Source organism: Pseudoalteromonas sp. SG45-2 (assembly GCF_014164115.1).
Lineage (GTDB): Bacteria > Pseudomonadota > Gammaproteobacteria > Enterobacterales > Alteromonadaceae > Pseudoalteromonas > Pseudoalteromonas distincta.
This window is the reverse complement of record NZ_JACJEO010000002.1, coordinates 115,344-173,014: the sequence shown is the minus strand read 5'-3', so window position 1 is coordinate 173,014 and position 57,671 is coordinate 115,344. Positions and strand designations below refer to the sequence as shown.

The window sequence follows — 57,671 nt, the reverse complement described above, 5'->3', positions numbered from 1 at the left end:
TTAGCAAAAGAGTTTAGCTAAGTCCTTGTGATTTTGAAATTTTCGTAACTTATATTAACAATTTGCAGTGAAGATTAAGACCTATTGCCTATAACTAAAATATTTAATGAGTTCCTAGCGTATAAAGGTCGCTTTTAGTTTGCTTAAGTATTATTTTAGCTAGTTAATGTTTGGCCACTTTTTTACTAATTTATAGATATAACTTAGAGGAAAGAGTTGTTTTACTATACTTGATTAAAACACTCGGGTATTAGATAATCACGCCATTGCGATATTGAGGGTTTTAAAATGTCTGAAGAATTACCAATTAAGTTCAGCGATGCAGCTGCTGTTCGTGTTAAACAGTTAATCGACGAAGAAGAAAACCCAGACTTAAAACTGCGTGTTTATGTAACAGGCGGTGGTTGTTCTGGTTTTCAATATGGTTTTACTTTTGATGAAAAAGCGAATCCTGGCGATTTAGAAATTGTAAAAAATGGTGTAACACTCGTTATTGATCCAATGAGCATTCAATATTTGGTTGATGGTGAGGTTGATTACACTGAAGGATTAGAAGGCGCACGCTTTTTTGTATCTAATCCAAATGCAACAACAACTTGTGGTTGTGGTGCAAGCTTTAGCGTTTAACAGCTAAACGCTAAATAGAATAAAGCCGCTTTTGCGGCTTTTTTAATGCCTACAAATCAGTTGGTGCGTATTCGGTAATTTGCATTATCAATACAAAAAAGCCGAGCACAAAGGCTGAAAACGCTAAAATATACATAAAGCCTTTTTTACCTTGTTTAATTGGTACGCCGTTGTGGCGCAAAAAAAAGTACCAACCTAAACACAACACGATAGGTAATAAAAAAAGAAGTCTGAACATTACTTGGCCTTTTTAGTGCAAATTATTGCTTAATAATAAACGTGTAACATTAAAAAGGAACAAATATGTTATAAATATTTTTAAGCTGTTTTATGAAGGTAATATTATTTTTTTAATATTTTCTGATAACTTAGGTCAAATATTCAGTGTTTATAAATGTTCGTTCAGGTTGATTTTGTACCGAGCATGTAATTAATTATTTAACCAAAGTGTTAATAGTATATAATGTATCCAAGAATGAGACGGGCAAAATTTCATTCTCAATAAAAATAAATCTTTACCATATTATTAGCGTAGTGCTTTTAGCTATATTGGTGGAGTGAGTAGCAACACATGCTTTGTTAAGCAATAGCTTGCTATTGAATGTAAGTATGACTACTTACTTGCCTACAGCTATTGATAGAGACTACTGCTTTAATAGGTACGTCAAATCATCTAGTAGGAGATGTAAAATGATGGGCAAAACAGTTTCTTCTGAAGAAAATGCAAAGCTAACAAAGTGGCTTAAAACTAAGCGCCACGAAAAGGGTCATACAATGCGAAGCCTAGCACAAGTGCTTGGAACGCCTCATTCGTTTATCGGCAAGATTGAAAATCAAGAACGCCGTTTAGATGTAATTGAGTTTGTTCGCTATTGTACAGCTCTTGAAGTTGATCCACATGAAGCACTTAGCTTGCTAAAAGTAGATTAACTCAAAAATTGCTTAGTACACTTAAGGGGCACTTATAGTGCTAAGCAATATGTTAATGCAGGGATGCATTAAATATTTTTGTGGTAATTTCTCTCAAGCTCATACAGCTTATGCCTAATCAGATATAAAAATATCAGTGAAGGTAAAACCATTAAGGCTGTTAAAACAAAAAACAGCGACCAATTCCCCATTAACCAATCATCAATGACGACACCACTGTAGCTCGAAAGTAATGTTCGTCCTAAATTTCCTAATGATGCCAGTAATGCATAGTGCGTTGCACTAAATGCTCTATCGCATAACATCGATATAAAGGCGACCATAGCCACTAACGACCATGCTTGCGTAAACCCATCAATAACAATAGCAAAGGCATATAGCCTTAAATCAGGGCCAACTAAAGCGATCCACGAGAAGGCTAAGTTTGAAGCAGCCATTGCAATGCCACTTATAAATAAACCTCTAACAATGCCATATTTTTGATTAAATAAACTACCAACAAAGGTAAATATGATTGTAAGCACCGCCGTACCTACCTTTGAGAATGTTGCTATGTCGCTATTGCTAAAACCAATTTCTTTATAAAACACAATCGACATGCGCCCTAAAAACGCTTCGCCTATTTTAAATAAGAAAATAAACGCAAGTAATGCTAGTGCTGTTTTAACGCCATTTTTAGTAAAAAAAGCTCTAAAGGGATCAATAACGGTTACCGCAAGCCACGCAACAGTTTTTGTTAAAGGAGTTTGTTTTGTAGAGGACAGTTTTTCAAGGTACACACGCTCAAGTTCAGCATGTACTGCTTCGCGGTTAGTTTCGGGCTCTTTTGCAAACAGTGCTCCACTCATTAACAGCAGCATTACGGCAGCTAAAAAGTAATAAATTTGTGGCCAGTCGAGCGAGGGTATATCGGCCATGTAAAATGGAATGGCGCCTAAAAGTGCATAACCTGTCCACCAACCCGAAGTTGCCATTGCGGCTGCAGCGGTTGCTTTGTGTGATTCGCTTTCGCTTAGGGTGTCTATTCTAAAGGCATCAATAGCAATGTCTTGAGTAGCTGAAGCAATGGCGATTAATAAACAAATCGCAGCAACAATTGCCAAATTAGCTTTTAAATCAAGCCCTGCTAATAGCAAGGTGCCAATAAAAATAAAACTTTGGCAAAATAGTATCCAACTGCGACGTTGGCCTAGCCATTTATATAAAATAGGAAGTTTTGTACGGTCAATGAGTGGCGACCACAAAAAGTTTATGCTGTAAGCGCCAAATACAATGCCAAATAGGCCTATCATACTGCGACTTAGCCCTTCATCTTTTAGCCAAGCAGACATAACAGAGCCAATTAAAACCCACGGAAAACCGCTACTCATACCAAATATGAAAATGTGGATTAAGCGTTTGTCTTTAAAGTAAGAAAAATATTCGCTAATAGAGAGAGATTTGCTCATAGGGCCTTCATTGGCTTTGATGCAGAGCAGCTAAGCTGCTCTTAAAAAATTATAGTGGGACTTGTTCAAGCACTTTAATATTTAAGATGACAACAGGTTTTTTAGGTACGAAATCGTAGCCAATTTTTTCATTAAAACCGGTTTCAACAGTCATAATTTTATCAAGCGTGTCGTAACCATCCATTACGCTACCAAATACTGCAAAGCCCCAATCTTTCCCTGGATTTAAGTGATCGTTATTATCCATATTAAAAAAGAATTGGCGAGTTCCTGAGTGCGGTTGTCTATCTTGATAGGCCATAGCAATGCTATACATATCGTTTTTTAAACCGTTACCGCTTTCATTAAAAATAGGGTCATTTTCATGTAGGCCATCATAGTCTTTATCGTAACCGCCACCTTGAATAACAAAGTCGCGATCATTTTCTACATCGCGCTCAATACGGTGAAAAACGCTGCCTTGATAACTTTTGTCTGACACGTAAGTTAAAAAATTATTGACTGTGATGGGCGCTTTAGAGCGATCCAGCTCAACCACGATGCTACCCATTGACGTTACAATTTCTACGCGTGGAAAAATGTTGTCCTTTTGCACAAAGCGGCCTTCTTGGGCTGCTAAGCTACTTACACTAAAGAATAGGCCTAAGCAGATTAAAAAAAGTCGTTTCATAGTTAACCTTCTAAAAATTCTATTAATTCAGGGTCAGATACAATGCGGGTAATAACTTGCTCAGTCAACTTATTGAGCTGACCTTCTATTTTTGCTCGCTCATGACTAAATGGGCCTTCTAAATCAGCACTGCCTCTATACACTTTACTAAAGTTACTTGAGGCGCGAATAACACGCACGCCAAGTTCTATGTGGGCTTCGCTGGTATGGCTCACTAGCTTTTCGGTTACAACAGCTTGCAATGCATGAATATCTACTTCAAAGCGAACAGTTGCTAAGTTAGAAATACTGGCTCCATTGCGGCTAAGGGCGCTGTCTAACACACTTTTAATAGAGCTGGTAATGCCTTGGCTTGCAAAGGTTTTAGTTTTGTCTGACTCAATAAGTTTAAGTGTTGATGTATCGCCACGTAAATCAATTACACTAGTACTTAAGCTACTATTTATAGTGCTAATTTGACCATTTTTATAAACAGGGTTAAGTATTACTTGGCTAGGCTGATTCGCGCAGCCACCAAGTATCAGTAATACACAACACCCAATTATAATGTTTGTTAATTTCATTTATAGCATTCCACTATTTTTTGTTGCACTTAAAACGACAAACTTTTTGTTTGAACCTAACAACTTACAGTTGCCAAACATACGGTTTAATTTATCATGATAATCTAAATGACGATTACCAATAATACGCAGCTCGCCGCCTTCTTTTAAAGTATCTTTTGCTTGTTTAAACATTTGCCAAGCAATATGGTCGGTAACGGCCTGAGCTTGGTGAAATGGAGGGTTACAAAGCACCATATCTACACTGTCTCTTTCAAAGCCTGTTAAACAGTCGTTTTCGATGAACTCGCAGTTATCAAACTTATCGCCTAGGTTAATTTCTACATTTAACCGAGCCGACTCTACTGCCATGTAAGACTCATCAACAAAAGTAACTGATGCATTAGGGCAACGAGCAAGCGTCATTAATCCAACAACTCCGTTACCACAGCCTAAATCAATAATGCTTTTAGCTTTTGGTGTTTCTGGTAAGTAGTTAAAAAAGAAGCGTGCACCAATATCTAACGAATCACGCGAAAACACATTTGCATGGTTTGTTATATTAAACTCAGTACCTTCAAGCTCCCACGTTACAGGGAAATCTGCTGCTTTATATCCGCCTTTAGCTGTACTTAATATAAGGCGGGATTTTTTAACTGCTAGGCTAGTTTTTGTTTCACCAATAAATTGCTCAAATGATTTTATTGTTGAGTTATGAATTTCTTTTGTTTTACCTGCAGCAATTACTGGCGTACCAGGTGCAAGGACTTCACTGAGCTCACTTAACTGAAACTGTAAAAAACCTACATTACGAGGGATTTTAATAAGTACTAAATCAACATCCTGCGGTAATGCAGACAAACTATCTAATTGTGTGAAATCTGCTGTAGGCAGTTTGTTTTCTTGTAAGTTATAAGCCGCAGCTTGGTGGCTAATATAAGAATCGTTAACTGAACAAACCGTTAACTTATTAAAATAACAAGCAAGTGCACCAAAGCTATCGTTTAAAATAAGCAATGAGCGACAATCAGGGTGATGTTCGTTAACATAATTGATAAGGTACTCATCTGCCGAATCCCACGCTTGTAAGCTGCGGTTTTTTTGATCCAAAGGAAAGCGTTCAAGAGTAAAGGTTTTATCGCCTAGCTGGGCTTGCGTCGTCATAATGGTTCGTTGATCAGTAATCTAATGTAGGTAAATTCTAACATGCAACGGCAAAACGCCAACCCCCAACAGTTACCAAATGGCTTTTCTTATCAAAGTAGGGCACTTAGTGCACAAAAAAGCCTCGATCTATTTTATTATTTGCAAAAAAACCTACGTTGGCAGCAACCCGATGTAACTGTTTATGGTAAAACGGGGCCTATTCCACGGCTACAATGCTTCATGAGCGATTTAAATATTGAATACGGCTATTCAAGTAGTAAGCAAATAGTAGAGCCATGGGATGAATTGTTACTTAATATGAGAAGGCGTTTAGAGGCGCACTTAAATCAGCCTCTAAACTCATTACTCGTTAATTATTACCGAGATGGTAATGATACGATGGGCTGGCACAGTGATGATGAAATAGAGCTTGGTGATAAACCAACAATTGTGTGTGTCTCGCTAGGAGCTGATCGGGTTCTAAAGTTAAAGCACAAGGCGAGCAATAAAGTAACCGACTTAAAATTACAAAGTGGCAGCTGTTTAATAATGAATGGACATAGCCAGCGAGATTATCAACATGCAATACCTAAACAAACAACGCTTGCACATCCTCGAATAAGTTTAACTTACCGATTTATTAAGGACATTAAACAAAAGCAATTTAGTTAGCCAAGCGCTGCGTTAAATTGTTATAGTAAGTGTATAAATTAGCTAATTAAAACGGTCTTTTATGTCAATGCAGCAACAGATCCAAGAAAAAATAAGCAACGCTATTGCGTGTAAACATTTAAACGTAATTAACGAAAGCCATATGCACAGTGCGGGCACTGAATCACACTTTAAAGTAATAGTGGTTAGCGAAGGTTTTACAGGTAAACGTTTATTGCAGCGCCATCGTGAAATTAATGAAATTCTAAAAGATGAATTAGCAAATCATATTCATGCACTCGCAATTCATACATATACACCCGATGAGTATACAGAGCAGGGCGGCGAGGCACCTGATTCACCTAATTGTATGGGCGGCTCTAAATTAGCTTAAATAATTAATAGCGATTTGATTGTTACACTTGTGGTTAACTGATCAGATCAGTGTTTTTAGTATTAGCCTTTAAACTAGCGCTAATTTTTATTGTAAAAGATATAGGATGATCAATGGTCATTAAGCCTAAAATTCGTGGATTTATCTGCACAAACGCACATCCAGCTGGTTGTGCAGAGCATGTTCAAGAACAAATTAACTATGTAAAACAACAAGGCGCATTAAAAAATGCACCAAAAAATGTATTAGTTATTGGCGCATCAACAGGCTACGGCTTGGCTTCGCGCATTACAGCAGCGTTTGGTGGTGGTGCTAAAACATTAGGTATTTTCTTTGAAAAAGAAGGTACAGAACGCAAAACAGGCTCTGCTGGTTGGTACAATACCGCTGCTTTTCAAGATGCAGCAGACGAAGCAGGCCTTTGGTCTAAAAATATTAATGGCGATGCGTTTTCTAACGAAATTAAACAAAAAGCAATCGACACTATTAAAGCAGATTTGGGCAAAGTAGATTGTATTATTTACAGCTTAGCGTCTCCTCGTCGTACAGACCCAAATACGGGCGAAGTTTACTCATCTACGCTTAAACCAATTGGCAGTGCCGTTACTACTAAAAACTTAAATACATCAAAGCGTGAAATTGATGAAATTACTGTTGAAGCTGCAAACCAAGACGATATCGACAACACCATTAAAGTAATGGGCGGTGAAGATTGGGAAATGTGGATTGACGCATTAAAAGAAGCGGATGTATTAGCCGATAACTTTAAAACGACTGCGTACACTTATATTGGTAAAGAGCTAACATGGCCAATATACGGACACGCTACTATTGGTAAGGCTAAAGAAGATTTAGACCGTGCAACCGCTGCTATTAAAGAATCAACAAAAGATTTAAATGGTGAGGCATATGTTTCATCACTTAATGCTGTGGTAACGCAAGCAAGTTCTGCTATTCCTATTATGCCGTTATATATCTCTGCTTTATTTAAAGTTATGAAAGCAGATGGCACATACGAAGGCACTATTGAGCAAATTCACGCTTTATTTAGTGAAAACTTGTATGGTGAATCTCCTCGCTTTGACGACGGTGGACATTTATTCCAAAACTACAAAGAGCTAGAAGACGATGTACAAGCTCGCGTGCAAGCTGTTTGGGATAAAGTAGATACGAGCAGCATTGATGAGCTAACAGATTATGTTGGTTACCATAATGAGTTTTTACGCTTATTTGGTTTTGGTATAGATAGTGTTGACTACGATCAAGATGTAGATTCAGTTAAGCCAATTGCCAATATGATTGACTAACAGAACTTAGGGCCTGTTTATCTTTCGAGGTTAAATTTGCAGCAGCCTGTTTGGTATTTAGGCAAGACAGAGCCTATGTAGTGTGGTTATTCCCCATAAATGGGCGATGACGTGGAATAAATGCCAAACATGCGCTGCCCAAAGGGTTCTGCCTAGGGGCTATTTACTCTTTGTTGCTTGGTTTTTACTTAGCCCACTAGGTTACAAACCTCACGCCGCGATTAAATAGCCCCTAGATTGAACAAATTTTAATCCTGAAAGGTCAACAGGCCCTAGTTATAAAAGCCGCTATCGCGGCTTTTTTTGTATTATGCGATTTGTTGAATTTACGATGAAATCAGGAATGATAATTGCTTAGGCTACCACTTTGGTCTAGCTTGATTTTTATTTAATTCACTTAACAAAACTAAATAAGTGTTTCTGTCGTATAATTTTCATAAATACACTCGCATAGTCATCTAAAATGATGTTAAAATCTCGACAATATGTGATGAGTTTTACTACGTTGCTTGTTTGATATCTCTAGCAAGCTGCTCTTTTGTACCTTGATATAACTTGGAATAACTCAAATGGCGACGTGGTTGATACGATTTTTCAGTTTCTTTCCTTTAATGTAATGCAAGTGCGTATGATCAACATAAAAAAAGGTCTGGATTTACCCTTAGAGGGCGCGCCACAGCAAGTTATACATGACGGTTCTGCTGTCAAACGTGTAGCTGTGCTTGGCGAAGAGTTTATCGGTATGCGTCCAACCATGCATGTTCGTGTGGATGACCAAGTCAAAAAAGGCCAGGTACTTTTTGAAGATAAAAAGAACCCAGGCGTCCTATTTACTGCTCCAGCTTCTGGTACAGTAAAAGAAATAAATCGTGGTGCTAAACGTGTGCTGCAATCTGTTGTTATTGAAGTAGCAGGCAGTGAGCAAATCACCTTTGACTCTTTCAAAGCAGACGAGCTTCCGAGCTTAGAGCGCGAAAAAGCCAAAGAAGTACTTATCCAGTCTGGTCAATGGACAGCACTTCGTGTTCGCCCATTCAGCAAAGTAGCGGCTGTGGATGCAAATCCTAGTTCTATTTTTGTGACCGCAATCGACACAAACCCATTAGCTGCAGATCCTGCAGTAATTATTGCAGAAAATGCGCAAGCATTTGAAGCGGGTCTTGCAGTTGTTTCGCGTTTGACCGATGGCAAAGTATTTGTGTGTAAAAAAGCAGGCAGCCAAGTTCCTAGCTCATCTATAGCTCAAGTAGAAGTACATGAGTTTGGTGGTGTGCATCCGGCTGGCCTCGTTGGCACTCATATCCATCATCTTGATGCAGTTTCTGTTAGCAAACAAGTTTGGCATATTGGTTACCAAGACGTTATTGCGTATGGTCACTTATTCCTTACTGGTGAAATTTACACAAATCGTGTTATTTCGCTTGCAGGTCCTCGCGTTAAAAACCCACGTTTAGTGAAAACACAATTAGGTGCTTCATTGGATGATTTAGTGGCTGGTGAGTTAGAAGACGGAGATAACCGCGTTATTTCTGGTTCTGTTCTATCGGGTTCTATTTCAAACGGTGTTCATGCATTCTTAGGTCGTTACCACGTTCAAGTATCTGTTTTACTTGAAGGTCGCGAAAAAGAATTGTTTGGCTGGATTGCACCAGGTAGTGATAAATTCTCTGTAACGCGTACATTCCTTTCTCACCTTGCACCAAGTCGTTTATTTAAAATGACAACGTCAACAGGTGGTTCAAAACGTGCCATGGTACCAATTGGTAGCTACGAGCGCGTAATGCCGTTAGATATTTTGCCTACTCTATTATTACGTGACTTAATTGCACGTGATTTAGACAGTGCAATTTCATTGGGCGCGCTTGAACTTGATGAAGAAGATTTAGCGTTATGTACCTTCGTTTGTCCAGGCAAATACGAGTATGGTTCTATCCTACGCGATTGCTTAACTACGATCGAGAAGGAAGGCTAGAGAGATGGGTTTAAAAAAATATCTAGAAGATATCGAGCCGAATTTTGAAGCCGGTGGTAAATATGAAAAGTTTTATGCACTGTATGAAGCAGCTGCAACTATTTTTTATACACCAGGCTACGTAAATAAAGGCGCGACACACGTACGCGATAACATCGACCTAAAACGTATGATGATTTTAGTGTGGATGGCGACGTTCCCAGCTATGTTTTTTGGTATGTTCAATATCGGTCATCAGGCCGCTGGTGCTTTAGCACAAGGTTTTGAACTAGCAAACACGTGGCAAGTTGGTTTGTTCCAGTTATTCGGTGGCGAGTTAACCGCTGATGCAGGCTGGGGCGCTAAGATGTTCTATGGAGCATGTTTCTTCTTACCTATCTACGCTGTAACATTTGCAGTAGGTGGTTTCTGGGAAGTTATATTTGCTTCAGTGCGTAAGCATGAAATTAACGAAGGTTTCTTCGTTACTTCTGTATTATTCGCACTTATTTTGCCAGCAACTATTCCTTTATGGCAAGTTGCGTTAGGTATTACGTTTGGTGTAGTAATCGCTAAAGAAATCTTTGGTGGTACTGGCCGTAACTTCTTAAACCCTGCTTTAGCCGGTCGTGCATTTTTATTCTTTGCATACCCAGCTCAAATCTCAGGTGACACAGTATGGACAGCAGTAGATTCTTTCTCTGGTGCAACTATGCTAGGCCAAGCATTTGCTGGCACACTTGACTTTGCAAACATGGAATTATGGTGGAATGCGTTTTATGGTTTCATTCAAGGTTCTGTAGGTGAAACATCTACACTTGCATTATTAGTAGGTGGTTTGTTCTTAATTTACGTTCGTATCGCTTCTTGGCGCATCGTACTAGGTGTATTCCTAGGTATGGTAGCAACTGCATTTTTATTAAATGCTGTTGGCTCAGAAACTAACCCTGTATTTGCAATGCCTTGGTATTGGCATTTCGTACTTGGTGGCTTTGCGTTTGGTATGTTCTTTATGGCTACTGACCCTGTATCAGCTGCATTTACTGACAAAGGTAAATTAGCATATGGTCTACTAATTGGCTTTATGGTGGTTATGATACGTGTTGTGAATCCTGCTTTCCCAGAAGGCATGATGCTAGCAATCTTATTTGCTAACTTGTTCGCTCCACTGTTCGATCACTTTGTAGTGCAGGCTAATATTAAGCGGAGGTTGGCACGTAATGTCTAGTAATAACGAATCAATCGGCAAAACGTTATCAGTTGTTGTAGCACTATGTTTAGTGTGTGCAATCATTGTATCGTTTGCTTCTGTACAGCTTCGTCCTTTACAGCAAGCTAATAAAAACAAAGATATTCAAAGCAATATCTTAGCTGCTGCGGGCATCGACAAAGTTGAAAATGTTCTTGAAACATTTGATGCAAAAATCGAAGCGCGCGTTGTAAACATGACTACAGGTGAGTTTGTAGATACAGACCCAACAATCTTTGACTTTGAAAAAAGCAAATATGATGCAGCGCTAAGTGTTTCTCTTCAAGAGAAAGGCGTTAAAGATATTGCTGGTATTCAACGTGTGACTAAAGAGTCACCGGTGTATATCTCTAAAAAAGAAGATGGCTCAGTTGATGCAATCATTCTTCCTATCCAAGGCTACGGCTTATGGGGCTTGATGTACGGTTTTATCTCGCTTGAAAGCGATGGTGAAACAGTTAAGGGCATTATCTTTTACAAGCATAATGAAACCCCAGGTCTTGGTGGCGAAATCCAAAATCCACAGTGGACTGCTACATGGGAAGGTAAAGAACTTCCAATTCAAATTGTTAAAGGTACTGCGGGCAATGATGAGCATAAGATCGATGGTCTTTCAGGTGCTACATTAACGTCTAACGGTGTTGATCATGCAGTTGACTTTTGGACTGGCGAAAATGGCTTTGGCCCTTTCCTTGCGAAAGTACGTAAAGGAGCATTGAAATAATGGCTGATACTAAAGAAATGAAGGCGGTCCTATTTGGCCCGGTTTTAGCTAACAACCCAATCGCACTACAAGTACTTGGTATTTGTTCTGCGCTAGCGGTAACGTCTAGCTTAAAAAATGCGTTAATTATGTCAATCGCATTGACACTTGTAACTGCGTTTTCGAGCTTCTTTATCTCGCTTATTCGTAACCAGATCCCATCATCTGTACGTATCATCGTACAAATGACAATTATCGCATCATTGGTAATCGTTGTTGACCAAGTATTACAGGCATTTTCTTATGCTACTGCAAAAGAGCTTTCTGTATTCGTTGGTCTAATCATTACTAACTGTATCGTAATGGGTCGTGCTGAAGCATACGCGATGAAGTCGCCACCACTTATGTCATTCCTTGACGGTATTGGTAACGGCTTAGGTTACTCTGTAGTACTACTTACTGTTGGTTTCATTCGTGAGCTATTTGGTAAGGGTTCACTATTCGGTGTTGATATTATCCCATTAGTACAAGATGGCGGTTGGTATCAGCCTATGGGTCTATTGATCTTACCACCGAGTGCATTCTTCATCATTGGTTTATTCATATGGGTACTGCGTACTTATAAGAAAGACCAAGTAGAAGCTAAAGCGTAAGGGGCAAATAGTGGAACATTATATTAGTTTATTTGTAAAAGCCGTTTTTATTGAGAACTTAGCGTTGTCATTCTTCTTAGGCATGTGTACTTTTTTAGCGGTATCTAAAAAAGTAACTACATCAATTGGCCTAGGTATAGCGGTTATAGTTGTATTGGGTATTTCTGTACCTGTAAACAACTTGGTTTATCATGCGGTACTTGCACCTGGTTCACTAACTTGGTTAGGTTACCCAGATGCAGATCTTAGCTTTTTACGTTTCTTAACTTTCATTGGTGTTATTGCAGCACTTGTGCAAATTCTTGAAATGGCGTTAGATAAGTTTTTCCCTGCACTATACAACGCGTTAGGTATCTTCTTACCACTTATCACAGTTAACTGTGCAATATTTGGTGCGGTATCATTCATGGTTGAGCGTAACTATAACTTCGGCGAGTCTGTTGTTTATGGTATTGGCGCTGGTGTTGGTTGGGCACTTGCAATTACATTACTTGCAGGTATCCGTGAGAAACTGAAATACTCAGACGTGCCTGACGGCTTACGTGGTTTAGGTATTACCTTCATCACTGTTGGTTTAATGGGACTTGGCTTTATGTCATTCTCTGGTATTTCACTGTAAAGGTAGCGAGGATAAACCATGGATTATCAGATTTTCTTAGGCGTTGGTGTTTTTATCGCTATCGTTGTACTACTGGTTTTAGTCATCATTGGTGCTAAATCTCAGTTAGTTGCAAGTGGCGATATTATCATCGGCATTAATGGCGACCCAGATAAAGCCATTAAAACATCAGCAGGTAGTAAGCTTTTAGGCGCACTATCTGAGTCAGGTATATTTGTATCATCTGCTTGTGGTGGCGGTGGCTCTTGTGGTCAGTGTCGTGTACACATTAAAGAAGGTGGTGGTGATATTCTGCCAACTGAGCTTGATCACATATCTAAAGGTGAAGCCCGTGAAGGCTGCCGTTTAGCGTGTCAGGTAAATGTTAAAAATGACATGGAAATTGAACTTGAAGAGTCAATTTTCGGTGTTAAGAAGTGGGATTGTGAAGTTATCTCTAATGATAACAAAGCAACGTTCATCAAAGAACTTAAGCTGCAAATTCCAGATGGCGAGTCAGTGCCGTTTCGTGCGGGTGGTTACATCCAAATCGAAGCTCCACCTCACCATGTTAAATATGCAGATTTCGATGTTCCTGAAGAGTATCGTGGCGACTGGAACCATTTTGGTTTCTTCGATCTGGAGTCAAAAGTAGACGAAGAAACAATTCGTGCTTACTCAATGGCTAACTACCCAGAAGAAGAAGGCATCATTATGCTTAACGTGCGTATTGCTGCTCCACCTCCAAGAAACCTTAGCTTGCCATGTGGTAAAATGTCTTCGTACATTTGGTCACTTAAAGAAGGCGACAAGGTAACTATTTCGGGCCCATTTGGTGAGTTCTTTGCTAAAGACACTGACGCAGAAATGGTATTTGTTGGTGGTGGTGCTGGTATGGCGCCAATGCGTTCTCATATCTTTGACCAACTTAAACGTTTGAACTCTAAACGTAAGATGAGTTTTTGGTATGGTGCACGTTCTGAGCGTGAAATGTTCTACGTAGAAGATTTTGACGGCCTAGCCGCTGAAAATCCTAACTTCGTATGGCATACAGCACTTTCAGATCCACAGCCTGAAGATAACTGGGAAGGCTATACTGGCTTTATCCATAACGTGTTATTTGAGAACTATCTTAAAGATCACGAAGCGCCTGAAGATTGTGAGTACTACATGTGTGGTCCTCCAATGATGAATGCGGCAGTTATTACTATGCTTAAAGATTTAGGTGTTGAAGACGAAAATATCTTACTAGATGACTTCGGTGGCTAACACTAATACCAAAACAGTTTAGTTTTGGTTAAAATACCAGCCTCGTAGCACTTGTGTTACGAGGCTTTTTTTATTCTTTAATTTTATCAATCTATTAAGTAGAGCTGTTATGAATCGAGTAAGTACTTCACAGGGCATAATGGCCTTTTTACTAATTACACTGACTGTATTATTGTCTGGGTGTGGTGAAAAGCCAGAGTTAAAAGAAACCTTTTTAGAAGGTAAGACTATGGGTACCACTTATCATATTAAATATTATGATGAGCAAGCCCAGCTATCGGCTTCACAACTACAGCTGCAAATAGACGCTGTTTTAAAAGATGTGAACCAATCTATGTCTACTTACATAGAAGACTCTGAAATAAATACATTTAACAGATTACCTGCAAATCAAGTCATGCCAATTAGCGAAGATTTTAGGGCTGTTATAAGCGAGTCTATTCGCTTGGGTGAATCGACTAAAACACTCGACGTAACAATGGGGCCTTTAATTGATTTATGGGGCTTTGGGCCTGATAAAAAACCAACTAATCGCCCAAGTGATGAAGAGCTTGCAAGTATGGTTGAAAAAATAGGTATTGATAAACTTATCTTAAATGAGCAAGGACTGGCTAAAACAGTTAATGGACTGGAGCTTTCTTTTTCGGCAACAGCTAAGGGCTATGGTATTGATAAAGTTGCCCAGTTATTAGAAAGCCACGACATTACTAATTACATGGTTGAGATTGGTGGTGAGCTGCGTATAGCAGGTGAAAAGCCAAATAATCAGGATTGGAAAATCGCGATTGAGCAACCAGATGCGCAACCTGGAGAGCGTAAGGTACACCGTGTCTTATCGCCAGGTACAAGTGGTATAGCGACATCGGGTGATTACCGTATTTTTTATAAAATGGATGGCGAGATCTATACCCACTTAATTGATCCAGCAACAGGTATGCCTATTAAGCACGACTTAGTGTCGGTAACTGTGCTTCATCCAAGCGCTATGACGGCAGATGGTTTAGCGACGGCACTTACTGTAATGGGGATGCAAAAAGCGCAAGCTTATGCTGAACAACATGATTTACCGGTTTATTTAATAGGTAAATCAAAAGAGGGTTTAGTTACCTACTCAAGCCCAGCATTTAAGCCTTATTTATAGTATGGTGCTGACTTGTTTATTTCCGTGTTATTTGGGTATATAATAGCAGTCGCTCAAAAATATTTGAGTTTAATTTATTGCTGATCAATAGGGGCTAAGCAATGTCACTTTTTCTTCTTACTTTTGGCTTACTAATTTTGATAGTTTCGGCTATGGCCGTTGGTATGATCGTGCAAAAAAAATCTATGGCAAGCAGCTGTGGTGGTTTAGGTTCGGTTGGTATTGATAAAGCCTGTGATTGCGATGATCCATGTGATAAACGCAAAAACCGTTTAGCAAAAGAGCAAGCCTGGAAAGAAAACCAAATTATTTAAGCCTGTCTTAAATATTAAAAAGCGCTTTATAGCGCTTTTTTTGTGCCTGTAAAACGCCTTCGCATCATAACTTCCAAAGCAATCCAATCTAAATGTATTAGACAAAGGTATATAGTTTAGTTTTTTTCACCTATTAGGTTTATTTTTCTCGTTTGTCAAATTGGAGCTAACACTCTAAAGTTTAACCATAGACAAAGAGCAAGGCTCTCGTCATAAGCTTGAGGCATAAGTTAGCCTCGCTTAAAAGAATCTTTATATTGTGTGTGAAGATGTTGTCAGTGTGAAAGGCAACTCAAGTTTGGTGGTGACTGAGTTTGAGTTGTTTTTATTCCCTACAATTGCTACGCAGTGTAAGCCAAGAATCTTTATATTGTGTGTGAAGATGTTGTCAGTGTGAAAGGCAACTCAAGTTTGGTGGTGACTGAGTTTGAGTTGTTTTTATTCCCTACAATTGCCACGCAGTGTAAGCCAAGAATCTTTATATTGTGTGTGAAGATGTTGTCAGTGTGAAAGGCAACTCAAGTTCGGTGGTGACTGAGTTTGAGTTGTTTTTATTCCCTACAATTGCCACGCAGTGTAAACCAAAAATCTTTATATTGTGTGTGAAGATGTCGTCAGTGTGAAAGGCAACTCAAGTTCGGTGGATTCACTTCCATAAAGAACGAGTTTGAGTTGTTTTTATTCCCTACAATTGCCACGTAATGTAAACCAAAAATCTTTATATTGTGTGTGAAGATGTTGTCAGTGTGAAAGGCAACTCAAGTTCGGTGGATTCACTTCCATAAAGAACGAGTTTGAGTTGTTTTTATTCCCTACAATTGCCACGTAGTGTAAACCAAGAATCTTTATATTGTGTGTGAAGATGTTGTCAGTGTGAAAGGCGGCTCAAGTTCGGTGGTGACTTAGCTTGAGTTGTTTTTATTCCCTACAATTGCCACGTAGTGTAAACCAAGAATCTTTATATTGTGTGTGAAGATGTTGTCAGTGTGAAAGGCGGCTCAAGTTCGGTGGTGACTGAATTTGGGCTGTTTTTATTTGTGCCACACAATTATTACTCCCTCCTAAAAACCTATAATCCTATTAAATATTTCTCTTTAAATCGTTTTTTATTTTAGCTAACCGAATGTTTTTTATCGTGTTATTTTTTATTAACAAAATAGCTTCGAAAGCTTAACTCAAATTAATTGATTTTTAGTTGAACAGAAAATTCTCTTTGTTATACTCACGTTCGAACTTTCAGTAAGTTTTGAAAGTTTGGTTGATACGGATCAATTTTCGCTAGGTAAATATGTGCTAGCTGGATTTGATTGTATTTAGCACCTGGTTTTAGGGTTTACAACAGCAATGTTTTTTAAATTTTTCCATTGCAAACTGTATTACTCTAATTTTGTTATAGTCATTTTAGTAGGTTAATGCCTTTGAACACACTTTCTTTGCATCATACAGCTACGGAACTTGCCTCTGGCGAGCCGCAGACGTGTGAACGCTTGAATAAAGCAGGCAAGGGCGTGTGTGTAGCTATAACTTTATTAGTGTTTAATACTGTAATGTTGCTAAGCGGTGCACTAGAGGATGCCTTCAAGCTTGAAGCGCTATTAAGTGATGGGTTTATTGTAGAGCCACTGTTACTTAATCTTGCGCAATTTTTAGCTCATCCGATCATATCAAGTCAGTTACTTATTGGCCTTTGTTGGTTATTGTTCCATATTTGTCCAGCGCGTCGTGCTGGCATAATCCTCCGTAAAGCAGCCTTTGCTTTTAGCGAGGCTAAAGTTCTTCAGCCTGTGATCTCTTCACATGGTTGTCGTGCTCCACCTAGCTTTACAGGTTGCCTGTAACGCTGCATCTTGTTGCTGGTTTTAATTATTTGTTCTTGCTGTAAATAATTAAGGTTAGCTAAAACAAAGTAGCTTCGTGTTTCTTTAAACACATTTCAGCCAACCACCACTCACCCAAGTTAACTTTTATTACGTTATATAAATGCGTTTAGAAAGCTGGGTTTGTTGCTAGGTCATTAATGGCATGAGCTTTAGGTTTTTTTGAATAGCCCCCTTATTTTTATAATTTAATTCTAGTTAACTTGGGTTTTTATTGAAAAATCGTTGCTTTGGTTTTTATTTTAAGCAGCAAATTGAAACTCTAGGTTTGTAGGATACTCCCTTGTTAATTCGTAACCTTTGTAATATTGCTTTAGCTAGTACAGTGCTGGCGTTGTCAGGCTGTAAAGGCGGGATACTCGATCCAAAAGGGCAAATAGGCATTGATGAGAAAAATTTAATCATCATCGCAACCGTGCTTATGTTGCTTGTAGTCGTTCCCGTTATTGTGATGACTTTGTATTTCGCTTGGAAATATAGAGACACTCAAAACCAAGAAATTTATGCTCCAAAATGGGCTCATTCAAATAAAATTGAAGCCGTTGTTTGGGCTGTTCCTATTGTTATTGTAATCATTTTAGGTGTTATTACCTGGCAGTCTACCCAAGACTTAGACCCCTATAAACCCATTGAAGGTAAAGGTGAACATCTTACTGTTGAAGTGGTTTCACTAAACTGGAAGTGGCTATTTATATATCCTGAGCAAGGTATTGCTACGGTTAATGAATTAGTGTTCCCAGCAAATGTACCTGTTGAATATAAAATCACCTCAGAGAGCACAATGAATTCATTTTTTATTCCGCAATTGGGTAGTCAAATATACTCAATGGCTGGGATGGAAACCAAGCTTCACTTAATTGCAAATGAGCCAGGTACGTTTAAAGGCTTTTCAGCAAATTACAGCGGCGCAGGTTTCACTGGCATGAAATTTAATGCCATTGCTACACCTACTCAAGCAGACTTTGATAAGTGGGTGAGTGATGTGAAAGCGAATTCAAGCGCTAATAACCTGACTCATGCAAATTATGTTGAGCTTGCAAAAGCAAGTGAAAATAACCCAGTAGCATATTACGGAAAAGTTGATGACGGCTTATTTCATACCATTGTTATGAAGTATATGCAGGCGCATGGCGATATGAATAAAAAACACCATGCATTGGGCGAACATGGGCAAATGAGTAAAAAGCATCATGAAATGAGTGAGCACTCAATGCCTTCATCTCACAGCCAAGGCGAGGAATAATAATGTCGTTATTAGGTAATCTTTCACTCGACGCAATTCCGTTTCATGAGCCAATTCTTGTGTTCACGATGTCGGTTATTGCGATAGCTGGGCTTATTATTGCCGGGCTTATTACAAAGTATAAAAAATGGGGCGTGCTTTGGCGCGACTGGATCACGTCTGTTGATCACAAACGCTTAGGCGTAATGTATATTCTTTTAGCACTAATAATGCTGTTTCGTGGTTTTTCTGATGCAATAATGATGCGTGCGCAGTTGGCACTTGCTACCAGTGGTGCGCCAGGTTATTTACCACCAGAACACTACGACCAAATATTTACTGCCCACGGCGTAATCATGATCATATTTATGGCAATGCCATTTATGATTGGTCTAATGAACATTGTATTACCACTTCAAATTGGTGCTCGCGATGTTGCTTTTCCATTTTTAAATAATTTAAGTTTTTGGTTTACAGCCAGTGGTGCAATTTTAATTAACTTATCACTTGTATTTGGTGAATTTGCAAAAACAGGTTGGGTGGCATATCCGCCGCTTTCGGAGCTGACCTTTAGCCCTGGGGTGGGGGTCGATTATTATATTTGGGCCTTGCAAATATCCGGGCTCGGTACACTTCTAACAGCCGTAAACTTTTTAGCAACCGTGTTTAAAATGCGTGCACCAGGTATGACCCTAATGAAAATGCCAATTTTTACATGGGCATGTACATGGGCAAACATCTTAATTGCAGCATCATTCCCAATTTTAACTGCTGTACTTGCAATGCTAACGCTTGACCGTTATCTAGACTTCCACTTCTTTACCAATGAATTGGGCGGTAACGCCATGATGTACATCAACCTGTTTTGGGCATGGGGTCACCCTGAGGTATACATATTAGTATTACCAGCGTTTGGTATTTTTTCTGAAATTATTTCGACCTTTGCCGGTAAACGTTTGTTTGGTTACAAATCGATGGTTTATGCCAGCGGTGCAATCTCAATTTTAGGCTTTATTGTTTGGTTACATCACTTCTTTACTATGGGCTCAAGTGCTAACGTTAACGCGTTCTTTGGGGTAATGACTATGGTTATTGCCGTACCAACTGGGGTTAAGTTGTTTAACTGGTTATTTACTATTTACCGAGGTCGTTTACGTATAAGTGTACCGGTACTTTGGACTCTTGGCTTTATGGTTACCTTTACCGTAGGCGGTATGACCGGTGTATTACTTGCCATTCCTGGCGCCGATTATGTACTGCATAACAGCTTATTCTTAATTGCACATTTCCATAACACAATTATTGGTGGTGCTGTGTTTGGTTACCTGGCCGGTTTTGTATTTTGGTTCCCTAAAGCAATGGGCTTTAAACTTAATGAAAAATGGGGCAAAGCATCATTTTGGTGTTGGATTATTGGTTTCTTCGTAGCATTTATGCCGCTGTACGTACTTGGTTTCTTAGGTATGACACGTCGCTTAAACCACACTAACAACCCAGATTGGAACATGTGGTTATACATTGCCGCAGGCGGTGCTGTAATTATTATGTTTGGTATTATCAGCCAAGTAATTCAATTATATGTGAGCTTTAGAGACCGTGAAGCGCTTGATGATACAACAGGCGATCCGTGGAACGGCCACACACTTGAGTGGGCTACAAGTTCACCTCCGCAAATTTATAACTTTGCAACAATTCCACATATCGATGATATTGATGCATGGACCGATATGAAAGAAAAAGGTCAAGCATATCAAGATAAAGCAAACTACAGCCCTATTCATATGCCTAAAAACACATCAGCTGGCGTGTTAATGGCAGCAAGTTTAACAGTATTTTGTTTTGCAATGATTTGGCATATTTGGTGGTTAGCTGTGGTTGGACTAGTAGGCGGAATTGCTATATTTATCAAACGTTGTTACACCAGCGATGTAGATTACTATATACAACCTGATGAAATTGCACGCATTGAAGCTGCATATAATTCAAGTGGCGTTAAGGAGTTAAAAGCGTGAGTACACTTTCTGCAAATTTAGACTCTGTATCACACGATGATCATGCCCACGCGCATGATCACCACGATACTTCGGGTGATACCGTATTTGGTTTTTGGTTATACCTAATGACCGATTGCCTACTGTTTGCCTCGTTTTTTGCCACTTACGCTGTGTTATTTATGAACACAGCCGGTGGCGTATCGGGTAAAGATATTTTTGAACTCGACTTTGTAGCAGTAGAAACTGCAGCACTACTGATTAGTAGTATTACTTTTGGTTTTGCCATGATTGCCGCTCAAGGGCAAAAAAAGGCACTAACACTGACTTGGTTATTTGTTACGTTTTGTTTAGGTGCTGTGTTTATTGGTATGGAAGTATACGAATTTCATCACCTAATTGTGCATGGCAATGGTCCACAACAAAGTGCCTTTTTAACATCGTTTTTCTCATTAGTTGGCTTACATGGTTTACATGTAACAGCGGGTCTAATTTGGATGACCATAATGATGATTGAAGTTGCTAAACGCGGCTTAGGTAAAGCAACCGTAACGCGTTTAAGCTGCTTAAGCCTATTTTGGCACTTCTTAGACATTGTCTGGATTTGTGTATTTACCGTTGTTTATTTAATGGGAGCAATGTAATGAGCCACAGCGAAACGCATGCGTTAAAGCAAACGCAAAGTGATCATCATGATGAATCTCATGGCAGTGTTAAAACTTACTTAATTGGCTTTGTGCTATCGGTAATTTTAACTGCTATACCGTTTTACATGGTAATGGAAGGTGACTTCTCAAAAGCAACAACGCTTTGGAGCATTGTTACTTTAGCAATCGTACAAATTTGGGTGCATTTAAAATACTTTTTACACCTTAATTTTACCACCGAAGATGGCCGTGCAAGTACTTTTTCATTCCTATTCAGTGCTCTGATCATCGTAATGGTTGTTGGGTTATCTGTTTGGATCATTTATGAATCTAACGCAATGATGATGTACTAGGAGTTGAAGATGTTTCGTCGTTATTTATCAGTGACAAAGCCGGGTATTATTATGGGCAATTTGATCAGCGTAGCGGGCGGGTTTTTACTTGCCTCGCGCGGTGATATAGACCCATGGTTAATGATTGCCACATTAATTGGTTTGTCGCTAGTGGTTGCATCAGGTTGCGCTATCAATAATGTTATAGATAGAGACATAGATGTGGCCATGGCGCGTACTCGTACGCGGGTTACAGTAACGGGCGAAATGTCGGCCTTTGCTGCACTTAGTCACGGTATTTTATTGGGTGTTGTGGGCTTTGGTTTACTTATCGCCTACACCACTCAAGCCGCGGTATTTTTTGCAGCCTTTGGCTACGTAATTTATGTAGGGGTTTATAGCCTCTACATGAAACGCAACTCAGTATATGGCACTTTTGTAGGCAGCCTTTCTGGCGCTGTACCGCCAGTAGTAGGTTACTGCGCCGTAACAGGGCAGTTCGATATGGGCGCATTAATACTGCTAGTCATGTTTAGCTTGTGGCAAATGCCGCACTCTTACGCTATTGCTATTTTTCGCTTTAAAGATTATCAAGCTGCAGGTATTCCTGTATTACCAGTAGCGCAAGGTATCGATAAAGCAAAACGCCATATCGTACTTTACATTGCTGTATATGCCCTAGTTGTGATGTTACTGCCAATTACTGGCTACACAGGTGCTGCTTTTATGGCTGTTGCTTGTATTACCAGCTTTTGGTGGTTGCTAATGGCGCTACGTGGTTATCGTCGTAATATTGATATGAGTAGCTGGGCACGTAAAGTGTTCGCATTTTCAATTATTAATATTACAGCGTTAAGTATTGCTATGGCTGTTGATTATCATAGTGTTGCTCCACAGCTATTAACGCTTACCTAATTTAAAAATTTTTAACTATTCCAAAGTTAATCCAAAGGCTCGAAAGGGCCTTTTTTTATGCCTAAATATTAAAATAATTGAACATCAGTATTCTCACCCTTTTACTTTCTAAAATCATCAGCATTGTAATAAAGTGGTTTAAGGGTGCCGCAGTTAATAAATTTATAGGTAAGCTCATTTTCAGCTGGGACACGTTTTGAGGTACGAAGCTTTTGCATACATGCATTAACTAAATCAACAAAAATAAGATGGTTATAGCTCGGCGCTTGTTGAATTTTATGAATATAAATATGCTCAGTACCGCCTAGATTAATCATGTCGTAATCTTGCCATTGCGATGATTCACTTAAATCTTTTAGCTCTCTGGCATACAGTTGCTTACTCAGTTCAAGCTCTTTTTTTGAGTAAATTAAACTACCACCTTGTTGATAATCACCCTCGTAAATATCGGCAATAATCGTAATTTCTTCACCACGCATTAAATGTTGAATATTAAACGCTTGTGGCTTAACCGTGATTAGCTCAGCATTTCTAACAAAGTTTAAGAGTGCGACATCGGGGTTTCCTATTTTATAAACAACTTGCACATCATCTGGAGAATTATAACTAGGTAAGTTAATCGCAATTATAGATGAGCCTTGATTAACCAAAGCCATAGGATGCTCAGCATTGTAAGCGGGGTCTACCGGTGGTAGTTCTGTTTTTTCTTCTTCTGCTACAGCAAAGCCACTTAAAGTAACTAGTAATAAAGTAAGTAGTAGGCGCATTATAATCTCAATTAATTTATGAGCTTAAATTTTAGTATAAAATATACATTACATTGAGTTAATTGCACTTAATACTTAAACGCCAAGCATTGTATAAAAGGCTCAAATGAGCCTTTTATACAATTTCAAGGTAATCTCAAAGCGACATTAAAATAATGGCGACTAAATAAGCACTACTTAATTGCTTTTTTTACTTCTCGCCAATCTATTATTTTAAAGTTTTGAGGCTGCTGTGGCATACGATTATAACCATCTTGTACAACTAAAATACCTTCAGGATAACCCGGAAGAGACTTAGATGTTACTGTTAACCCGTCGGTTTCTGATGAGCCATCAATACCATTAACCAAATCACTTATTACATTAAACTTCCCCGTAAACTCTAAGCTAGGTGTTTTAATGCCCGCAGTACCATTCTTTATTTTATACAGTACGTAGCTGTTATCACCTTGGCTGGAAACAACTAAATAACGTGTTTTGTCGCTGTGGTAAATTTCCATACCTTCAACATCGTCAACAAGTTGCTCATTTATACCTTGCAGCATAACCGGTGTACTGCCTGCAGTTGGCTCTGCACCTATAAACCAAATACCGGCATCTTCTTCGCCTACAAATAATTGTCCTAGTTCATCATCTGCACTACAGCCTTCTGGTTGGCTTGGTAGGTTAAACTCGCGAACAAGTTTGCCTGTTATTTTTTCGTTATCCTCACTGATTTTGTATTGCTGATATAGCCCCGATTTATCATTTACAAATACATAGTTCCCCGTATTTGACGAGTACATACATAAGCCATAAATTTCATCAAGATTGGTATTAATATCAGCAATGTACTTCACACTGTTATTAGCTTGTACTGTAAATACACTAATACCGTTAAGCGTTCGGTTACTAGCAGTTATTAATGTATTGGTACTGTTTTTAATCGTGCTATTTTGTCGCAGGTCTACGTTATTTAAACGACCAACTTCAAGTGACTGTTCAAGCTTGCCATTTAGGCTGTATACCATTAGTCCACGGCGTTTATCGGTGCCTAAAATTAAGCTGTTTGCTGCATCTTTAGGGTTAACCCAAATTGCCGGATCGTCTGCTGCATCACCAAATGCTTGAACGGGGGCCGTTTGTGCACTTGCCTTTATTTGAGTGATTGATTGAGTGTTGGTTTTTAATGATTTTATGATAGGTGTTACAGGTAATGTACTTTTAATATAAGCGCCTGTTTCGTCGTTATACAGCACTGCCGTTGCCGCGTTGTTACTTGTGTAATTTACCGCTACCGATTCCAAGCTCAAGTCACCATTTAACATCCAGTTATTAAGCATTTTACTAATTGGATCATAAGCATACACAGTATTGTTTTTGGTACTAGTAAACCAGATAATACCATCTTGCGAAGCTGAAATAGCTCCTAGTTCACTGTGTAACTTTCCAAAGGGGGCGACTAAAGCAATCGGTTTTTTATCTGCTTGCGATTCCGCGTTCGCGTTTATTGCCCAAATGCCTACTTCGCTTTCACTTACATATAAGGTATTTGTTGTTGTACTTACAGCACAACCCGACGCCTCACTAACGCCAGAAAATTCACGTACATTTACGTTAACCGCTTTATTTTTCGCTGTATCAAAAATAATAGTTTCGGTAATTAGCCCGCGTACATCAGGTACAAATGCCGATATTGATTCACTCGCTTTATTAGCAAATAAACACACCGTATCGGGTTGTGCTTGTGGTGGGTTAATGCGGGTTAGTTCAATTGTATCCCAGCCACTTTGAGTGTGCTCAAGCTTAAATATAACAACGTTATCTTGATTGTTATCAATAGTTGCAACCAAAAATGAGTGTGCTGTTAGCTTAGTGACAGCAAGCGCTTCAAAGTTACCTTTTTTTATAATGCGGCTTTGTTGCGTTTCACTTTCAACTAACACTAAGCCTTTGCTTTCGCTTGCTAGCAACCAATTGTTATTATTTAACCATGCCGCTTGTGAGCCTTGCATGTTATCTGTTGGACCAAATTCAGTACTATTAATGACTATTTTATCGGATGTGTTTTTTACTGCCGTATTTGTAGCCATATTACTATTGCTACACGCACTTAATGTACTAAGCACTAAGCTACTTACAATTAAGCTAATAGATGTTTTTAATTTAAAGTTCATGTTGTAACCCTTTATTGGTCAAAGCGCTTTTGAGTGCTGTAACGCACTTCGCCTTTATAGTTAATAGCCGTTGCTTTTAGTGCTTCATTGTTAATCGAAAAGCTCACAAATCCTGGAGTAGCTTCTGCAAAACGCGTAAATTCACGTTGTTTTACGTAACGCGCTTCGCTACCACCACCAGATACAAAGTGGTCGAGTTTACTGCCATCTATTTGGTTATGTTGCAGGTCATGTTCGTGTCCTGCTATGTATGCTTGCACACCATTTTGCTCAAATATGGGCTCGAGTAAATTACGTAAACCTTCAGTAAGTCCATAACGTTTTCCACTGCTATAAAGTGGGTGATGACCAACCACTATCTTCCATCGAGCTTGGCTATTTGAGAGTTGGCTATTTAACCATGTTAATTGCGCTTGGCTGTTTTGCCCTTGAGTTGCTTTGTATTTTTCGCGTGTTTTGTATTCAGGGTTTAAAGTATTAGTGTCTAAAAACACCATTAATATCTGCTCGCCACCTTTTAAAGTAAAGGTTTTGCTGTAATAGCGTGCAGGTAAATTCCAGCGCTGACTTTTTTTACTGTAATCAAGTTGTGCTTGCGCATTACCTAAATAATCATGATTACCCAGTACTACATACCAAGGCTCGAATGTATGTGGACCATGGTAAATATCTTCATAGGCACTTTGCCAAAGCGGGTCATTAACACTTGCCACACCATTGGGATAAAAGTTATCGCCAGTTGAAATAGTAAAATCACCATCCGTTTGAAACATCGCTATTTCTAACTGGTGTGCTACGTCTTTTTGATAAAAGTGCCCGTTATGTCCCCAATCACCAATAACCGTAAAATTTAAGCTCTTAGGCAGCACCGTCAAGTTGGCAATTTTTTGTTGCTCGTATAATACATCGGTGTACGTTACGTTTGCCAATACGCTTTGTATACTGCATAAGCCAAGTGTTATTAGCAGTAATGTTTTTTTTATCATTATAGTTCTCTCATGTTTGGTAGCGCTAAATAAAGTGATTAGCACTACCTCATAAACTTATTTAAAACGCGTAACGCAGCATAAGTTGATAAACCGGTCCCGCTTCTTCAGATTCAATTTCGTACTCATCAAAGCTTCTACTAAACTGATCTTCAACGGTATCAAATTTATTAAAGGTTTCGTCTTTACTTGCATCAAGTAGGTTTGAACCCACCAAGCGTAGCGTTACATCTTCCCAACGTTTTTCTAAAAACACTTCAAAGTCGGCACTGTAAGATGTAGTTATTTCTTCACCTACAATACGTCCATAGGCATCACCTTGCTTACGGTAAGTTACGCCAAATGCAGCTTTGAGATCGGGTAAGTCTTGAATAAACCCAACGTTATAAACGTAGTCTGATTGATCGTTAAATTTTCGAGACCCAAAAAAGTCGGTTACTTCACTATCAAGCCATGAGTAATTTAAAAATACTCCAGTATTAGGCATGCTAAATGCGCCAAGCGGAGTAGATAAATCAAGCTCAACTCCTTTTACGTTACCGTCGCCTGTGTTGCGAGGCTGCAATACAAATGTACCTTCTCCTTCAGAGCCTTCTTGTCCTGTATTTGCTATTTCTATTAGGTCGTTTACTTTGCGGTAAAATAAATTAATGCCTACAACGCCACTTTTACCTAAGCGGTATTCGTAGCCTAAATCCATACCCCAAGCTGATTCTGGTTTTAATTCTGGGTTACCTAGTTGGTCGTTATCGCCAAGTTCTTTTTCGATAAGAGCTGGTGTTAAAAAATCAAACTCGGGGCGTCGTAAACTACGCGCAACAGAGGCGCTAACGCGTCCATTCTCACTTACGTTATAACGAAAATGTGCAGAAGGTAGAACAAAGTCGTAATTGTTATCTTCGGTTACACCAATTGTTTTATCATTAATTTTTGAATCAGTAGACTCCCAGCGAATGCCCAATTCCCAGGCAAATAAATCATCTTGGTGTTTAATAAGGGCAAACACATCAAAGCGGTCTTCCTCTAGCGTGTTTACGCCACCAATAACCGGTTCAAATTCACTGGTAAATACAGCCAAAGATAAAGGTGTTCCCACATATTGATCCCAGCTTGTAAGTGCTAATTCAAGCTCGTCTTCGGCTTCAAAAATATTGCTATCGCGCTTTTTATTTTGTAAAAATGCACCAAACTGAATTTCTTTATTGTCACCCCAAGGTTGGCTATGTTGCCACTGCAGGGTCCATTCTTTATCGTCTATGTCACTTTGAGCTTGTTCTTCTTCAAATATTATTGGCAGCTCTGACGTATCAAGCTCTACTTCTTGCTCGTATACCGACTCGTCAAATTTGGCGATACCAAACTTTAATTTACTTGTGCCGTTTAGCAGTGGAAATTCATAGGCGGTATTGATGTTGTAATTAGTTTGGTCAATATATTTAACATTGGCATTATCTGTTTCTAAGTTACCGCCATTTACAATATCGTTATTGGTTGCAGTTGGGTCGTTGTATTCAAATGAACGTTCATCCTCAGTACGCTCTGTATCAACCCACATAGCGCTAATATTAAACTGACTATCGTCGTCAAAAACAATTTCGTAACTGGCGTTTAGTGATGTGTCGTCGCCATCGCGAGTGTCTGATTGGTCTTCGCGGTTATCAAACTCTTCTGTTTGAAAATTTATATTGTTTTCAGGGCTATCGCCGTAGCGCAAACTAGTTTTTTGTTTTGGGTTATATCTGCCTTGTAAATTTGCACCAAGTAATAAGCGCCCACCAGCAAATTCAGTACCGTACACAGCAGCCAAGCTTTCTTTAAATTCACCATCGTCATAAAGCAAGCCACCAGCACGCAAGTAACCGCCATCTAAACTGTAACCATCGCGCAATACAATATTTAATGTGCCCGCAATAGCATCGGCTGAGCGGTTAGCACTTGATGAGCGAATAATTTCAACGCGTTCAATTAACTCAGCCGGAATTCGGTCAACAAAAAATGAACGGTCGGCACCAGCGCCAGGTACTTCTTCACCGTTTATAAGCACCTTTGTATAAGCAGGGCTTAACCCCCGCATACGTGCACCATCCGATTCAAGCACATCCGATAAAAATGTAACACTGGGTACTCGTTTTAATGCATCGCCTGCGGTCAATGGTTCAAAACGTTGAAAGTACTCTTGTGAATATTCTAAGGTTGGTGCGAGTTCGTCTGAGCGGTTTCTGTAGCCAATTTCACCGTATACAACAATTTTGTCAGAAACTTCGATATCTTTTTTTGTGGTTTCTTTTGCATCATCTTCTGCATAAGCCGTTAAATTACATAAGGCTAATGCGGCTACCAGTGCTTTTATTTTAAAGTCTTTCATTGTATTTGCTCTTGGTTATTGCTGGGTTGTTTCTTGATATGGCGAGCAAGCTAAAGATATTTGATTACGTAAATGTGACAGTGTTTAGTTTAAATACATGTATTTAGAGGTGTTTGAGCAATATCTAGAGCGTATTGAGCTTTTATCACTCCTCGTAAAGTCAGGTGTTATGTACCGTGCAGGGCTGTTTTTAAAGTAGGTATCATTTAGTTGTCATATAGCTGAGCTAATATGACCCTGCTAACAAAAACTTGTATGAACTAACTTTAAAACTCATTTATAAACGAGATACCGCACATGCGATTTAACCCCTTTATCAGCCACCGATTATTAATAAACGCTATTATTGCGATGTTTTTTAGCGCTGTGTTTTTAAGTAGTTATTTAGGTGTATTAAAAACTTACGCCAGTATTCAGTGGCTCGATATTATGGGGGAGGGCGGTATTGTATTAATGACTCTCGTATGGATTGCCGCGTTATTAATTTCAAGACCACCGGGTAAAGTAACCACTTACTTAGTGATAGGTGTTGGGTTATTTATGTTCTCGGCAACCCTCGATTTACTTGATGAATGGCTAATGCATCCCGCCCATCAATGGCTCAGTTGGATTGAATCTCTGCCAGCACCTTTAGGCATGTTGTTAACGAGTGTGGGTTTGTATTATTGGCATCAAGAGCAGTACGTATTAAATCGTCAGCTACGCCGCCGTGAAGCGCATTTACGTGAGCACGATAAGGTGTGTTCAGTTACAGGTCTTTATAAGGCGCAGTACCTAGATTCTGCAATTAAAGAGCAACTTACGAGCAAACAACCACTCTGGCTTGGGGCTATTGATATTCGTGATTTTTCGCATTTTAATAGTGAGTTTGGCTTTAGTGAGGGCGACCGGTTACTGCGTGAAATTAGCGAGCTATTGTTAATGAATTGCCGACTAAGTGATGTAGTGTGCCGCTACGCAGGAGATTGCTTTATGGTATTGATGCCAGCCACCACAGAGCAGCAAGCTAAAGAGTTGATGGCACAAATTAAAGGAGCTCTAAAGCATTGTGCATTTAAAGTTGAAGCATCTAAAAAAGCAAAGTTTCAATATGTCACTACCGCCTTAATACAAGGTAATACGCATAGCAGTACAGGTAAACTAACAAGCCAACTGCATAGTCAATTACAACAAAAAAAGCATCAACTAAAAGTAGCGCACCGTGCACATGTTTGTTAGCCAAGACGACAAATATTTAAGCGCTCAAGGGCTTATTACGTCAGCTGTAGAGCTTGCTCAAAGCCGAAACATAAATTTACATAAGCTGCTACGCGGTACCGGTATTTTTGAACAAGACTTACTTAATTTTCAGCATACATTTAGTGTGTCTCAGCAGGTGCGTTTATTAGCTCAATTTAAGTTGTTGATGAAAAGTACTGACAGTGGTTTTTTACTCGGTAGCCAACTTATTAACGACACTCGAGCCGAAGCTCAGGCATTAAAATATAGCGATAATTTAGCTCAAGTATTAAAGCAATTATCACTTTTAAGAATGCAATTAGCGCCTTTGCTGTTTAGCCAAACGTATATTAAAAACGATAATGTTTATATTTATATTCAGCCAGCACATGGGTTTGATGAAAGCCTTTACCACTATGTGCTAGAGATATACAGCACTGCATTTTATAGTTTACTTAAACGAGTGAGCGAAAGTTACCCGCATTGTCAGTTCGACTTTGCTTTTAAACGCCCTCGGCATATTCAAGAATATGAGCAAAATTTAGGGCTAAAGGTAAGTTTTGATAAGCCATGTACTCGCTGGGTATTAAATAAAACCATGTTAAGGGCTAAAAACCCGCATGCGAGTCAATTACGATTTATGCAAGCGCAGTCGCAGCTACATAATAAAAGCGTAGTTAGCATGACTTTTATTGAAGCCGTCTGCAGATACTTATACTCTCACCCAAGTGCTAATTTAGAGTGCACCGCAAAGCACTTTGCTATGAGCTCAGCTACATTTAAGCGCAGACTCAAACTCAATGGGGTACGCTTTTCAGCGTTAATAGATGAGCAAAATAAGCACAAAGCTATTTACCTACTTACTCTGTGCGCCAAACATAACGAACAAGTCGCTGAACATTTAGCTTTTTACGATATACCTAACTTTCGGCGCGCCTTTAAACGCTGGACAGGCTTAACACCTAATCAGTTAAAAGCGCAATAAGTTACTCAGTTGCCATGTCTATGGAGTGCAACAATGTTCGTGCATTTAAATGAAGATTTGGATCTTCTGGGTTTGACGTATTAGTCAGCCAAATTACATTGCCTTCTTTATTTACAAATAATGTAGTAGGTGTGCCTCGTATACCTAATTGCTGTGCTATTGCATCGGCTTTTACAGCTGTTTTAAAAGTATAACCTCTTTCGCTAAGTGCTTTAGCGGGAGTAGCATCGTCATCTTCTTCAAAGCTCACGGCAATAACTTTTAATCCCATATCATCAATTTTTTGAAGTGCTGGCTGCAGCTTTTTACAGTACGGACACCATGTTGCCCAAAAGTGTAAAACGTAAGGTTGACCTAATAAATCTTGAGTATTGAGTGGCGACCCATCAGCCATTTGTAAATTTAATGTTGGCAATTTAGGATATGTTGCTTCTGAGCTTGTATCTTGTGCGTAAGCTGTAAAGCTTAATAAAATTAGCGTGATGGTAATAAATAGCTGTTTCATAATATGCTCTTTTTTATTTTACATATTAAACAAGAACGATAATTTAACATTTTCATTTCAAACTAAAAGCCAGCAGCTTGTTCAACAACAATAGCGTGGCGTTTAGCGAGGCGTAGGTGATCTCTATCGTAACCTCCACCTATCACAGTAGCTACAGGTGTATTGTGTTCAAGGCAGCGTTTTAGCACTAAATGGTCACGTTTAGCTATGCCATCCCAGCTAATATCTAACTTACCCAAGCCATCACCTTGCCAAATATCAACGCCAGCATCGTAAAGTACTAAGCTTGGGTTTAGCTCTTTAAGTAAATAACTTAGTGTTTCGTTAACTATGGCAAGGTATTCGTCGTCCTTCATATTATTTGCCAGGCCAATGTCTAAATCGCTAGCGGACTTTCTAAAGGGGAAGTTTTTTTCACAATGGATAGAGCAAGTATACGCATAGGGTTGATGCTGTAACATTGCAGCTGTGCCATCACCTTGGTGCACGTCTAAATCAAAAATAAGTACGTTAGTTACCTCACCCGATTTAATTAAAGTTTGCGTGGTAAAGGCCAAATCGTTAACCATACAAAAACCTGAACCAAAGTCATTATGTGCGTGATGTGTACCACCAGCAAGATGACACGCTATACCGTGTTTAAGTGCTAAGCGGGCTGTCTGTAGCGTTCCTTGAGGGGCTGTAAATGTACGTGCCATAAGCTCTTTTGACCAAGGTAGACCAATGCGACGCATGGCTTTTTCATCTAAGCGGTTGTGCCATAAATCTTGGATATAATTATCGCAATGCACAAGCTCAAGCGGCTCTGGCGTGCCTAATATTGGCTCAACTAGGTTACTGCCGATTAAACCAAGCTCTGCAACATGTTGATATAAATGTGCAAATTTACTCATTACAAAGCGATGCTTAGGATCAAAGCTAAACGAGTAGTTAGGATGGTATACCAAAGGCAAATGAGGATTTAAGCGCATATTTACAAGCTTTATAAAGTTTGCGCTATGGTAATCAACTTAAGAGAATGAGTCTATTGTGAGTCATTAATAAGTGACGCTAATTCGCGATGCAGTAGCTCATCATCGGCTAAGTTTAGCTCTATTAAACGCTTTAAATAAGTAATACTGTCTATATCAATGTGATGGCATTTTAAACCAATATGATCGGCTTCAATATGGCAAATCACTACTTCCATTTTTATTTCTATATCGCTTTGAGGTAATGTAAAACGCAGTATTGCTTGCGTATTGTGGCTGCCAATAAATGCATCACAATTAGTAACCAACGCGCCATGTAACGATAGATCGAGTAATTTACACGGATACTGTTGGCTATCAAAACATAACAGAGCGTTAGTTGAAAATAGCACACGAGAAAACTGTCGACGATTTTGCATAACCTAATTTAGCCTTACTGTTTTTATAATAAATTAAGCATAGCGGGTAATTCTCTACATGCTAGCAAGATGTGCTCCTGTAATGCTGGTGACATAAAAAAGCCCTGCAAAGTGCAGGGCTTAAGTTATACAAACATAAAATTAACCAATATTTTTAGCCAATTTTTTTGTACTTAATACGTTTAGGTTGAGTTGCCTCAGCGCCTAGGGTCTTTTTAAGCCACTCTTCATATTCAGTGTAGTTACCATCAAAGAAGTTAATTTGACCTTCATCACGGTAATCTAAAATATGTGTAGCGATACGGTCAAGGAACCAACGGTCATGCGAGATACACATTACACAACCTGGGAACTCTAAAATAGCGTTCTCCAGTGCACGTAGTGTTTCAACGTCCAAGTCATTGGTTGGCTCATCGAGTAGTAACACATTGCCGCCAGCTTTTAATAACTTAGCAAGGTGTAAACGGTTACGCTCACCACCTGATAGGTCTTTAACAAACTTTTGCTGATCGTTACCTTTAAAGTTAAAGCGACTTACATATGCTCGGCTTGGGAACTCAAAGTTACCAATTTTCAGTACGTCTTGTCCGTCTGATATTTCTTGGAAAACAGTTTTGCTTTCGTCCATACCGTCGCGGAACTGATCAACAGTAGCTAGGTGTACTGTTTCGCCAACGCTGATGTTACCGCTGTCTTGCGTTTGCTCACCGCTTATCATTTTAAACAGCGTTGATTTACCTGCGCCATTCGCGCCAATAATGCCCACAATGGCACCTTTTGGCATGCTAAAGCTTAAGTCATCAATTAAAACGCGATCGCCAAAACTCTTACGAAGATTAGTTACTTCAAGTACTTGGTCACCTAAACGTGGGCCAGGTGGAATAAACATCTCGTTAGTTTCGTTACGTTTTTGGTAATCAGACTGCTGCATTTCAGTAAACTGAGCCATACGTGCTTTTGACTTAGCTTGACGACCTTTAGGGTTTGAACGAACCCATTCAAGTTCTTGCGCAATTGATTTTTGACGTGCTTTTTCAGATTTTTGTTCTTGCTGTAAGCGCGCATCTTTTTGTTCAAGCCAAGAAGAGTAGTTACCTTCCCATGGAATACCTTCACCACGGTCAAGCTCCAATATCCAACCAGCTACATTATCAAGGAAGTAACGGTCATGCGTTACTGCCACAACAGTGCCTTCGTAATCGTGCAAGAAGCGCTCTAACCATGCAACCGACTCAGCATCCAAGTGGTTAGTAGGCTCATCAAGAATAAGCATGTCTGGTTTTTCAAGTAATAATCGACATATAGCAACACGGCGACGCTCACCACCTGAAAGGTGCTCAATTTTAGCATCCCACTCTGGCAGGCGAAGTGCATCAGCTGCGCGTTCTAAAACGTTGTCGATGTTATGACCATCGTGCGCCTGAATAACAGCTTCAAGCTCGCCTTGCTCTTTTGCAAGTGCGTCAAAGTCAGCGTCTTCCATGGCGTATTCGTTATACACTTCGTCAAGACGTTTAAGTGCGTGTTTAACTTCGCCAACAGCTTCTTCAACAGTTTCACGTACTGTTTTACTTTCGTCTAAAATAGGTTCTTGCGGTAAATAACCAATTTTAGTACCAGGCTGAGGATGTGCATCACCTTCAAAATCTTGGTCAACACCGGCCATAATACGCAGTAACGTAGATTTACCAGAACCGTTTAAACCAAGCACACCAATTTTAGCGCCAGGAAAAAAGTGCAACGAAATATCTTTTAAGATAGTGCGCTTAGGTGGCACAACCTTAGATACTCGACTCATCGAGAATATAAATTTATCAGGTAAAACCATGGAGGAAAGCCTTCAAATAATAATAAAAATTTCAATGTTGTATTGTAGTGGCTGACGGGTGAAACAGTCAACGAATGCTGTATAGAACAATACACTTACCTAAGCGGTACTTTGTTTTGATTGCTCGTTAAAAACACTACTATTACAGGATTTCTATTGTGTAAAATTCTGTAATCTATTGTTTTATATTGTTCAAATACATTTCATTTTTAACAAAAGTGGTACAGTATATTTACAAGCTGTAAAGTATAAGCAAGTTATATAGGCAGGCCACACTTAGTTTGTTGTTAAACATCACATTATTAAATATTACAAAGGTTTAAAGGAATGAACATGAAAATAGTTACAAGGTTAGGGGCATTACTTTTAGGTTTATACTCATTTTCGAGCCAAGCAGACATACTCCACGTAAATGGTTATTACCAAGGAATAGGCATAGGGTCTACGCAAATTGATGTATACGAGAGTGATAGCATACAGTTTACAACGCTTTACGGCCGGTTTGGATATCAGTTTTCGCGTTACTTTGCATTAGAAGGGCGTATAGGTTTTGGGTTAAATGATGAGTCAACGCCTCTAAACGGAATTGTTTACACTCAGAACCCACAGGACGGTTCGCTGAGTTCAGAATTCATTAAGAGCGAAATCGATTCAAGCCTTGATTTGCAAACAAGTATATTTGTAAAAGCTAATTATCCAATTTCATCTCGAGCTGATGTGTTTTTATTTGGTGGCTATGGTAGAAATAAATTAAGTTACAATGAAGGCGACTTAAAAAACCTTGCAGAATCAATAACTGGCACAGATACAAATTCTACGCTAATAACTGAGCAAAACTACGACGAAGGCGGCGTAACGTACGGAACCGGCATTGACTTTAGGCTAACTCAACGCTGGCAAGTAAGTGCTGAATACCAATATTTTGATACAAATGAAGGCGATATTTACGCTCTTAATTTATCTGTAAATTATCGTTTTTAATTATAATAGCGCTACTGATTTTAGTGGCGCTATTTCAATTCACTAAAACAAAGTACTTCAATATAAATGCACTGCCCCTCATCTATAACTTTTAGTAAGTCTTAAAAAAATCATGAATAATTTCATTTGGACATCTATACATCTAGAGGTTGATATTTTTTACTTTCAGTTCATAATTAAGCCTCGGTTTTTATGAGCAGGAGTAAAGTATGCCAATTACAGTAAAAGACGAGTTGCCGGCAATTGCACGTTTACGTCAAGAAAACGTATTTGTAATGCCAAAAAGTCGTGCAAAAACGCAAGAAATACGCCCAATGCGTTTGGCTATTTTAAACTTAATGCCTAATAAAGTAGAAACCGAAGTTCAGTTTATTCGCTTACTTGCCAACTCACCTTTGCAAGTAAACGTAGAACTACTGCGCCTCGACACTCACCGCAGTAGCAGCAACTCAGAAGAGCACCTTGATACCTTTTACCGTTACTTTTCTGAGGTTAAAGACAACAATTACGATGCGTTAATAGTAACCGGTGCGCCACTTGCGCATTTAGAATACGACGATGTAGCGTATTGGGATGAGTTAAAGGTTATTATTGATTGGGCTGAGCAACACGTTACCTCTACGTTATTTTCGTGTTGGGCAGCGCATGCAGCGTTATATCACCGTTACAATTTAAAACGCGATTTAAAAGACGATAAACTGTGTGGCGTATTTACTCACCAGTGTTATTTTGATCACGGCGCACTGACTCGCGGATTCGACGATACCTTTTTGGTACCGCACTCACGCTACGGCCATATTGATATAAATAAAATAAACGCCTGTGAAGAACTCGTTGTACTGGCAGGTTCTGAGCGAGTAGGGGCTTACTTACTTAAAAATAAATCGGGTAGTCAAGTGTTTATAACCGGCCACCCAGAGTACGACGCCGACTCGCTAAAAGCAGAATACGAGCGCGATTGTAAAAAAAGCCCTAATGCACCAAAGCCCGAAAATTACTTTCCGGATGACGATGCAACCAAACAACCTTCAAAAACGTGGCAAAGCCATGCTTTTTTACTTTTTTCGAACTGGTTAAATTACTACGTGTACCAAACCACACCGTATGATATTAATTTAGTTAGCCAAGACGTGAGGACTAACAACTATGCCGAATAACGCGCCTACAAATAATAAGCAAGCCGAAATAAGTGCCGCATTAAAAGAACGCATTTTAATTTTAGATGGCGCAATGGGCACCATGATCCAAGATCATAAGCTAGAAGAAGAAGACTATCGCGGAGAGCGTTTTAAAGACTGGCATGTATTAATTAAAGGTAATAACGATTTATTAAGCCTAACCAAGCCCGACTTAATCACTGATATTCATCGTGGTTTTTTATCAGCGGGCGCCGATATTATCGAAACCAACACGTTTAACTCGACCACTATTTCGATGGAAGATTACGACATGGCAAACCTAAGCCGTGAAATAAACCTAGAGTCGGCTAAATTAGCACGCGCAATTTGCGATGAATTTACGGCTAAAACGCCAGAAAAACCGCGCTATGTAGCCGGTGTTTTAGGGCCGACATCTAAAACGTGTTCAATTTCGCCAGACGTAAACGATCCGGGTTACCGAAACGTTACTTTTGATAAGCTAGTTACTGCGTATGTAGAGTCTACCCTTGCATTAATGGAAGGCGGCGCCGATTTAATACTAATCGAAACTATATTCGACACGCTTAATGCAAAAGCCGCCTCGTTTGGTGTAGAAGAAGCCTTTGAACAAGCAGGGCGCACATTACCAGTTATGATCTCGGGCACTATTACTGACGCTTCTGGCCGTACGCTTTCTGGGCAAACAACCGAAGCATTTTATAACTCTATTCGCCATATTAAGCCTATTTCGATTGGTTTAAACTGCGCGCTTGGCCCTGATTTACTGCGCCAATATGTAGAAGAGCTTTCGCGCGTGTGCGAAACCTTTACATCGGTACACCCTAATGCGGGCTTGCCTAATGAGTTTGGTGAATACGACTTAGAAGCGCCTGAAATGGCAGCCGAAATTATCGATTGGGGTAAATCGGGCTTTATTAATATAGTAGGTGGATGTTGTGGCACCACGCCTGCGCATATTCGTGCTTTTGCAAAAGGTCTAGCGGGCGTTAAACCACGCCAATTGCCAGAGCTTGAAGTACGCATGCGTTTATCAGGCCTTGAAGCCTGTAACTTAAATTAAGGAGCCAACATGACCCAACAAATAGCAGTATTTACTAATGTCGGCGAACGTACCAATGTAACCGGTTCTGCCATGTTTAAACGTTTAATCATGGAAGAAGACTTTGAAGCCGCGCTAACAGTGGCCCGCGAACAAGTAGAAAATGGCGCACAGGTTATTGATATAAACATGGACGAAGCCATGTTGGACTCAAAAGCCGCGATGGTTAAGTTTTTAAACTTAATAGCCTCAGAGCCTGATATTTCACGCGTACCCATTATGGTCGACTCCTCTAAATGGGAAGTAATAGAAGCAGGCCTAAAGTGTATTCAAGGTAAGGCCATTGTTAACTCTATATCGCTAAAAGAGGGCGAAGAGCCGTTTATTCGCCAAGCTAAAATAATAAAACGTTTTGGTGCAGCTGCCGTTGTAATGGCGTTTGATACTGACGGGCAAGCTGATACAGCAGACCGCAAATATGAAATATGTGCCCGCAGCTACAAAATATTAGTAGAAGACATTGGTTTTCCACCAGAAGATATTATATTCGACCCTAATATATTTGCCGTAGCCACCGGTATAGAAGAGCACGACAACTACGCAGTAGAATTTATTGAAGGCACACGCCGCATTAAACAAAACTTACCGCACTGTAAAGTGTCGGGCGGGGTGTCAAATGTATCGTTTTCATTTAGGGGTAATAACCCAGTACGTGAAGCTATTCACTCGGTATTTTTATACCACGCCATAAAAGCGGGTATGGATATGGGCATTGTAAATGCAGGGCAACTCGCCGTTTACGACGACATCCCAGAAGAGCTTCGTAAAGCCGTTGAAGACGTAATACTTAACACAGACCCAGGTGCAGGCGAGCGTTTAGTAGAGCTTGCACCAAAATACTCTGGTATGGCACAAGCCGAGCGAGTAGAAGATTTAGAATGGCGCACATGGCCTGTTGAAAAACGCCTTGAGCACGCGCTTGTAAAAGGCATTACTACCTTTATAGATGAAGATACCGAAGAGTGCCGCGCTGCTGCCGATAAACCTATTCACGTAATTGAAGGGCCGTTAATGGATGGCATGAACGTAGTAGGGGATTTATTTGGCGCAGGTAAAATGTTTTTACCACAAGTGGTTAAATCGGCGCGCGTAATGAAACGAGCCGTAGCCTACTTAGACCCATTTATTGAAGCCGAAAAAGAAGAAGGTTCAACCAATGGTAAAATAGTGATGGCGACCGTAAAAGGCGACGTACACGACATAGGTAAAAACATTGTAGGCGTGGTACTGCAATGTAATAACTATGAAGTTATTGATTTAGGCGTAATGGTACCTGCCGATAAAATACTGCAAACCGCCATCGACGAAAAAGCCGATATTATTGGTTTATCGGGCTTAATTACCCCATCGCTTGACGAAATGGTACACGTAGCAAAAGAAATGAAACGCCGTGGTTTTGAACTGCCGCTACTCATTGGTGGTGCAACTACCTCTAAAGCGCACACCGCAGTAAAAATTGAGCCGCAATATGACAAAGGCGTTGTGTATGTAAATAACGCAAGCCGTGCAGTTGGTGTGGTTTCAAACTTACTATCAAAAGACATTAAACCTGACTTTTTAGCTAAAACTAAAGCTGAATATGTAAAAGTACGCGAGCAACAAGCGCGTAAAAAACCACGCTCTAAGCCTGTTACAATCCAGCGCGCACGCGATAACGCAGCAAAGCTTGATTGGGATAACTACACACCACCAGTGCCTAAAAAGCTGGGCGTGACCGAGTTTAAAAATGTACCAATTGCTACTTTGCGTAAATACATAGATTGGACGCCATACTTTATGACGTGGTCAATTGCCGGTAAATACCCGCGCATAATGGACGATGAAGTAGTAGGCGAGCAAGCGCAAAGCTTATTTAAAGACGCTAACGATATGTTAGACGACCTTGAAAAAGCAGGCAGTTTGCAACCACTTGGTGTAATTGGTTTATTCCCGGCTAACCGCGTGGGTGATGACATAGAAATATACACCGACGAAACACGCAAAGAAGTATTAACTACTTCATGCCATTTACGCCAGCAAACCGAAAAAACCGACTTTGCTAATTATTGCCTAGCCGACTACATAGCACCAAAAGGCACGCCTGATTACTTTGGCGCGTTTGCAGTAACGGGCGGCCTAGAAGAGGACGACTTAGCAAATGCGTTTGACGCACAGCAAGACGATTACAACAAAATAATGGTTAAAGCGGTTGCCGACAGGCTCGCCGAAGCGTTTGCAGAATACCTACACGAAAAAGTACGTAAAGAGTATTGGGGTTTTGCACCAGACGAAAACCTAGCAAACGATGAGCTAATACGCGAAAACTACCAAGGTATTCGTCCAGCGCCAGGTTACCCTGCGTGCCCAGAGCACACCGAGAAAAAGAAAATTTGGCAGTTGCTCGACACCGAAAAACGCATTGGCATGCAGCTAACCAGCTCGTACGCCATGTGGCCAGGTGCTGCTGTTTCGGGTTGGTACTTTTCACACCCTGAGGCTAAATACTACGCCGTAGCAGCTGTGCAAAAGGATCAGGTAGAAGACTACGCTAAACGAACCAATATGACGCTAGCAGAAGCTGAAAGATGGCTATCGCCTAATTTGGGGTATGAGCCAGAGTAAAAGAGCAGCGGTTAGTTTTTAGTTGTCAGCTATCAGTAAAAGAAAAACGAGCCAAAATAGGCTCGTTTTTCTATTGTAGGAACTTAGTAGTTTACAAATAGTTTGTTTAGTGAAATATTAATCGATGTATAAACTCCCGTGCTAGGCGGAACTAACCACAATAATTACAATGGTTAAGCTATCAGTCTTTTTTAAAAAAGGATTTACATGAAGAAAAAAACTTCAAACTTAGTTGTTATATTTTTATCTGCATTCATTACATCGTTTGTTAGTCGCTATTTAACTGACTCAATAATAAACCTAAAAGATCTACCTTTTTATTTAGAGTTTTTTCTTTTCCTAGCTATTTATTTGGTAATTTATTTCCCACTAAATTGTGTATTCGAAAAATTCGTTGTTAAGTCAACACCTCATAGTTAGAAAAACAGCAAGGCAGAATAAAATATAATGAGTCAGGGGGGCGCTATACAAGACTTTACAGGTATTTTAGCTTATTGTTTTGTCGTATAGCTGTGTAGCAATTGGCTTGCTCTTAAACACTTTAAACAAGGCAATTTTATGAAAACGATTGGTATGCTCGGTGGTATGAGTTGGGAGTCAACAGCCAGCTATTACAAGGCTTTAAACGAAGGCGTTAAACACTCATTGGGCGGGCTGCATAGTGCCAAAATTTGTATGGTGAGTATTGATTTTGCCGAAATTGAAACGCTGCAGCATCAAGGTGATTGGCAACAAACAGCTAAGTTACTTACCGAGGCGGCTAAATCGGTAGAGGCTGGTGGGGCTGATTTTTTACTTATTTGCACAAACACCATGCACAAAGTGGCTGACCATATCGCCAGTAATATTAGTATTCCTATTTTGCATATTGCCGATGCTACCGCAGATCAGTTAAAACACGATAAAATAACGCGAGTAGGGTTGCTGGGCACGCAATTTACAATGGAGCAAAACTTTTACAAAGGGCGGTTAACCAATAAGCATAACATTGAAGTGTTAATACCCGAGCCTAATGAGCGAGAGCGTGTTCACGACATAATTTACAATCAGTTATGCCAAGGTATTATTAATGATGAAGCCCGAGCTGAGTTTATAAATATTATTGAGCGTATGTTTGAAAAAGGCGCACAGGCCATTGTTTTAGGCTGTACTGAAATTGCTTTATTGGTAGAGCCGCAACATACAACCGTGCCACTTTACGATACCACGCAAATTCATGCACAGGCCGCGGTTAAATTAGCACTAACTAAACTTATAAATAAAACCGCCATAGGGCGGTTTTAACGTTTAGCGACTTGCCAAAGCTTATTAAAGCCACTTACCGATAAAAATTTCAATAAATCAATCCTAAGTGGTAGGCTAAAAAAGTAGCAAGTATTCAAACCGTTCTCGCGCAACAAGGCATTCCTTTAAAGCGCTTTGCCAAGGAGTTAAATATGATCACGCTAACCGTTAATGGTAATAAACATGAGTTTACAGGCGATCCGTCAACGCCGGTGCTTTGGTATCTTCGAGATGAATTAAATTTAACTGGGCCTAAATTTGGCTGTGGTATGGCACAGTGCGGTGCGTGTACCGTGCATATTGATGGGGTAGCTCAGCGCTCGTGTGTATTACCTGTAGCGGCTGCAGCAGGGCGTTCAATTACTACAATTGAAGGGTTAAGCGAGCAGGGCGACCATCCAGTACAACAAGCATGGGTTGAGCATAAAGTACCGCAGTGTGGTTTTTGCCAGTGCGGCCAAATGATGCAAGCTGCAAGCTTATTAGCTGCAAACCCAACCCCAACCGACGATGAAATAGTAAGTAATATGTCGGGAAATATTTGCCGTTGTGGTACATACCCGCGTATTCATAAAGCAATTAAATCAGCTGCTAAAACAATGGCGAGTGTTCAATATTTTGACCCAAATGAACAAGGGGAAGAAGTATGAACCAAGATAACAAATACTTTGATTTAAACCGCCGTAAGTTTTTAAAAACTAGCGCAATAGGTGCATTGGTACTTGGTACTTATTTTGTAGGCAGTGCGCCAAGAGCGCTTGCGGGTGTGTTAGAGCAGCCATCTGAGCAAGCAAAGCGCGCAAACTTATTTATTGCACTGCGCCCAGACGGCATGGTTGAAATAACCTGCCATCGCTCTGAAATGGGTCAGCAAATTCGCACCGCGATTGCACAAATAGTTGCCGATGAAATGGAAGCCGCGTGGGATAAGGTTATTGTTATTCAGGGTAAGGGCGACCCTAAATACGGCGATCAAAATACCGATGGCTCGCGCAGTATTCGCTACAACATGCAGCGCCTGCGTGAAATGGGCGCAAGTGTACGTTACATGATGCAGCATGCTGCCGCTAAGTATTGGAACGTTGACCCGCAGACCTGTACTGCTAATCAACACGTTGTTACACACAGCTCAGGTAAATCGCTTACTTATAAAGATTTAATCGACTTAGCGCTTACAATAACGCCACCAGAAGCTGACAAACTAACACTTAAAACACGCAAAGAATGGCGCTACATTAATACTGGCATGGCGCACATAGATTTAGCCGATTTAGTAACAGGTAAAGCAATATTTGCAGCCGATGTACGCGAACCAAAAGCGCTGGTGGCTATAATTGAACGTCCGCCAGTGGTAGGCGGTGTTGTTAAGTCGTTTGATGCCAGTGCTACAAAAGCGATAAACGGCGTTGTAGATGTTATTGAAATACCTGCACCAAAAGGCGCGCCGCAGTTTCAGCCAAAAGGCGGTATTGCAATTATAGCTAAAAACACATGGGCTGCATGGCAAGGGCGTAAAGCATTAAAAGTCGTGTGGGATGATGGCAAAAATGGCGATTACAATTCAGAAGAATTTAAAAAGTCATTATTACAAACAGTACAAACTCCACAGGCAAACATACGTGATAAAGGCGATGCCATGGGCGTGTTGGCTAAATCGAGCAATAAACTCGTAGCTGATTATTACGCACCGCATCTTGCTCAAGCACCGATGGAGCCGCCGTGTGCAACAGCTATGTACAACAAAGACAGTGTTGATATATGGGCTGCTACGCAAAATCCACAAGCCGATATGAAAACAGTGGCTGCCATGCTTGGCATGGATGAGAGCAAAATTAATGTTCACGTTACCATGTTAGGAGGCGGCTTTGGGCGTAAGTCAAAACCTGACTTTTCAGCAGAAGCAGCTTACCTTTCAATGAAAGTAGGCAAACCTATTCGTGTGCAATGGACGCGTGAAGATGACATACAACATGGTTTTTACCATGCTGTTTCGGCTCAGCATATTGAAGCATCGCTAGATAAAAATGGCGCTATAGAATCTTATTTACACCGCACCGCGTTTTCACCAATTACGTCTACCTTTTCAGAAGGGGCGACTACGCCAGGAAGCTTTGAACTACGCTTAGGGTTTACCGATAACCCAATTAACACACCTAACATGAAGTTAGAAAACGGTGATGCGCAAGCCAAAGCACGAATTGGTTGGATGCGCTCTGTATCAAATATTTTTCATGCCTTTGCTATTCAGTCATTTATTGGCGAAGCGGCGCACAAAGCCGGTCGCGACCAAAAAGACTATTTACTAGACACCATAGGTCCGAGTCGCATTGTTGATGTAACTGAGCAAAATGCCACATACGATAATTACGGTGGCGATAAAGAGGTTTACCCTTTAGATATTGGCAGACTGCGCCATGTTATTGAAAAAGTTGCTGACATGAGTAAATGGGGGCGAGAACTTCCTAAAGGGCGAGGTTTAGGCATAGCAGCACACAGAAGCTTTTTAACTTACGTAGCTACGGTAGTTGAAGTAGAAGTGTCGGATGCTGGCGATTTAAACGTAATTAAATCGTGGGTTGCCATTGATGCGGGTACGGTTGTAAACACCGACACCGTTAAAAACCAAACCCAAGGTGGCTCTATTTATGGGATTACAACTGCAATCAGCGATGGTATTACCTTTGATAAAGGCCGCGTGCAGCAAAGTAACTTTCATGATTATCGCGTACCGCGTATGAGCGACTCACCTCTTGAAGTTGAAGTTGAAATTGTACAAAGCGATGCACCACCAGCAGGGGTAGGCGAGCCATCTACACCAGTTTATGCGCCAGCATTATGTAATGCTATTTTTGCAGCGTGTGGAAAGCGTATTAGGCAGTTACCAATAGGTGACCAGCTAAAAGCGTAACTAAATAACCTACAGCTTAAACAAAAAAACCGCCAAAATGGCGGTTTTTTTAGAAGTTAGCGATTAGTGAGTTTTTTCAAACTCATCAACTTCACGCTCTGCTTCTTCTTTAGATTTACCATACTGCTGCTGGATTTTACCCACTAGCTCTGTACGGCTACCTTCAATTTTATCTAAATCGTCGTCAGTAAGATCGCCCCATTTTTGCTGAGCCTTACCTTTAAGTTCGTTCCAATTACCTTTCATACGATCGCTGTTCATAAGTTTCTCCTTACTTAGATTTAATTAACGTTCAGTATAAAAGGAGCAAGGCGTGTACCAATAAGTTAAATTTTTATTTTTCATTTATAATCATGGTGTTATGTTTTTATTGGGGCAGTAATAATTAATTTTTTGAGCACATCCTTAAAAAATGTACAGAGCGGTCTGTAATTATTTCTGATTATGTAACCCTTAATTAAATCCTTTATAACCACATAGCTTTAGCGGCGCGTTTATTTTTGGTTTTTGTTACAATGCACACAAAGCAATTTTTGGTAAATAGCTGTGCTGCCGGTTCAAGACATATATCAACAACTCGTTACTACATTACAAAGTAATCCTATTACGTTATTACAAGCACCGCCTGGTGCGGGTAAATCTACGTGGTTGCCGCTACAACTAATGCGTGACGGGCATTTTAAACGTATTGTAATGCTAGAGCCTCGCCGTTTAGCTGCACGTAATATTGCAAGTTACTTAGCAAAGTGCCAAAACGAGAGTGTTGGGCAAAGTGTGGGTTTGCGGATTAGGGGCGAGAGTAAAGCAAGCGCTAATACGCGCCTCGAAATAGTCACCGAAGGCATGTTAACGCGCATGTTGCAAAACGACCCCGAATTAAGCGATATTGATTTACTGATATTTGATGAATTTCATGAGCGTTCAATTGCAGCCGATACCTCACTTGCCTTTGCGCTCGAGACCCAAAGTGCGCTGCGTGAAGATTTAACCATTATGCTTATGTCGGCAACGCTAGATACAGAGCGCTATACAGCGTTTTTTGACTGCCCTGTAATTCAATCAAGCGGTCGCAGCTACCCAATAGACGAAATATACATACCCATAAAAGATGAAAGCCGCTGGCTTGATGCAATTCCTAACATAATAAAACAAGCACTTAATGAGCAAACAGGTAGCGTATTGGTGTTTTTACCTGGGCAGTTTGAGATACTACGCGTGCAACAAGCACTGAGCGATTTACCAAGTAACTGCCAAGTTGCAACGCTATTTGGCGAGCAAGATAAAGCTAATCAGCAAGCTGCTATTGCTCCCACACCAAACGGCATGCGCAAAGTAGTGCTAACCACCAATGTAGCCGAAACCAGTTTAACTATTGAAGGCATACGCATTGTAATTGACAGCGGCAAGCGCCGTGCAGCGACCTTTAATTTAAAAACAGGGGTTACAGAGCTCACAACACAAAGCATATCGCGCTCGTCTGCTGTGCAGCGTGCAGGGCGTGCAGGACGAATAGAGCCGGGTATTGTTTATCGAATTGGCTCAAAGCAAACCTTTGAGCGACGTAATAGCCACGACAATCCCGAAATACTCACGTCAGACATAAGCCAGCTTATGCTTGAGGCAAAGCAGTGGGGAGCCAGTATTGATGAGCTAACCTGGCTCGATAAGCCCACTGAGCAACAATGTGAGCAAGCAAGTAACCTGCTTAACATGCTAGAAGCTATTGATAGCAAGGGTAAGCTCACACCGCTTGGCAGTAAAATGTTAGGTTTTGGTGCTGATATTCGTTTGGCGCATATGCTATTAAAAGCACAAATACTTGATGAACAACTCCCTGGTATTTTTAGGCTCGCTATTTATTTAGTGGCATTACTTGAGAGCCGAGTAAATAGTGCAAACGAGTTGAGCTTAGCGCTGCATAGCCAGCAGCAACGTCCGCATCCGGTATTTAAACAACAGTTAAAATATTGGCAAAGCCGCTTAAAAGTAAAAGACGAAAACAGCGAATTAAATACGCATTATATAAGTTTGCTGGTGGCATTGGCATACCCCGATCGCATCGCTAAAAAACGTGGTAATGGTTATTTACTTGCCAATGGTGCTGGTGCTGAGTTAAATGCCGATTACTGGCACAACGACGATTACTTAGCTATAGCAACCATGGGCGGGCACAAAGGTGGGCGTATATTTGCAGCCACCGCGCTTAACCCATTTGAGTTACAAGAATTTTTACCGCATTTATTTAGTGAACTTACTCGTTGTGAGTTTGATGAAAAATCAGCGCGCTTTATTCACCAAGATGAAGTAAAGCTCGGGGCTATAACGCTCAGCAGCCAGCCTAGTAAACAAAAACTAGATAAGAGCGAGCGTGCTAAAGCGTGGCTTAGCTTATTTACTAAACACGGTTTTGCTTTATTTAACGAGCAACCTGATGCGCAACAATTGCTGATACGTATGAGCCTAGCAAGTAATTTAATGCCCGATAAATTCCCGCAAATAAACGAGCAACAACTTATTCAAAATGCAGCGCAGTGGCTAGGCGTGTTTTTAGAAGATATTAAAACGCTCACGCAGCTTAAAAAGTTTAACTACTTTGAAGCATTACAAAACTGCTTTGATTGGCAACAACAAACCACGTTAAAAGCTTTGTTACCTTTGCGCTTAACGGTGCCCAGTGGCTCAAATATAAAGATAGAATACCAACTTGATGGCCCCGCAAAGCTAAGCGTGCGTATGCAAGAAGTTTATGGCTTGACCAGTACGCCTATGCTTGCCAATGGTAAATTGCCATTGCTTATGGAGCTGCTATCGCCAGGTAAACGTTCATTGCAACTTACTCAAGATTTAGCCCACTTTTGGGCTAGCAGTTACCGCGATGTGCAAAAGGAAATGAAAGGCCGCTACCCTAAACATTTTTGGCCAGACGACCCAGCCAACAGCGTTGCAACAAATAGAGTAAAGAGCAAAATGTAATTTGCCGTATTTTATAACTTTATTTACTTTAAATAGTGTGTTTTTATATTAAAAACAATAAGGAATGTTAAAAATGAAAATTATATTTGCTGCTTTACTTTTACTCGCATCGGGTGTCAGTGCTAACAATTACCAAGAAGAAGTTGATAAATTTTTTGAATTGTACTCTGGTGAAAAAACAAGCGATGCTGTTGATTCCATTTACGCAAGTAATAAATATGTATCGTCGATACCTGACCAGGTAAAACAGATAAAAACACAGCTATCCTCACTTGATGATCTTGTTGGTGAAATTAATTTCATTAATAAGGTTTCTGATTATAAAGTTGGGGAGCTTTTTGTTCATGTAACCTACCTAGTAACCTACGATAGGCAGCCTATTCGTTTTGAATTTCAATTTTTTAAAGTGAAAGAAGGTTGGAGAATTTATTCAATGTCTTTTGATGACAATATCGATGAAGATATAAAAGAGCTTGCAAGAAAAGCTGCGCTAAAAAATTAATGTATTAATAAATTTAGTCGTTTTAGTAAAAATACTTTTTTAGAAAGAATCGTTATGAAGTGCAAGCTAAGCTTTCTATTAATTATATTTCTTAGCCTTTTAGCCCGTGCCGATGATATTGGCAATCAGCATATTCCGTATCAATCGGATGACTCACGTACTCCTGATGGCAAAGAGCAGATGCGCAAAGGTATGAGTTTTTACTTAGGTGCGCACACGTTGTTTGAAAGCACACTGCTTAATACATTTGTGTTTAACAATACAGGCTTTGCTATTCGTTATAAGAGTCATGCAAAGGGCATTCACCCGCAAAGTAAGCAGCCAATAGAATACACCTCCACAATGATGGAAGTGATTGAAGTTGAAAATGGTAAAGTGGCGATGATCCGCAAGTACCACGAATAACAAATAAGGATATATATGAAACATTTACTTATCGCACTATCAATATTAATGCTTAGTGCATGCGCTAGTACAAAAAGTGATTTTAGATTTGATGGTTCTACACCTGAGTCAACTCAGGCCGGAGTTAATAAAGTTTTAAAGACATTAAAATCTCAAGATGTAATGCGCTTTATAGGCGCCTTAATTGCAATTCAATTTTCTGATGTGCAAAGCGCAGAAGATGTTTTAGGCGACCCAACCATGATGAATGAAATGAATTATTTTATTATTGGTAAAAAAATTGATGGCTTAAATTATTATGAAGTACTGGATCTTGCGAGTTCATCTTCATCGAAAGTGGAAGTTTCGGTAGCGAAATAGTTTCAGCTTTTTTTCTATCTAAAAATATAATTTTACGCCATTGAAGCACTGTATCAATGGCGCTTTTTATACAGTAAGGCTATTTATACATAGCTATTTTTTATGGTAGTTAATTTTTGTAAAGCACCCTATACAGCTAAATGCAGAGTATCGGCATGATCTTGGCTTTTATTATAAGAATAGGCGCTACTTTTATGTTACTGCCTGCTAAACCTCTTTCCCGCCATGGCTCTGTGCAAGGTCATCAAGTTCGGCGCAAGTGTAATCAAAACCACTTTCGTCGTATTCGTATGTCACTTTTACACTATCGCCGCCATTAAAAAGTCGTGTTTTTACATCGTTAACCGGCCAGTCTTTGAGCTCGTGTAAAAATCGGTTAGCAACTTGTGAAGATTCAAAACAATAGCGAATTTCTGTTTTCATAAATAATAAAGCTCTGGCTGTTTACCCCAGCTGCTAGCGCATTATTAATGGGGCGTTCATGATTCGGTTACAAAAAATAAAGAGTTAAATTGTAAATTTTGTGTTTCAATAAATGCATTAAACTCGGTACACACTAACGTACTTTAATTAACAAATGATGACGACTTTACATGCATTATAAATTTGCTCTTATCGCAAGCTCGGTTTTTATACTAAGCGCTTGCGGTGGTTCAGGCTCCGATGATACGCCAACCGTTAACGGAAATAAAATCCCCATTTTGTCAGTCGCTGATATTCCTAGTGAATTAAGTAAAGGCCAAACAATTGAGCTAACAGCAACAGCCAGTGATAAAGACGGCACTATTACATCTGTTGTGTGGCAACAAACGCAAGGGCCTGAACTAATTAGTGGACCTTTAGAGGCAACAACTACTTCAGTAACACTGCTAAATGCGCAAAGTTATAAGCCTGTTGATTATGCTTTTTCGGTAACAGCAACCGATAACGAAGGGGCAAGCAGTGTAAAAACGCTAAGCTTTACTGCACGTAATAATATGGATGACATTAGCGCCGCACGGTTACTACACCAAGCAACAATGGGACCTAAGCTTAGTGAAATACAAAACGCACAAGGTTTAAGCGAGCAGCAATGGCTTGATAAACAAATAGCGCTACCTATTAATTATCACCGTGATTATTTAGTAAAGTTAAATGACGATGATGACTTTAAATACATAAGCCGCATAGACGCATGGTGGAAGGCAGTAATGCAAAGTGACGATCAACTTCGTCAACGTGTTGCATTTGCGTTAAGTGAAATATTAGTAGTGTCGGATGAAAACAGTGCCTTAAGAGGCCAACCTGAGGGCATGATCACTTATTACGATTTGCTACTAAAGCATGCCTTTGGTAATTATCGTGACTTACTCGAAGATGTCACGCTTTCGCCTATTATGGGAACTTACTTAAGCCATTTGGGTAACGAAAAAGCAGACGATGCACTTAATATTCGCCCAGATGAAAATTACGCACGTGAAGTAATGCAGTTATTTACTATTGGCCTTGAAGAGCTAAACCTAGATGGCAGCGCCAAGCTTGATGCACAAGGTAATACTATTGCTACTTACGGACAGGTCGAAATAGAGGGTTTTGCACGCGTATTTACTGGTTGGACGTTTGCCGATAGTGAAACATTTAAGCGTAAAAGTCGTGACTATATTAAACCAATGGAAGCATTTGACGAGTACCATTCTAGTAAACAAAAAACCTTACTAAATGGCGAGGTTATACCACAAGGTTATACAGCAGAAGAGTCATTGCAAATAGCGCTCGATAATTTATTTAACCATCAAAATGTTGCGCCATTTATTACTAAGCAACTTATTCAGCGATTAATTACGTCAAATCCAACCCCCCAATACGTTGAACGAGTAGCTAATGTGTTTGTTGATAATGGCGCCGGTGTACGCGGCGATTTAGCGGCTGTAGTAAAGGCTATATATTTAGATGATGAAGCACGGCATTTTGGCTCAGTGCTTAACTATCAAGGTAAAATTAAAGAGCCTATCTTAAAAACCGTACAGTTTTGGCGAAATCTCGATGCTAAATCTTTGGCTGGTTACTATAAAACATGGAATTTAATAAATAACTATGGGCAAGGGCCCATGCAGTCGGCTTCGGTATTTAACTTTTTTAGGCCTGATTATCAAACCGCAGCTTTGCGAAATGAAGGTATTGTTGCGCCAGAGTTACAAATAGCAAACGATGCAACACTGATTGGCACCATGAATGCGCTTTACGCAAGTTTAGTGTGGAGTACCGCTGAAGCACACAGTGATCTAAATTCAAATGGTATTTATGTTTATATTCAAGACGACATGAATGTTTTAGAGAAAAACGGTGTTAGCGCGCTATTAACTCAGTACAACACGTTATATTTTGCAGGCGCAATGAGCAGTGACACACGCCAAGCATTACTTGATTTAGATGCCTACTTTAATGAAGATCAATACCGTGAACGGGTTTCGTATTTATTATATATGATTGCTATTTCACCTGAATTTAACGTGCAGTATTAGGAACGCATAATGAGCATTAATAGAAGAGAGTTTTTGTCGTTATGTGTAAAAGGAAGCGTATCGGCTGCCGCGTTAACGAGCCTGCAATTACAAGCATTAACTGGAGCGACTAATGCTGTTGAGCTAGGTGATTACAAAGCATTAGTGTGTGTGTATTTATACGGAGGGAATGATTCGTTAAATATGCTCGTTCCGCTTGAAGGCGAGCAACGTAGTGTTTACGAGCAAAGTAGGCAGAACCTAGCGGTAGAGAGCCCACTTGAGCTAAGCATTAAAAGCCAGTTTGCAGGTGGCGTAGGTATTCATCCTTCACTTGAACCGATACAAAATGTGTTTGAATCTCAAAATTTAGCATTTATAGGCGGGGTAGGTACTTTACTCGCTCCCACAACATTGAATGACTATAAAAATAAAACAATAGGTTTGCCTAAGCATTTGTTTTCGCATAACGATCAGCAAGCTGCGTGGATGTATGGTCGAGAAAAACAATCACTTAATAGTGGGTGGGGCGCACGACTTTTAGAGCGTTTAGAGTTACAAGATGAGTTTGCAGCTAATGTATCACTCGACGGTACTAATTTATGGCAAACGGGAAGTGCTAGCAATGCATTTGCGCTTAACAAAAGCGGCATTAGTAGTATTAACGCGTTTGGAGGGTATCAACCTCGTAGCGAGCACGTAACCGCTATTATGAACCGCTTACTAGGCAATACGAGCCATCCGTTAAGTACAGCTTATGCCAATGGCTTAACAAGTGCGATAAATAACACTCAAGCAATGAACAGCGCGTTAGAAAGCGCGCCTGCACTTATTACCCCATTTAGCGATAATAGCCTTAGTGAGCAATTTGCCGCAGTCGCTAAAACAATTAGCGTACAGGCAAAGTTGAGTACTCAACGCCAAGTGTTTTTTGTTTCTATGGGGGGGTATGATACCCACGACAACCAATTAACAACGCACCCTGCTTTATTAAATACGTTAGCTCAAGGGTTAAGTGAATTTGATAGTGCGATGAAAGAGCTTGATATGGCTGATAAAGTGACTACGTTTACTATGTCTGATTTTGGTCGCACGTTGACCTCAAATGGCGATGGCACTGACCATGGTTGGGCAGGGAACCAAATAGTAATGGGCGGCGCAGTAAAAGGCGGCAATATATATGGCGAGCTATTAACTCAACATTTGGATGGCGCACAAGATACCGGTGGCGGGCGTTTAATTCCAAGTGTTGCTAATGAGCAGTACTTTGCCACATTGGCTCAGTGGTTTGGTGTGCCAAGCTCTGAGCTTGTTGATATTTTTCCAAACTTGAGTAACTTTGATCACACAACATTGGACTTTTTTGTGTAATTAGTCGCTAATAGTAATCTAAAAGCGCTTGTTAGTAGTATAAGCTACTGTTTAATAGTGCTTAATTGTTTTAATAATAAAAAATCACACAATATAGGAATCATAAAATGAAAGTTTTAGTGAGCTTAGTTAGTCTAATCGCCTTTTTACTCGTCATACTGCCGGGGCCTTTGTATAAATTTGGTATTGTAGAGCTAGGAACTGCGTTTGCTGGTTTTAAATTTGGTGTTTACGCTGGTGGCGCTGCATTGGTGCTACTTATAGTACAAGCGTTATTTATGCGTAAAACGTTAACGCTAAGCAGTGGTGTTATTGCGCTTGTGTTTTCGGTTGTGGCTATTGCTATGCCACTTAACATGATGAACAAAGCTAAAAGCGTACCGGCAATTCATGATATTTCAACAGATTTAGTTAACCCACCAAGATTTGTAGCAATTGCGCCACTGCGTGTTGAAGCACCAAATCCAGTAGAGTACGCAGGTGAAGAAACGGCAGTACAGCAACGCAAAGCATACCCTGAACTGGCAACGTTAAGCTTTGCACAATCTAAAGCCGATTTGATGGCAGCAAGCGAACAAGCAGTTAAAAATCTTGGTTTTGCAGTGGTAAGTGCAAACACGGCTACAGGTATTGTAGAAGCTACTGATACAACCACATGGTTTGGTTTTAAAGACGATGTGGTAATTCGTATTAAAGATGAAGGCAGCCAGCGTTTTGTTGATATTCGTAGTAAATCGCGAGTAGGGCGTAGTGATTTAGGAAAAAATGCAGAGCGCATTCATTCAATTATTAATGAACTAAACAGCTTACTTGCAAAATAATTAAATTTAGCGCCCTAGTACTAACGATTGAGCCCAAACACTGTTTGGGCTTTTTTGTGCCTATTTTATATTGTCAGGTTCTATTCACGGGCTATGGACTATGCTGTTGATGATTTAAATTTTTAACCACTATGGAGTTATTATGAAAACAGTAGGATATGCAGCAAAAAGCCAAGGTTCTGAATTGACAGAGTTTTCTTTTGAGCGCCGCGATTTGCGAAATAACGATGTAGAAATTGAAATTTTATACTGTGGTGTGTGCCATTCAGATTTACACGCCGTACGAAATGATTGGGGTGGCAGTGACTACCCGCTAGTACCTGGGCACGAAATTGTTGGTAAAGTTATGTCGGTAGGTAGCGACGTTAAAAAATATAAGCAAGGCGACACAGTTGCTGTGGGTTGTATGGTTGATTCGTGCCAAAGTTGCGATCAATGTGATAACGACGAAGAGCAATTTTGCCGCGAAGGCATGGTTGGTACGTACGCAGGCAAAGACCGCGTTAGTGGTGAAATGACCCAAGGTGGATATTCTAAGCATGTTGTTGTACGCGAAGAATTTGTACTTTCTGTACCAGAAAATTTAGACCTTTCACGCGTTGCACCGCTACTTTGTGCAGGTATTACTACGTATTCGCCACTTCATAAGTGGGGAGTACAAAAAGGTAGCCGTGTTGGTGTTGTTGGTCTAGGTGGGCTTGGTCACATGGCCGTTAAAAATGCAGTTGCAATGGGCGCAAGCGTTACGGTAATTGGCCGTAGTGAGTCTAAAAAAGATGATGCGGTTAAATTAGGCGCTCAGCACTATTTAGTGTCATCTAATGATGACGAAATGAAAGACTCGCAATCTGCCTTTGACGTCATTATAGATACAGTCCCTGTAAAACATGATTTATCTATTTACACACCGCTACTTGATGTAGATGGTACATTAGTTATTGTTGGCCAAGTTGGTCCGGTAGATGAGCTAAGCACGGTGCCATTATTAATGGGTCGCCGTCGTATTGCAGGTTCACTTATTGGTGGTATTGCAGAAACACAACAAATGCTCGACTTTTGTGGTGAAAACAACGTGCTACCTGAGTGCGAAATGATCAACATTGACGAAATTAACACGGCATACGAGCGTATGGAAAAATCTGACGTACGATACCGCTTTGTTATTGATATGGCATCGTTAAACGCTTAATTTACTAGGTAAATTAAAAATAAAAGAGCCGCTAATTAGCGGCTCTTTTTGTATTTTAAATTAACTCGAACTCAGTTAATTAGTAGCTTGCGCTGTTGGTTGCTGTTTGTTTAGTTGTAAGTAACTTAATAGCCACATACCCAAACCACCTAAAAACAATGCAGCTGCTACGTAACCTGTTTGATTAGGTGCAGCACCTTGCGCTATTGCAATTCCGCCGACCCAAGGGCCTATAGCATTGGCAGTATTAAATGCGCACTGTACTAAGGCACCAATCATAGCGTGGCCTTCGGGTGCAACGTCCATTAAAAGCGTTTGAATCAGCGTAGCTAAGCCCACACTGCAACCAATAAAGAAGATCACCGCGTAAAGAGCCCAAATATTATGGCTTGCCGTTACATAAGCGAAGGCAAATACAATGGTACATACAAGCGCAAGGCCAGTCGTTTTAATTGCTGATTTATCGGCAGCTTTACCCAGTACATAGTTACCGAGCGTACAACCAATACCAAACATTACCATTGCGATAGAAATAGTATATGGGGCTGTTTTTGTTACCACTAATATGGTGTCGGCAATGTAAGTATAAATACAAAACACCCCGCCAAAGCCAATAATTACAATACCCAAAATAGACCAAACCAGTTTGTTTTTAAGGACGCCAAACTCGTTTAGTAAGTTAGAAGGCTTAGCGTTATCAATATTAGGCACCACTTTATAAACAAAAATAAAAGCAATAAATGCAAGCACTGCAGCGCCGGCTAAACAATACCGCCAACTAAGGTTTTGACCCACAAGTGTTACAACAGGCACACCAACAATAGTAGCCACAGTTAAACCCATAAACACCTTTGACATAAAGCTAGCACGTTTACCTTTAGGGGCAATATCAGATGCTAATAAAATAGCCGCGCCAAAATATGCACCATGAGGTAAGCCACTTAAAAATCTAAATATAACCAACTGCTCAAGCGAGGTTGCCATTGCACTGAGCCCATTTGAGACAAACATTAAGCTTATAAAAATGAGCAATGCTTTGCGCTTTCTCATATTAGCAGTTGTTAGCATTAAAATAGGCGCCCCCACTACAACACCAATGGCATAAGCACTAATTGCATAACCACTTTGTGATGGCGTTGAGCCAAATGTTTCGCTAATTAATGGCAGCATAGGCATCATCGAAAATTCAGATAATCCTAAAATAAATGTGCCAAGCGCTAATACGAGTAAAATAGCAGTTCTGTTAAGTTGACTAGATGCCGACGTTACATCTGATGTCATAGATGATCCCTTAGGTTTAATTTAAAAATGAAACTGCACAATAAATTCTGAATAGAAAATATTATATGTATGCTTAAATTTTGGTGTGAGAGGGTAGTCTGTGAGAGCGTTATTTTAAGTTAAAAAAAGTACAGAGTCATGCATAAATTAGTGGTTTTGTTAGGTTTTTAAAATGTTAATTAGAAGAAAACACTACTTAATATTTATAAAATAAAAAAACTATTTATAAAGCAGGTGCCTATAAGGTATTAAATATTAGCAGAAAGGCTATTTAAAGCTTATATTTACAGTATAGTTACATATTGATATCACATTGATTTGCTAATGTTTGTCCTAATTTACTCCTTAAGGTTTTTATATGTTTGGTATTTCTAAAAGAAACGCAAAAATTGAAGAAATGGAGCTTCAATTAATTCAAAAGCAGTCTGTATTATCTGCAATTAATAAGCATGTAGCTTATATAGAATTTACACCTGAAGGAATAATATTAGACGCAAACCAATTGTTTTTAAAAACCATTGGTTACAGTAAAGAGAAAATAATAGGTAAGCATCATCGTATGTTTTGCGAAAGTGAGTATGCCAGCTCACACGAATACAGTAAGTTTTGGCAAGAATTAAAGGCTGGTGACTCTAAAGCAGGAGCGTTTCTAAGATATAAAGCGAATGGCGATAAACTTTGGCTTGAAGCAACTTACTTCCCGGTAGAAGAGCGCGGCGTAGTTACCAAAGTTATTAAAATAGCCTCTGATATTACAAATAGTTACATACAAAGAAAAGCGCAAGAAGCTATTGCAAATGCACTCGACAAAGCTTTAGCCACCATAGAGTTTACCCCAGAGGGTAATATTTTAAGCGCAAATCAAAACTTTTTAACGACAATCGGATATAGCTTAAAAGATATCGTAGGTAAGCATCATAAAATGTTTTGTACGGAAGTATTTTATGAGAAAAATCCACTTTTTTGGAGTGAGTTAGCGCAGGGGCAATTTAAGTCAGGGAAGTTTAAACGTATTGCCGCCGATGGTTCAGAAATTTGGTTAGAAGCAACTTATAACCCAATTTTAGATAGCAAAGGTAATGTAATTAAAATAATTAAGTTTGCGTCGAATATCACTGCTCGTATTAAAAATAATAGTGCTGTAACTGAAGCTGCTGCAATAGCATATGAATCGGCGGTATCTACTGCGCAAACTGCTAAAAAAGGCTCTGAAATATTACAAAGCTCTGTCTCAAACTCCGACGCGATTGTAAGCCAAGTACTTAAATCGGTAGATTTAATTAAAAACCTTAATGAACAATCCGCTGTAATAGGTTCCATTGTTTCTACAATTAGCAGTATTGCCGATCAAACTAATTTACTGGCACTTAATGCCGCAATTGAAGCAGCGCGTGCTGGTGACTATGGCCGAGGTTTTGCCGTAGTAGCTGATGAAGTAAGGCAGCTGGCAGCTAGTACGAGTAGTTCAACTAATGAAAT

The 57,671-nt window shown here is 39.9% G+C and carries 52 protein-coding genes and 1 pseudogene (1 of these 53 only partly in view); 37 read left to right on the top strand and 16 right to left on the bottom strand.

The window, feature by feature from the left end; all coding sequences use genetic code 11:
* Positions 1-288 precede the first annotated feature (288 nt).
* On the top strand, positions 289-627 hold the full coding sequence (gene erpA / locus H5116_RS01990; RefSeq protein ID WP_002958911.1) for an iron-sulfur cluster insertion protein ErpA: 339 nt from the start codon (positions 289-291) through the stop codon (positions 625-627).
* Between the two features lie 49 nt (positions 628-676).
* Here erpA and H5116_RS01985 read toward each other — a convergent pair whose 3' ends face one another.
* Entirely contained in the window at positions 677-865 is a 189-nt protein-coding gene (locus tag H5116_RS01985) for a hypothetical protein (protein WP_024596569.1), read from the bottom strand.
* A gap of 452 nt (positions 866-1,317) precedes the next feature.
* Between H5116_RS01985 and H5116_RS01980 the strand changes: the two genes are divergently transcribed.
* Entirely contained in the window at positions 1,318-1,557 is a 240-nt protein-coding gene (locus H5116_RS01980) for a helix-turn-helix domain-containing protein (RefSeq protein WP_002958908.1), read from the top strand.
* 68 nt (positions 1,558-1,625) lie between these two features.
* Here H5116_RS01980 and H5116_RS01975 read toward each other — a convergent pair whose 3' ends face one another.
* Genes H5116_RS01975 through H5116_RS01960 form a run of 4 tightly spaced genes read right to left on the bottom strand, consistent with a single transcriptional unit; the run spans position 1,626 to position 5,381 of the window.
* Positions 1,626-3,005, bottom strand: coding sequence for an AmpG family muropeptide MFS transporter (locus H5116_RS01975; RefSeq protein ID WP_182715432.1), 1,380 nt, complete (start codon positions 3,003-3,005; stop codon positions 1,626-1,628).
* A gap of 49 nt (positions 3,006-3,054) precedes the next feature.
* The gene (locus H5116_RS01970; RefSeq protein ID WP_002958906.1) at positions 3,055-3,675 is read right to left on the bottom strand and encodes a peptidylprolyl isomerase; all 621 of its coding nucleotides are present in this window, start codon (positions 3,673-3,675) and stop codon (positions 3,055-3,057) included.
* Between the two features lie 2 nt (positions 3,676-3,677).
* Positions 3,678-4,238 carry a YajG family lipoprotein gene (locus tag H5116_RS01965; RefSeq protein ID WP_154903662.1) on the bottom strand — a complete coding sequence of 187 codons (561 nt, stop codon included), beginning with the start codon at positions 4,236-4,238 and terminating at the stop codon, positions 3,678-3,680.
* Positions 4,239-5,381: a methyltransferase gene (locus tag H5116_RS01960; RefSeq protein WP_024604970.1), complete on the bottom strand. Its 1,143-nt coding sequence runs from the start codon at positions 5,379-5,381 to the stop codon at positions 4,239-4,241.
* A 42-nt stretch (positions 5,382-5,423) separates the two neighbouring features.
* Between H5116_RS01960 and H5116_RS01955 the strand changes: the two genes are divergently transcribed.
* From H5116_RS01955 to cyoE, 17 genes are all read left to right on the top strand, one after another.
* Complete coding sequence (locus H5116_RS01955) at positions 5,424-6,035, top strand: alpha-ketoglutarate-dependent dioxygenase AlkB (RefSeq protein ID WP_024596565.1); 612 nt, start codon at positions 5,424-5,426, stop codon at positions 6,033-6,035.
* A 61-nt stretch (positions 6,036-6,096) separates the two neighbouring features.
* On the top strand, positions 6,097-6,408 hold the full coding sequence (locus H5116_RS01950) for a BolA family transcriptional regulator (RefSeq protein ID WP_024596564.1): 312 nt from the start codon (positions 6,097-6,099) through the stop codon (positions 6,406-6,408).
* A 113-nt stretch (positions 6,409-6,521) separates the two neighbouring features.
* Entirely contained in the window at positions 6,522-7,715 is a 1,194-nt protein-coding gene (gene fabV, locus H5116_RS01945) for an enoyl-ACP reductase FabV (RefSeq protein WP_024596563.1), read from the top strand.
* 628 nt (positions 7,716-8,343) lie between these two features.
* Positions 8,344-9,687 carry a Na(+)-translocating NADH-quinone reductase subunit A gene (locus H5116_RS01940; RefSeq protein ID WP_024596562.1) on the top strand — a complete coding sequence of 448 codons (1,344 nt, stop codon included), beginning with the start codon at positions 8,344-8,346 and terminating at the stop codon, positions 9,685-9,687.
* A gap of 4 nt (positions 9,688-9,691) precedes the next feature.
* A complete protein-coding gene (locus H5116_RS01935; RefSeq protein ID WP_002958899.1) occupies positions 9,692-10,894 on the top strand; it encodes an NADH:ubiquinone reductase (Na(+)-transporting) subunit B in 1,203 nt (400 codons plus the stop codon).
* The gene (locus H5116_RS01930; protein WP_002958898.1) at positions 10,887-11,639 is read left to right on the top strand and encodes a Na(+)-translocating NADH-quinone reductase subunit C; all 753 of its coding nucleotides are present in this window, start codon (positions 10,887-10,889) and stop codon (positions 11,637-11,639) included. The genes H5116_RS01935 and H5116_RS01930 overlap by 8 nt, the downstream gene beginning before the upstream one ends.
* Positions 11,639-12,271 (top strand): NADH:ubiquinone reductase (Na(+)-transporting) subunit D, encoded by a 633-nt coding sequence (locus tag H5116_RS01925; protein ID WP_002958897.1) that lies wholly within the window; start codon positions 11,639-11,641, stop codon positions 12,269-12,271. Before H5116_RS01930 ends, H5116_RS01925 begins: the two co-directional genes overlap by 1 nt.
* Before the next feature lie 10 nt (positions 12,272-12,281).
* The gene (nqrE, locus tag H5116_RS01920) at positions 12,282-12,890 is read left to right on the top strand and encodes an NADH:ubiquinone reductase (Na(+)-transporting) subunit E (RefSeq protein ID WP_002958896.1); all 609 of its coding nucleotides are present in this window, start codon (positions 12,282-12,284) and stop codon (positions 12,888-12,890) included.
* Between the two features lie 18 nt (positions 12,891-12,908).
* Positions 12,909-14,138 carry an NADH:ubiquinone reductase (Na(+)-transporting) subunit F gene (nqrF, locus tag H5116_RS01915; protein WP_002958895.1) on the top strand — a complete coding sequence of 410 codons (1,230 nt, stop codon included), beginning with the start codon at positions 12,909-12,911 and terminating at the stop codon, positions 14,136-14,138.
* 109 nt (positions 14,139-14,247) lie between these two features.
* Entirely contained in the window at positions 14,248-15,279 is a 1,032-nt protein-coding gene (locus H5116_RS01910; RefSeq protein WP_024596561.1) for an FAD:protein FMN transferase, read from the top strand.
* 101 nt (positions 15,280-15,380) lie between these two features.
* Entirely contained in the window at positions 15,381-15,593 is a 213-nt protein-coding gene (gene nqrM, locus H5116_RS01905) for a (Na+)-NQR maturation NqrM (RefSeq protein ID WP_007376137.1), read from the top strand.
* A gap of 1,418 nt (positions 15,594-17,011) precedes the next feature.
* The gene (locus H5116_RS01900) at positions 17,012-17,431 is read left to right on the top strand and encodes a hypothetical protein (protein WP_002958097.1); all 420 of its coding nucleotides are present in this window, start codon (positions 17,012-17,014) and stop codon (positions 17,429-17,431) included.
* 322 nt (positions 17,432-17,753) lie between these two features.
* Positions 17,754-18,713, top strand: coding sequence for a ubiquinol oxidase subunit II (cyoA, locus tag H5116_RS01895; RefSeq protein ID WP_165723814.1), 960 nt, complete (start codon positions 17,754-17,756; stop codon positions 18,711-18,713).
* Positions 18,714-18,715: 2 nt separating this feature from the next.
* Positions 18,716-20,704 carry a cytochrome o ubiquinol oxidase subunit I gene (gene cyoB, locus H5116_RS01890; RefSeq protein WP_024596558.1) on the top strand — a complete coding sequence of 663 codons (1,989 nt, stop codon included), beginning with the start codon at positions 18,716-18,718 and terminating at the stop codon, positions 20,702-20,704.
* Positions 20,701-21,327 carry a cytochrome o ubiquinol oxidase subunit III gene (gene cyoC, locus H5116_RS01885; RefSeq protein ID WP_002958100.1) on the top strand — a complete coding sequence of 209 codons (627 nt, stop codon included), beginning with the start codon at positions 20,701-20,703 and terminating at the stop codon, positions 21,325-21,327. Before cyoB ends, cyoC begins: the two co-directional genes overlap by 4 nt.
* Positions 21,327-21,683 (top strand): cytochrome o ubiquinol oxidase subunit IV, encoded by a 357-nt coding sequence (cyoD, locus tag H5116_RS01880; RefSeq protein ID WP_002958101.1) that lies wholly within the window; start codon positions 21,327-21,329, stop codon positions 21,681-21,683. Before cyoC ends, cyoD begins: the two co-directional genes overlap by 1 nt.
* Positions 21,684-21,692: 9 nt before the next feature.
* Positions 21,693-22,577 carry a heme o synthase gene (gene cyoE, locus H5116_RS01875; RefSeq protein ID WP_002958102.1) on the top strand — a complete coding sequence of 295 codons (885 nt, stop codon included), beginning with the start codon at positions 21,693-21,695 and terminating at the stop codon, positions 22,575-22,577.
* A 101-nt stretch (positions 22,578-22,678) separates the two neighbouring features.
* Here cyoE and H5116_RS01870 read toward each other — a convergent pair whose 3' ends face one another.
* The 4 genes from H5116_RS01870 to H5116_RS01855 form a co-directional block, all read right to left on the bottom strand.
* Positions 22,679-23,344, bottom strand: a complete 666-nt coding sequence (locus tag H5116_RS01870; protein WP_182693183.1) for a hypothetical protein — start codon at positions 23,342-23,344, stop codon at positions 22,679-22,681.
* A 173-nt stretch (positions 23,345-23,517) separates the two neighbouring features.
* A complete protein-coding gene (locus H5116_RS01865; RefSeq protein ID WP_182715431.1) occupies positions 23,518-25,500 on the bottom strand; it encodes a phytase in 1,983 nt (660 codons plus the stop codon).
* An 11-nt stretch (positions 25,501-25,511) separates the two neighbouring features.
* Positions 25,512-26,486: a metallophosphoesterase gene (locus tag H5116_RS01860; protein WP_182715430.1), complete on the bottom strand. Its 975-nt coding sequence runs from the start codon at positions 26,484-26,486 to the stop codon at positions 25,512-25,514.
* A gap of 61 nt (positions 26,487-26,547) precedes the next feature.
* Positions 26,548-28,851 carry a TonB-dependent siderophore receptor gene (locus H5116_RS01855; RefSeq protein ID WP_182715429.1) on the bottom strand — a complete coding sequence of 768 codons (2,304 nt, stop codon included), beginning with the start codon at positions 28,849-28,851 and terminating at the stop codon, positions 26,548-26,550.
* Positions 28,852-29,148: 297 nt separating this feature from the next.
* On the opposite strand from H5116_RS01855, the gene H5116_RS01850 reads away from it, so the two are divergent.
* Positions 29,149-30,069: a GGDEF domain-containing protein gene (locus H5116_RS01850; RefSeq protein WP_024596554.1), complete on the top strand. Its 921-nt coding sequence runs from the start codon at positions 29,149-29,151 to the stop codon at positions 30,067-30,069.
* The gene (locus tag H5116_RS01845) at positions 30,053-31,054 is read left to right on the top strand and encodes an AraC family transcriptional regulator (protein ID WP_024596553.1); all 1,002 of its coding nucleotides are present in this window, start codon (positions 30,053-30,055) and stop codon (positions 31,052-31,054) included. Before H5116_RS01850 ends, H5116_RS01845 begins: the two co-directional genes overlap by 17 nt.
* Before the next feature lies 1 nt (position 31,055).
* On the opposite strand, the gene H5116_RS01840 is transcribed toward H5116_RS01845, so the two are convergent.
* The 4 genes from H5116_RS01840 to ettA form a co-directional block, all read right to left on the bottom strand.
* Complete coding sequence (locus H5116_RS01840) at positions 31,056-31,559, bottom strand: TlpA disulfide reductase family protein (protein ID WP_024596552.1); 504 nt, start codon at positions 31,557-31,559, stop codon at positions 31,056-31,058.
* A 62-nt stretch (positions 31,560-31,621) separates the two neighbouring features.
* Positions 31,622-32,530, bottom strand: a complete 909-nt coding sequence (locus H5116_RS01835) for a histone deacetylase (protein ID WP_024596551.1) — start codon at positions 32,528-32,530, stop codon at positions 31,622-31,624.
* 53 nt (positions 32,531-32,583) lie between these two features.
* The gene (locus H5116_RS01830; RefSeq protein WP_002958114.1) at positions 32,584-32,949 is read right to left on the bottom strand and encodes a PilZ domain-containing protein; all 366 of its coding nucleotides are present in this window, start codon (positions 32,947-32,949) and stop codon (positions 32,584-32,586) included.
* A 154-nt stretch (positions 32,950-33,103) separates the two neighbouring features.
* Positions 33,104-34,777, bottom strand: coding sequence for an energy-dependent translational throttle protein EttA (gene ettA, locus H5116_RS01825; protein ID WP_002958115.1), 1,674 nt, complete (start codon positions 34,775-34,777; stop codon positions 33,104-33,106).
* Between the two features lie 333 nt (positions 34,778-35,110).
* Here ettA and H5116_RS01820 point away from each other — a divergent pair, with 333 nt between their 5' ends.
* From H5116_RS01820 to H5116_RS01790, 7 genes are all read left to right on the top strand, one after another.
* Positions 35,111-35,758: a porin family protein gene (locus H5116_RS01820; RefSeq protein WP_024596549.1), complete on the top strand. Its 648-nt coding sequence runs from the start codon at positions 35,111-35,113 to the stop codon at positions 35,756-35,758.
* 209 nt (positions 35,759-35,967) lie between these two features.
* Positions 35,968-36,915 (top strand): homoserine O-succinyltransferase, encoded by a 948-nt coding sequence (metA, locus tag H5116_RS01815; RefSeq protein WP_002958117.1) that lies wholly within the window; start codon positions 35,968-35,970, stop codon positions 36,913-36,915.
* Positions 36,905-37,978 carry a homocysteine S-methyltransferase family protein gene (locus H5116_RS01810; RefSeq protein ID WP_024605362.1) on the top strand — a complete coding sequence of 358 codons (1,074 nt, stop codon included), beginning with the start codon at positions 36,905-36,907 and terminating at the stop codon, positions 37,976-37,978. Before metA ends, H5116_RS01810 begins: the two co-directional genes overlap by 11 nt.
* Before the next feature lie 9 nt (positions 37,979-37,987).
* Positions 37,988-40,618 (top strand): methionine synthase, encoded by a 2,631-nt coding sequence (metH, locus tag H5116_RS01805; RefSeq protein WP_182715428.1) that lies wholly within the window; start codon positions 37,988-37,990, stop codon positions 40,616-40,618.
* A 558-nt stretch (positions 40,619-41,176) separates the two neighbouring features.
* Complete coding sequence (locus H5116_RS01800; RefSeq protein ID WP_182715427.1) at positions 41,177-41,902, top strand: aspartate/glutamate racemase family protein; 726 nt, start codon at positions 41,177-41,179, stop codon at positions 41,900-41,902.
* A gap of 152 nt (positions 41,903-42,054) precedes the next feature.
* Positions 42,055-42,552 carry a (2Fe-2S)-binding protein gene (locus H5116_RS01795; RefSeq protein WP_182715426.1) on the top strand — a complete coding sequence of 166 codons (498 nt, stop codon included), beginning with the start codon at positions 42,055-42,057 and terminating at the stop codon, positions 42,550-42,552.
* Positions 42,549-44,810, top strand: coding sequence for a xanthine dehydrogenase family protein molybdopterin-binding subunit (locus tag H5116_RS01790; RefSeq protein WP_182715425.1), 2,262 nt, complete (start codon positions 42,549-42,551; stop codon positions 44,808-44,810). Before H5116_RS01795 ends, H5116_RS01790 begins: the two co-directional genes overlap by 4 nt.
* Before the next feature lie 63 nt (positions 44,811-44,873).
* Here the strand turns inward: H5116_RS01790 and H5116_RS01785 are convergent, their stop codons facing one another.
* Entirely contained in the window at positions 44,874-45,071 is a 198-nt protein-coding gene (locus tag H5116_RS01785; protein WP_002958133.1) for a CsbD family protein, read from the bottom strand.
* 285 nt (positions 45,072-45,356) lie between these two features.
* Between H5116_RS01785 and hrpB the strand changes: the two genes are divergently transcribed.
* From hrpB to H5116_RS01765, 4 genes and pseudogenes are all read left to right on the top strand, one after another.
* On the top strand, positions 45,357-47,783 hold the full coding sequence (gene hrpB, locus H5116_RS01780; protein WP_182715424.1) for an ATP-dependent helicase HrpB: 2,427 nt from the start codon (positions 45,357-45,359) through the stop codon (positions 47,781-47,783).
* 73 nt (positions 47,784-47,856) lie between these two features.
* Positions 47,857-48,285 carry a hypothetical protein gene (locus tag H5116_RS01775; RefSeq protein ID WP_182715423.1) on the top strand — a complete coding sequence of 143 codons (429 nt, stop codon included), beginning with the start codon at positions 47,857-47,859 and terminating at the stop codon, positions 48,283-48,285.
* An 87-nt stretch (positions 48,286-48,372) separates the two neighbouring features.
* Positions 48,373-48,690, top strand: a pseudogene (locus H5116_RS01770) (nuclear transport factor 2 family protein); the annotation flags it as partial.
* A 15-nt stretch (positions 48,691-48,705) separates the two neighbouring features.
* Entirely contained in the window at positions 48,706-49,050 is a 345-nt protein-coding gene (locus H5116_RS01765; protein ID WP_182695038.1) for a hypothetical protein, read from the top strand.
* 207 nt (positions 49,051-49,257) lie between these two features.
* Here H5116_RS01765 and H5116_RS01760 read toward each other — a convergent pair whose 3' ends face one another.
* Positions 49,258-49,473 (bottom strand): hypothetical protein, encoded by a 216-nt coding sequence (locus H5116_RS01760; RefSeq protein ID WP_002958138.1) that lies wholly within the window; start codon positions 49,471-49,473, stop codon positions 49,258-49,260.
* A 170-nt stretch (positions 49,474-49,643) separates the two neighbouring features.
* Between H5116_RS01760 and H5116_RS01755 the strand changes: the two genes are divergently transcribed.
* From H5116_RS01755 to H5116_RS01740, 4 genes are all read left to right on the top strand, one after another.
* On the top strand, positions 49,644-51,551 hold the full coding sequence (locus H5116_RS01755) for a DUF1800 family protein (protein WP_182715422.1): 1,908 nt from the start codon (positions 49,644-49,646) through the stop codon (positions 51,549-51,551).
* A gap of 9 nt (positions 51,552-51,560) precedes the next feature.
* The gene (locus H5116_RS01750) at positions 51,561-52,901 is read left to right on the top strand and encodes a DUF1501 domain-containing protein (RefSeq protein ID WP_182715421.1); all 1,341 of its coding nucleotides are present in this window, start codon (positions 51,561-51,563) and stop codon (positions 52,899-52,901) included.
* A 107-nt stretch (positions 52,902-53,008) separates the two neighbouring features.
* On the top strand, positions 53,009-53,722 hold the full coding sequence (locus tag H5116_RS01745; RefSeq protein WP_182715420.1) for a DUF1499 domain-containing protein: 714 nt from the start codon (positions 53,009-53,011) through the stop codon (positions 53,720-53,722).
* 142 nt (positions 53,723-53,864) lie between these two features.
* Positions 53,865-54,911: an NAD(P)-dependent alcohol dehydrogenase gene (locus tag H5116_RS01740; protein WP_076925125.1), complete on the top strand. Its 1,047-nt coding sequence runs from the start codon at positions 53,865-53,867 to the stop codon at positions 54,909-54,911.
* Positions 54,912-54,986: 75 nt separating this feature from the next.
* Here H5116_RS01740 and H5116_RS01735 read toward each other — a convergent pair whose 3' ends face one another.
* Entirely contained in the window at positions 54,987-56,192 is a 1,206-nt protein-coding gene (locus H5116_RS01735) for an MFS transporter (RefSeq protein WP_007581242.1), read from the bottom strand.
* Positions 56,193-56,550: 358 nt separating this feature from the next.
* Here H5116_RS01735 and H5116_RS01730 point away from each other — a divergent pair, with 358 nt between their 5' ends.
* Positions 56,551-57,671, top strand: partial view of a PAS domain-containing methyl-accepting chemotaxis protein gene (locus tag H5116_RS01730; protein WP_170072037.1) — the 5' portion only. Its footprint extends 178 nt past the window's final position; 1,121 of the gene's 1,299 nt are visible here — the first part of the coding sequence; it begins with the start codon at positions 56,551-56,553; the stop codon falls past the right edge of the window.

Bases quoted from the DNA above. Each gene is read 5' to 3' on its own strand.
- erpA (WP_002958911.1), top strand. From the start codon at position 289: ATGTCTGAAGAATTACCAATTAAGTTCAGCGATGCAGCTGCTGTTCGT.
- H5116_RS01985 (WP_024596569.1), bottom strand. From the start codon at position 865: ATGTTCAGACTTCTTTTTTTATTACCTATCGTGTTGTGTTTAGGTTGG.
- H5116_RS01980 (WP_002958908.1), top strand. From the start codon at position 1,318: ATGATGGGCAAAACAGTTTCTTCTGAAGAAAATGCAAAGCTAACAAAG.
- H5116_RS01975 (WP_182715432.1), bottom strand. From the start codon at position 3,005: ATGAGCAAATCTCTCTCTATTAGCGAATATTTTTCTTACTTTAAAGAC.
- H5116_RS01970 (WP_002958906.1), bottom strand. From the start codon at position 3,675: ATGAAACGACTTTTTTTAATCTGCTTAGGCCTATTCTTTAGTGTAAGT.
- H5116_RS01965 (WP_154903662.1), bottom strand. From the start codon at position 4,238: ATGAAATTAACAAACATTATAATTGGGTGTTGTGTATTACTGATACTT.
- H5116_RS01960 (WP_024604970.1), bottom strand. From the start codon at position 5,381: ATGACGACGCAAGCCCAGCTAGGCGATAAAACCTTTACTCTTGAACGC.
- H5116_RS01955 (WP_024596565.1), top strand. From the start codon at position 5,424: ATGCAACGGCAAAACGCCAACCCCCAACAGTTACCAAATGGCTTTTCT.
- H5116_RS01950 (WP_024596564.1), top strand. From the start codon at position 6,097: ATGTCAATGCAGCAACAGATCCAAGAAAAAATAAGCAACGCTATTGCG.
- fabV (WP_024596563.1), top strand. From the start codon at position 6,522: ATGGTCATTAAGCCTAAAATTCGTGGATTTATCTGCACAAACGCACAT.
- H5116_RS01940 (WP_024596562.1), top strand. From the start codon at position 8,344: ATGATCAACATAAAAAAAGGTCTGGATTTACCCTTAGAGGGCGCGCCA.
- H5116_RS01935 (WP_002958899.1), top strand. From the start codon at position 9,692: ATGGGTTTAAAAAAATATCTAGAAGATATCGAGCCGAATTTTGAAGCC.
- H5116_RS01930 (WP_002958898.1), top strand. From the start codon at position 10,887: ATGTCTAGTAATAACGAATCAATCGGCAAAACGTTATCAGTTGTTGTA.
- H5116_RS01925 (WP_002958897.1), top strand. From the start codon at position 11,639: ATGGCTGATACTAAAGAAATGAAGGCGGTCCTATTTGGCCCGGTTTTA.
- nqrF (WP_002958895.1), top strand. From the start codon at position 12,909: ATGGATTATCAGATTTTCTTAGGCGTTGGTGTTTTTATCGCTATCGTT.
- H5116_RS01910 (WP_024596561.1), top strand. From the start codon at position 14,248: ATGAATCGAGTAAGTACTTCACAGGGCATAATGGCCTTTTTACTAATT.
- nqrM (WP_007376137.1), top strand. From the start codon at position 15,381: ATGTCACTTTTTCTTCTTACTTTTGGCTTACTAATTTTGATAGTTTCG.
- cyoB (WP_024596558.1), top strand. From the start codon at position 18,716: ATGTCGTTATTAGGTAATCTTTCACTCGACGCAATTCCGTTTCATGAG.
- cyoD (WP_002958101.1), top strand. From the start codon at position 21,327: ATGAGCCACAGCGAAACGCATGCGTTAAAGCAAACGCAAAGTGATCAT.
- cyoE (WP_002958102.1), top strand. From the start codon at position 21,693: ATGTTTCGTCGTTATTTATCAGTGACAAAGCCGGGTATTATTATGGGC.
- H5116_RS01870 (WP_182693183.1), bottom strand. From the start codon at position 23,344: ATGCGCCTACTACTTACTTTATTACTAGTTACTTTAAGTGGCTTTGCT.
- H5116_RS01865 (WP_182715431.1), bottom strand. From the start codon at position 25,500: ATGAACTTTAAATTAAAAACATCTATTAGCTTAATTGTAAGTAGCTTA.
- H5116_RS01860 (WP_182715430.1), bottom strand. From the start codon at position 26,486: ATGATAAAAAAAACATTACTGCTAATAACACTTGGCTTATGCAGTATA.
- H5116_RS01855 (WP_182715429.1), bottom strand. From the start codon at position 28,851: ATGAAAGACTTTAAAATAAAAGCACTGGTAGCCGCATTAGCCTTATGT.
- H5116_RS01850 (WP_024596554.1), top strand. From the start codon at position 29,149: ATGCGATTTAACCCCTTTATCAGCCACCGATTATTAATAAACGCTATT.
- H5116_RS01840 (WP_024596552.1), bottom strand. From the start codon at position 31,559: ATGAAACAGCTATTTATTACCATCACGCTAATTTTATTAAGCTTTACA.
- H5116_RS01835 (WP_024596551.1), bottom strand. From the start codon at position 32,530: ATGCGCTTAAATCCTCATTTGCCTTTGGTATACCATCCTAACTACTCG.
- H5116_RS01830 (WP_002958114.1), bottom strand. From the start codon at position 32,949: ATGCAAAATCGTCGACAGTTTTCTCGTGTGCTATTTTCAACTAACGCT.
- ettA (WP_002958115.1), bottom strand. From the start codon at position 34,777: ATGGTTTTACCTGATAAATTTATATTCTCGATGAGTCGAGTATCTAAG.
- H5116_RS01820 (WP_024596549.1), top strand. From the start codon at position 35,111: ATGAAAATAGTTACAAGGTTAGGGGCATTACTTTTAGGTTTATACTCA.
- metA (WP_002958117.1), top strand. From the start codon at position 35,968: ATGCCAATTACAGTAAAAGACGAGTTGCCGGCAATTGCACGTTTACGT.
- H5116_RS01810 (WP_024605362.1), top strand. From the start codon at position 36,905: ATGCCGAATAACGCGCCTACAAATAATAAGCAAGCCGAAATAAGTGCC.
- metH (WP_182715428.1), top strand. From the start codon at position 37,988: ATGACCCAACAAATAGCAGTATTTACTAATGTCGGCGAACGTACCAAT.
- H5116_RS01800 (WP_182715427.1), top strand. From the start codon at position 41,177: ATGAAAACGATTGGTATGCTCGGTGGTATGAGTTGGGAGTCAACAGCC.
- H5116_RS01795 (WP_182715426.1), top strand. From the start codon at position 42,055: ATGATCACGCTAACCGTTAATGGTAATAAACATGAGTTTACAGGCGAT.
- H5116_RS01790 (WP_182715425.1), top strand. From the start codon at position 42,549: ATGAACCAAGATAACAAATACTTTGATTTAAACCGCCGTAAGTTTTTA.
- H5116_RS01785 (WP_002958133.1), bottom strand. From the start codon at position 45,071: ATGAACAGCGATCGTATGAAAGGTAATTGGAACGAACTTAAAGGTAAG.
- H5116_RS01775 (WP_182715423.1), top strand. From the start codon at position 47,857: ATGAAAATTATATTTGCTGCTTTACTTTTACTCGCATCGGGTGTCAGT.
- H5116_RS01765 (WP_182695038.1), top strand. From the start codon at position 48,706: ATGAAACATTTACTTATCGCACTATCAATATTAATGCTTAGTGCATGC.
- H5116_RS01760 (WP_002958138.1), bottom strand. From the start codon at position 49,473: ATGAAAACAGAAATTCGCTATTGTTTTGAATCTTCACAAGTTGCTAAC.
- H5116_RS01755 (WP_182715422.1), top strand. From the start codon at position 49,644: ATGCATTATAAATTTGCTCTTATCGCAAGCTCGGTTTTTATACTAAGC.
- H5116_RS01750 (WP_182715421.1), top strand. From the start codon at position 51,561: ATGAGCATTAATAGAAGAGAGTTTTTGTCGTTATGTGTAAAAGGAAGC.
- H5116_RS01745 (WP_182715420.1), top strand. From the start codon at position 53,009: ATGAAAGTTTTAGTGAGCTTAGTTAGTCTAATCGCCTTTTTACTCGTC.
- H5116_RS01740 (WP_076925125.1), top strand. From the start codon at position 53,865: ATGAAAACAGTAGGATATGCAGCAAAAAGCCAAGGTTCTGAATTGACA.
- H5116_RS01735 (WP_007581242.1), bottom strand. From the start codon at position 56,192: ATGACATCAGATGTAACGTCGGCATCTAGTCAACTTAACAGAACTGCT.